Source organism: Haematobacter sp. (assembly GCF_032102465.1).
GTDB lineage: Bacteria > Pseudomonadota > Alphaproteobacteria > Rhodobacterales > Rhodobacteraceae > Haematobacter.
The window spans coordinates 1-57671 of record NZ_DAMDHB010000002.1 but is presented as its reverse complement, the minus strand read 5'-3'; the positions used below and the strand labels follow the sequence as shown (position 1 = coordinate 57671).

Annotated in this window: 49 protein-coding genes and 2 pseudogenes (1 of these 51 running past the window's edge); 36 read left to right on the top strand and 15 right to left on the bottom strand. The window is 63.9% G+C overall.

Features of this window, described 5'->3' with window-relative positions:
* The 9 genes from RT513_RS02505 to RT513_RS02465 all read left to right on the top strand — a co-directional run.
* Positions 1–291 carry the 3' end of an acetyl-CoA hydrolase/transferase family protein gene (locus RT513_RS02505; RefSeq protein WP_290689245.1) on the top strand. It extends 969 nt beyond the left edge of the window, so the window shows 291 of its 1260 coding nt (coding positions 970–1260); the start codon falls outside the window, past its left edge; the stop codon is at positions 289–291.
* The gene (locus RT513_RS02500; RefSeq protein ID WP_290689247.1) at positions 281–1495 is read left to right on the top strand and encodes a CaiB/BaiF CoA-transferase family protein; all 1215 of its coding nucleotides are present in this window, start codon (positions 281–283) and stop codon (positions 1493–1495) included. Before RT513_RS02505 ends, RT513_RS02500 begins: the two co-directional genes overlap by 11 nt.
* A complete protein-coding gene (locus tag RT513_RS02495) occupies positions 1476–1928 on the top strand; it encodes a MaoC family dehydratase (RefSeq protein ID WP_290689249.1) in 453 nt (150 codons plus the stop codon). The genes RT513_RS02500 and RT513_RS02495 overlap by 20 nt, the downstream gene beginning before the upstream one ends.
* A complete protein-coding gene (locus tag RT513_RS02490) occupies positions 1928–2785 on the top strand; it encodes an HpcH/HpaI aldolase/citrate lyase family protein (RefSeq protein WP_290689251.1) in 858 nt (285 codons plus the stop codon). The genes RT513_RS02495 and RT513_RS02490 overlap by 1 nt, the downstream gene beginning before the upstream one ends.
* A gap of 9 nt (positions 2786–2794) precedes the next feature.
* A complete protein-coding gene (locus tag RT513_RS02485; RefSeq protein ID WP_088214431.1) occupies positions 2795–3370 on the top strand; it encodes a TRAP transporter small permease in 576 nt (191 codons plus the stop codon).
* Positions 3367–4650, top strand: coding sequence for a TRAP transporter large permease (locus RT513_RS02480; protein WP_088214432.1), 1284 nt, complete (start codon positions 3367–3369; stop codon positions 4648–4650). The genes RT513_RS02485 and RT513_RS02480 overlap by 4 nt, the downstream gene beginning before the upstream one ends.
* 37 nt (positions 4651–4687) lie before the next feature.
* Positions 4688–5728: a TRAP transporter substrate-binding protein DctP gene (gene dctP / locus RT513_RS02475; protein WP_088214433.1), complete on the top strand. Its 1041-nt coding sequence runs from the start codon at positions 4688–4690 to the stop codon at positions 5726–5728.
* A gap of 312 nt (positions 5729–6040) precedes the next feature.
* Complete coding sequence (locus RT513_RS02470) at positions 6041–7363, top strand: MFS transporter (protein ID WP_290689257.1); 1323 nt, start codon at positions 6041–6043, stop codon at positions 7361–7363.
* A complete protein-coding gene (locus tag RT513_RS02465; protein WP_088214435.1) occupies positions 7360–7818 on the top strand; it encodes a MaoC family dehydratase in 459 nt (152 codons plus the stop codon). Before RT513_RS02470 ends, RT513_RS02465 begins: the two co-directional genes overlap by 4 nt.
* Positions 7819–7973: 155 nt before the next feature.
* Here the strand turns inward: RT513_RS02465 and RT513_RS02460 are convergent, their stop codons facing one another.
* Positions 7974–8648: a GntR family transcriptional regulator gene (locus RT513_RS02460; protein ID WP_290689259.1), complete on the bottom strand. Its 675-nt coding sequence runs from the start codon at positions 8646–8648 to the stop codon at positions 7974–7976.
* 267 nt (positions 8649–8915) lie between these two features.
* Here RT513_RS02460 and RT513_RS02455 point away from each other — a divergent pair, with 267 nt between their 5' ends.
* Genes RT513_RS02455 through RT513_RS02435 form a run of 5 tightly spaced genes read left to right on the top strand, consistent with a single transcriptional unit; the run spans position 8916 to position 15084 of the window.
* Complete coding sequence (locus RT513_RS02455; RefSeq protein WP_088214437.1) at positions 8916–10145, top strand: NRAMP family divalent metal transporter; 1230 nt, start codon at positions 8916–8918, stop codon at positions 10143–10145.
* 50 nt (positions 10146–10195) lie between these two features.
* Positions 10196–10963, top strand: coding sequence for a LamB/YcsF family protein (locus RT513_RS02450; protein ID WP_290689263.1), 768 nt, complete (start codon positions 10196–10198; stop codon positions 10961–10963).
* Positions 10960–11745 (top strand): putative hydro-lyase, encoded by a 786-nt coding sequence (locus tag RT513_RS02445; RefSeq protein WP_290689265.1) that lies wholly within the window; start codon positions 10960–10962, stop codon positions 11743–11745. Before RT513_RS02450 ends, RT513_RS02445 begins: the two co-directional genes overlap by 4 nt.
* Before the next feature lies 1 nt (position 11746).
* Entirely contained in the window at positions 11747–13315 is a 1569-nt protein-coding gene (locus RT513_RS02440; RefSeq protein WP_290689267.1) for an urea amidolyase family protein, read from the top strand.
* On the top strand, positions 13312–15084 hold the full coding sequence (locus RT513_RS02435) for an acetyl/propionyl/methylcrotonyl-CoA carboxylase subunit alpha (protein WP_290689270.1): 1773 nt from the start codon (positions 13312–13314) through the stop codon (positions 15082–15084). The genes RT513_RS02440 and RT513_RS02435 overlap by 4 nt, the downstream gene beginning before the upstream one ends.
* 163 nt (positions 15085–15247) lie before the next feature.
* Here the strand turns inward: RT513_RS02435 and RT513_RS02430 are convergent, their stop codons facing one another.
* Positions 15248–16234, bottom strand: coding sequence for a TerC family protein (locus RT513_RS02430; RefSeq protein WP_290689273.1), 987 nt, complete (start codon positions 16232–16234; stop codon positions 15248–15250).
* Positions 16235–16653: 419 nt separating this feature from the next.
* Between RT513_RS02430 and RT513_RS02425 the strand changes: the two genes are divergently transcribed.
* Both RT513_RS02425 and RT513_RS02420 read left to right on the top strand, forming a co-directional pair.
* Positions 16654–16785, top strand: a complete 132-nt coding sequence (locus RT513_RS02425; protein ID WP_313533478.1) for a hypothetical protein — start codon at positions 16654–16656, stop codon at positions 16783–16785.
* Positions 16786–16865: 80 nt separating this feature from the next.
* The gene (locus RT513_RS02420; RefSeq protein ID WP_290689275.1) at positions 16866–17192 is read left to right on the top strand and encodes a DUF1330 domain-containing protein; all 327 of its coding nucleotides are present in this window, start codon (positions 16866–16868) and stop codon (positions 17190–17192) included.
* Positions 17193–17359: 167 nt separating this feature from the next.
* Here RT513_RS02420 and RT513_RS02415 read toward each other — a convergent pair whose 3' ends face one another.
* A complete protein-coding gene (locus RT513_RS02415) occupies positions 17360–18253 on the bottom strand; it encodes a LysR substrate-binding domain-containing protein (protein ID WP_290689277.1) in 894 nt (297 codons plus the stop codon).
* A 214-nt stretch (positions 18254–18467) separates the two neighbouring features.
* Here RT513_RS02415 and RT513_RS02410 point away from each other — a divergent pair, with 214 nt between their 5' ends.
* The 8 genes and pseudogenes from RT513_RS02410 to RT513_RS02375 all read left to right on the top strand — a co-directional run bounded on the left by RT513_RS02410 (position 18468) and on the right by RT513_RS02375 (position 27486).
* Entirely contained in the window at positions 18468–19736 is a 1269-nt protein-coding gene (locus RT513_RS02410) for an FAD-binding oxidoreductase (RefSeq protein ID WP_290689279.1), read from the top strand.
* Positions 19737–20402: 666 nt separating this feature from the next.
* A complete protein-coding gene (locus tag RT513_RS02405) occupies positions 20403–21380 on the top strand; it encodes a TRAP transporter substrate-binding protein (protein WP_290689281.1) in 978 nt (325 codons plus the stop codon).
* Between the two features lie 35 nt (positions 21381–21415).
* Positions 21416–21925 (top strand): annotated as a pseudogene (locus RT513_RS02400) (TRAP transporter small permease); the annotation flags it as partial.
* Between the two features lie 138 nt (positions 21926–22063).
* Positions 22064–23392: a TRAP transporter large permease gene (locus RT513_RS02395; protein WP_290689339.1), complete on the top strand. Its 1329-nt coding sequence runs from the start codon at positions 22064–22066 to the stop codon at positions 23390–23392.
* Positions 23389–24336 carry a hypothetical protein gene (locus tag RT513_RS02390; protein WP_290689283.1) on the top strand — a complete coding sequence of 316 codons (948 nt, stop codon included), beginning with the start codon at positions 23389–23391 and terminating at the stop codon, positions 24334–24336. The genes RT513_RS02395 and RT513_RS02390 overlap by 4 nt, the downstream gene beginning before the upstream one ends.
* The gene (locus RT513_RS02385; RefSeq protein ID WP_290689285.1) at positions 24312–24989 is read left to right on the top strand and encodes an aspartate/glutamate racemase family protein; all 678 of its coding nucleotides are present in this window, start codon (positions 24312–24314) and stop codon (positions 24987–24989) included. The genes RT513_RS02390 and RT513_RS02385 overlap by 25 nt, the downstream gene beginning before the upstream one ends.
* A gap of 242 nt (positions 24990–25231) precedes the next feature.
* The gene (locus tag RT513_RS02380; protein ID WP_290689287.1) at positions 25232–26422 is read left to right on the top strand and encodes an acyl-CoA dehydrogenase family protein; all 1191 of its coding nucleotides are present in this window, start codon (positions 25232–25234) and stop codon (positions 26420–26422) included.
* Positions 26419–27486 carry a phosphotransferase gene (locus RT513_RS02375; RefSeq protein ID WP_290689289.1) on the top strand — a complete coding sequence of 356 codons (1068 nt, stop codon included), beginning with the start codon at positions 26419–26421 and terminating at the stop codon, positions 27484–27486. Before RT513_RS02380 ends, RT513_RS02375 begins: the two co-directional genes overlap by 4 nt.
* A 1375-nt stretch (positions 27487–28861) precedes the next feature.
* On the opposite strand, the gene blh is transcribed toward RT513_RS02375, so the two are convergent.
* Positions 28862–30193, bottom strand: a complete 1332-nt coding sequence (gene blh / locus RT513_RS02370) for a bifunctional sulfur transferase/dioxygenase Blh (RefSeq protein WP_290689291.1) — start codon at positions 30191–30193, stop codon at positions 28862–28864.
* A gap of 212 nt (positions 30194–30405) precedes the next feature.
* Here blh and tauA point away from each other — a divergent pair, with 212 nt between their 5' ends.
* The 5 genes from tauA to RT513_RS02345 all read left to right on the top strand — a co-directional run bounded on the left by tauA (position 30406) and on the right by RT513_RS02345 (position 35282).
* The gene (gene tauA / locus RT513_RS02365; RefSeq protein WP_290689293.1) at positions 30406–31383 is read left to right on the top strand and encodes a taurine ABC transporter substrate-binding protein; all 978 of its coding nucleotides are present in this window, start codon (positions 30406–30408) and stop codon (positions 31381–31383) included.
* Positions 31384–31420: 37 nt separating this feature from the next.
* Complete coding sequence (locus tag RT513_RS02360) at positions 31421–32203, top strand: taurine ABC transporter ATP-binding protein (protein ID WP_290689295.1); 783 nt, start codon at positions 31421–31423, stop codon at positions 32201–32203.
* Positions 32196–33008: an ABC transporter permease subunit gene (locus RT513_RS02355; protein WP_290689297.1), complete on the top strand. Its 813-nt coding sequence runs from the start codon at positions 32196–32198 to the stop codon at positions 33006–33008. Before RT513_RS02360 ends, RT513_RS02355 begins: the two co-directional genes overlap by 8 nt.
* 97 nt (positions 33009–33105) lie before the next feature.
* Positions 33106–34575, top strand: a complete 1470-nt coding sequence (locus tag RT513_RS02350; protein WP_290689299.1) for a sodium:alanine symporter family protein — start codon at positions 33106–33108, stop codon at positions 34573–34575.
* On the top strand, positions 34539–35282 hold the full coding sequence (locus tag RT513_RS02345; protein ID WP_290689301.1) for a hypothetical protein: 744 nt from the start codon (positions 34539–34541) through the stop codon (positions 35280–35282). The genes RT513_RS02350 and RT513_RS02345 overlap by 37 nt, the downstream gene beginning before the upstream one ends.
* Before the next feature lie 34 nt (positions 35283–35316).
* Here the strand turns inward: RT513_RS02345 and RT513_RS02340 are convergent, their stop codons facing one another.
* The 4 genes from RT513_RS02340 to RT513_RS02325 form a co-directional block, all read right to left on the bottom strand.
* Positions 35317–36339 (bottom strand): ABC transporter substrate-binding protein, encoded by a 1023-nt coding sequence (locus RT513_RS02340; RefSeq protein ID WP_290689303.1) that lies wholly within the window; start codon positions 36337–36339, stop codon positions 35317–35319.
* A gap of 33 nt (positions 36340–36372) precedes the next feature.
* A complete protein-coding gene (locus RT513_RS02335) occupies positions 36373–37146 on the bottom strand; it encodes an ABC transporter permease (protein ID WP_290689305.1) in 774 nt (257 codons plus the stop codon).
* Positions 37143–37916 carry an ABC transporter ATP-binding protein gene (locus tag RT513_RS02330; protein ID WP_256947242.1) on the bottom strand — a complete coding sequence of 258 codons (774 nt, stop codon included), beginning with the start codon at positions 37914–37916 and terminating at the stop codon, positions 37143–37145. Before RT513_RS02330 ends, RT513_RS02335 begins: the two co-directional genes overlap by 4 nt.
* A gap of 337 nt (positions 37917–38253) precedes the next feature.
* A complete protein-coding gene (locus RT513_RS02325) occupies positions 38254–38733 on the bottom strand; it encodes a MarR family winged helix-turn-helix transcriptional regulator (protein ID WP_088214458.1) in 480 nt (159 codons plus the stop codon).
* Positions 38734–38876: 143 nt separating this feature from the next.
* On the opposite strand from RT513_RS02325, the gene RT513_RS02320 reads away from it, so the two are divergent.
* Positions 38877–40163 (top strand): MFS transporter, encoded by a 1287-nt coding sequence (locus RT513_RS02320; RefSeq protein WP_088214459.1) that lies wholly within the window; start codon positions 38877–38879, stop codon positions 40161–40163.
* A gap of 35 nt (positions 40164–40198) precedes the next feature.
* On the opposite strand, the gene RT513_RS02315 is transcribed toward RT513_RS02320, so the two are convergent.
* The 4 genes from RT513_RS02315 to RT513_RS02300 all read right to left on the bottom strand — a co-directional run bounded on the left by RT513_RS02315 (position 40199) and on the right by RT513_RS02300 (position 44323).
* On the bottom strand, positions 40199–42079 hold the full coding sequence (locus RT513_RS02315) for an FAD-binding monooxygenase (protein WP_290689309.1): 1881 nt from the start codon (positions 42077–42079) through the stop codon (positions 40199–40201).
* Between the two features lie 93 nt (positions 42080–42172).
* A complete protein-coding gene (locus RT513_RS02310; RefSeq protein ID WP_290689311.1) occupies positions 42173–43135 on the bottom strand; it encodes a CobW family GTP-binding protein in 963 nt (320 codons plus the stop codon).
* A complete protein-coding gene (locus RT513_RS02305) occupies positions 43132–43419 on the bottom strand; it encodes a hypothetical protein (RefSeq protein WP_290689313.1) in 288 nt (95 codons plus the stop codon). Before RT513_RS02305 ends, RT513_RS02310 begins: the two co-directional genes overlap by 4 nt.
* Position 43420: 1 nt before the next feature.
* Entirely contained in the window at positions 43421–44323 is a 903-nt protein-coding gene (locus RT513_RS02300; protein ID WP_290689315.1) for a polysaccharide deacetylase family protein, read from the bottom strand.
* 1072 nt (positions 44324–45395) lie between these two features.
* Here RT513_RS02300 and RT513_RS02295 point away from each other — a divergent pair.
* The 4 genes from RT513_RS02295 (at position 45396) to RT513_RS02280 (ending at position 51297) form a co-directional block, all read left to right on the top strand.
* Complete coding sequence (locus RT513_RS02295; RefSeq protein WP_290689317.1) at positions 45396–45785, top strand: acyl-CoA thioesterase; 390 nt, start codon at positions 45396–45398, stop codon at positions 45783–45785.
* A 768-nt stretch (positions 45786–46553) separates the two neighbouring features.
* Positions 46554–48791 carry a FepA family TonB-dependent siderophore receptor gene (locus RT513_RS02290; protein WP_290689320.1) on the top strand — a complete coding sequence of 746 codons (2238 nt, stop codon included), beginning with the start codon at positions 46554–46556 and terminating at the stop codon, positions 48789–48791.
* A gap of 43 nt (positions 48792–48834) precedes the next feature.
* On the top strand, positions 48835–50124 hold the full coding sequence (locus RT513_RS02285; RefSeq protein ID WP_290689322.1) for a class I SAM-dependent methyltransferase: 1290 nt from the start codon (positions 48835–48837) through the stop codon (positions 50122–50124).
* 213 nt (positions 50125–50337) lie between these two features.
* The gene (locus RT513_RS02280; RefSeq protein ID WP_290689324.1) at positions 50338–51297 is read left to right on the top strand and encodes a dihydrodipicolinate synthase family protein; all 960 of its coding nucleotides are present in this window, start codon (positions 50338–50340) and stop codon (positions 51295–51297) included.
* An 18-nt stretch (positions 51298–51315) separates the two neighbouring features.
* On the opposite strand, the gene RT513_RS02275 is transcribed toward RT513_RS02280, so the two are convergent.
* Positions 51316–52338, bottom strand: a complete 1023-nt coding sequence (locus RT513_RS02275; protein WP_290689326.1) for an Ldh family oxidoreductase — start codon at positions 52336–52338, stop codon at positions 51316–51318.
* A gap of 134 nt (positions 52339–52472) precedes the next feature.
* Here RT513_RS02275 and RT513_RS02270 point away from each other — a divergent pair, with 134 nt between their 5' ends.
* Entirely contained in the window at positions 52473–53747 is a 1275-nt protein-coding gene (locus tag RT513_RS02270) for an FAD-binding oxidoreductase (RefSeq protein WP_290689328.1), read from the top strand.
* A gap of 10 nt (positions 53748–53757) precedes the next feature.
* Positions 53758–54759, top strand: coding sequence for a 4-hydroxyproline epimerase (locus RT513_RS02265; RefSeq protein ID WP_290689330.1), 1002 nt, complete (start codon positions 53758–53760; stop codon positions 54757–54759).
* A 985-nt stretch (positions 54760–55744) separates the two neighbouring features.
* Here RT513_RS02265 and RT513_RS02260 read toward each other — a convergent pair.
* The gene (locus tag RT513_RS02260) at positions 55745–56920 is read right to left on the bottom strand and encodes a serine hydrolase domain-containing protein (RefSeq protein ID WP_290689332.1); all 1176 of its coding nucleotides are present in this window, start codon (positions 56918–56920) and stop codon (positions 55745–55747) included.
* 60 nt (positions 56921–56980) lie between these two features.
* Positions 56981–57671 (bottom strand): annotated as a pseudogene (locus tag RT513_RS02255) (cyclohexanone monooxygenase); the annotation flags it as partial.

The window sequence follows — 57671 nt, the reverse complement described above, 5'->3', positions numbered from 1 at the left end:
CAACCGGATTTCGCCCGGGCCGCCCGTGCCTCTGCCGGGGGGCGCTCCATCGTGGCGCTCCCCTCCACCGCCGCGCGGGGCAGTCGTTCGCGGATCGTGGCGGAGGTCGCGCATGTCTCGCTCCCCCACGCGGCGGCGGGCGTGGTGGTCACGGAATGGGGCGCTGCCCATCTGGCGGGCGTGCCGCCGGAGGCACGTGGCCCGCACCTCATCGCGATTGCCGATCCGAGGTTCCGGGACGTGCTGGAACGGGCTTGGTCCGAACAGAAGGAGAGGGCACATGCACTCTGACAAGGGGCCGCTGCATGGCCTCCGGTTCGTGGAGATGGTGGGCATCGGTCCCGGGCCGCTCGCCGCGATGATCCTGTCGGATCTGGGTGCGGAGGTCATCCGTATCGACCGTCCCGAAGCTTCCGGGCTGGGCGTTCCGCGGCCGGAAGCATTCGACTTCGTGGCCCGTGGGCGGCGATCCGTCGCGCTCGATCTGCGCCAGCCGGAAGGGCGGGCCTGCGCGCTCCGGCTCATCGCGCGGGCCGATGGCCTGATCGAGGGCTTCCGGCCCGGCGTGATGGAACGGCTGGGGCTTGGCCCGGAGCCATGCCTGGCCGCAAATCCCCGACTGATCTATGCGCGGCTCACCGGCTGGGGACAGGCGGGGCCACTCGCCCGGACGGCGGGGCATGACATCTGCTACCTCGCGCTCACCGGCGTTCTGGATGCGATCGGGCCTAAGGACGGCGCGCCCGTGCCGCCGCTGAACCTCGTGGCGGATTACGCAGGCGGCACGCTGATGCTCGTGATCGGTGTTCTGGCCGCGCTCCAGCATCGGCAGTCAAGCGGCCGGGGGCAGGTCGTGGATGCAGCGATGGTGGACGGCGTGACCCTGTTGACCACCGCGCTCGCCGGCTTGCAGGCGGCGGGGCTGCATGACGGGCCGCGGGGCACAAACGTTCTTGACGGCGGCGCACCTTATTACACCACCTATGCCTGTGCGGACGGAAGAGCCATCGCCGTGGGTGCCATCGAGCCGAAGTTCCGCACGGTGCTGCTTCAGGGGCTGGGTCTGGACGCAGCCTCCTTCCCGGATCTGGACGATCCCACCTTCTGGCCGGAGGCCCGCGCGCGGCTCGCAGCCCGGTTCGCCGAGCATGATCGCGCACATTGGGAACGCGTTTTCGAAGGCAGCGACGCCTGCGTGGCCCCCGTCCTGAGCCTCTCTGAAGCGCCCGACCATCCGCACAACCGCGCGCGGCAGAGCCATATCGCTGTCGGCTCCGCCCTGCATCCCGTACCTGCGCCCCGGTTCTCTGCGAGCCAGCCCCCTCCCCCCGGACCGCCGCGCAGACGCGGCGCGGATGGAGACCAGGTTCTTGCCGACTGGGGCCTGTCCCCCGACGAAATCGCAGCGCTTCGCCGCTCGGGCGCACTGATCCCCGCGCGGGAGGAAGCGGCACAGCATGACAAGGAGGCATCCCATGCCCGGCCTGCACTTTGAAGACCTCACACCCGGACGGCACTTCCGCCACGAACTCACCCGCACGGTGACGGAGGCCGACAACACCATGTTCAGTCTGATGACAATGAATCCGCAACCCCTGCATATCGACGCGCATTTCTCCGAGGGCACGGAATGGGGGCAGCGGCTGTTCAACAGCATGATGACGCTTGCCATCATGGTGGGCCTGTCCGTGCAGGACACCACGCTGGGCACGACCGTCGGCAACCTTGGCATGACGGATGTCAAGTTCCCGAAGCCGGTATTTCACGGAGACACCATCCGTGCCGAAACACGGGTGCTGGAGGCGCGGGCAAGCCGCTCCCGCCCCGATGTGGGGATCGTGGAATTCGAGCACAGCTGTTTCAACCAGCGGGGGGATCTCGTCGCCTCCTGCCGGCGGAGCGCGATGATGCGCAAGAAGGCGGCCTGATGCGGTCCCTGCTTTTCGTCCCGGGCGACAGCCCGCGCAAATTCGCCAAGGCACGGGCGAGCATGGCGGATGTGCTGATCCTCGATCTTGAGGATTCGGTGGCCGCCACCGCCAAGTCGGACGCGCGGGAGATCGTGCGCACGATGCTGGAGGAGGGTTCGTCCGGTCCCGCTCTCTGGGTTCGGGTGAACGCGCTCGACACCGGCCTGACGCTTGAGGATCTCGCCGCGGTGATGCCGCTTGCCCCCGCGGGGATCGTGCTTCCCAAAGCTGCCGGCGCGGCTGATGTGGAAAGGCTCGCCACCTGGCTCGATGCGTTCGAGGTGTCGGGCCGCCTTGCGCAAGGCACGACGGGCATCATCGCCGTCGCGACCGAGACGGCAGAGGCGGTTATGGGGCTTGGCAGCTATCGCGGCGCCTCGTCCCGCCTTCGCGGGCTGATGTGGGGGGCGGAGGATCTGGCGGCATCGCTCGGTGCCACGACGAACGCGGTCGATGGCGTCTTTACCGAACCCTTCCGCCTTGCCCGCAACCTCTGCCTGATGGCGGCAGCCTCGGCGGGGGTCGCCGCCATAGACACGGTGAGCACCAAGCTGCGCGACCTCGCTCTCGTCGAGGAGGAGGCCCGCGCGGCCCGCCGCGATGGCTTTGCCGCCAAGGCGGTGATCCACCCCGGCCATCTGGAGATCGTCAATCAAGCCTTCCGCCCGACCGAGGCGGAGGCCGATTGGGCCCGCAGGGTGATTGCCGCCTTCGAGGAAGCACCGGAAGCGGGCGTCGTCACGCTGGACGGCAAGATGGTGGACAAGCCGCACGAACGCGCCGCGCAGAAAATTCTCGCGGCACTTGGGGAGTGAGGAAACAGAATGGAACGCACGGCAAAACCGGACTGGCCGGACGCCATCCTGAAAGGGGCGGAGCGGGTGCTGGTCGCCCTATCGGGGCTGTCCATCGCCGCGATCATGCTCGTCGTGGTTGCGGACGTGACCATGCGATACGTCGTGTCTCAGCCGCTTGGCTGGTCCTATGACCTGATCGGTAGCTACCTGATGGTCTGTGTTTTCTTCTTTGCACTGCCCGATACGCTGACCCACCACAGCCATATCGCCATCGACATCTTCAACCCGCGGCTGCCGCGCTGGTTCATGCATCTCGGATTGGCGGTTGGCTACGCATTTTCGGCACTGCTGGTGGCGCTGATCGCCTGGCAGGGTTGGCTGCGGTTCGAGGGAAGCTACGCCGCGGGAGATCAGATCAGCGCCACCGTCCCCTGGCCCACCTGGCCGGCTTATCTGATGGTGGCCATCGGTTCCGCATTTTTCACCCTCCGCTGTCTGCATCGGACGGTAATGCACATGGCCTCCATGCTGACGGGGCGCGAACTCGCAGACATGCCGCCTCCGCCCGAAACCGCCGCAATCGACGGAGAACATGCCGAATGACCGTTTCCATCGTTCTCCTGATCCTCGTGGTATTCCTCGTCGTCGGGCTCCCGGTTGCGCTGGCAATGCTGCTGTCCGGCGCGGCGGGTCTTTACATGCTGGGCGGGTTGCCGTTTCTGACCGGGATCCTGCGCACCTCGCCGCTGTCCACCGCGAACAGCTATGAGATCATCACCATCCCGATGTTCATCCTGATGGCGGAGTTCGTCATCATCTCCGGCATTGCCAACGATCTGTTTCGTGCCGCGACGATCTGGGTCGGCCGGCTCCGGGGCGGTGTCGCGATGGCGACGGCGCTGGCCGGTGCGGGGTTCGGTGCGATCTCCGGCTCCTCCACCGCGGCGGCCGCGACATTGGCATCCACCTCGCTCCCCGCGATGCTCGAGCAAGGCTACGATCCGAAGCTGGCGGGCGGCGTGGTCGCCATTTCCGGGACGCTGGCCATGCTGATCCCGCCGTCCATCGCGCTCGTGCTCTATGGGATCATTGCCGATGTGCCGATCGGCGACCTGCTGATCGCCGGCGTCATTCCCGGGATCATAGTCACGCTGGCGATCATCCTTACCGTAGCGCTTCTGGTCAGACTCGATCCCGCCGCCGCGCCGCAGGGGCGCGCGCATACGATGGTGGAGAAGGTCCGCAGCCTGAAGCGGGTTGGCCCGATGCTGGTGCTGTTCCTCGCGGTGACCGGCTCCATCTACAGCGGCCTTGCCACGCCCACGGAGGCCGCGGGGCTTGGCGCCTTCGTCGCCATGCTGCTCGCCATATGGGAGCGGCAGCTTACCTTCCCCCGGCTGTGCCACGCGCTGCGTTCCACCGCGCATACGAGCTGCATGATCCTGCTCATCATCCTCGGCGCGCATGTGTTCGGCTACTTCTTTACCCTGTCGCGGGTCACCAACGACATCAGCGCCTGGGTGGGTGGCCTTCCGATGGCACCGCTCGCCATCATGTGCGTGATCCTGATCGGCTATATCATCCTCGGCTTCTTCATGGACCAGATCGCGATCCTGATCCTGACGGTTCCTGTGATCCTGCCGGTCGTGACGCAGCTCGGCTTCGATCCGATCTGGTTCGGCGTCATTGTCGTCGTCACCGCAGAGGTCGGAATGGTTACGCCGCCGATGGGCATGAACGTGTTCGTCGTCGCCCGCTATACCCGGCGCCCGCTGGGCGAGCTGTTCCGCGGAGTGATGCCGCATGTCTGGGCCCATCTTCTCGTCATCGCCCTGCTGACCCTGTTTCCGGCCCTAGTCACCTGGCTGCCCTCCACGATGTGAGGCGGCTCCTGCAACTGTTTTCCCGGGGAGGAGAACCATGACACAACGTTTCAAACGCCCTCTGATCGCCGCAACGCTGGCCGTAGCGACCGCCGCCGCCCCGATGGCACGGGCGGAGACACTGCGGCTCGCCGACAGCTTTCCTGTCGGTCACTACATCGCCGAGGGCATGACAAAAGTCTGGATGGACCGCGTCACCGAACTCACGAACGGCGAGGTGAAGTTCGACTACTATCCCGCCGAGCAGATGGGCAAGTCAAAGGACCTGCTCTCCCTCACCCAGACGGGCGTGGTGGATGTCGGCTATGTCGGCGTGTCCTACATCGCCGACAAGCTGCCGCTCTCCGCGGTCGGCGAACTGCCGGAAGCTTTCGATACTTCCTGCGTGGGGACAAATGCCTACTGGACGCTTGCCCAGCCGGGCGGTGTGCTCGATCAGGCGGAGCTTGCGCCGCTCAAGGTTCGGATGCTGTTCGTCATGGTGCTCTCGCCCTATCACGTGATGACCGCGCGGAAGGAGATCACCGGCGCCGACAGCTTCAAGGGTCTGAAACTGCGCACCACGGGCGGCACCAAGGAGATGGCTGTCGAGCTTCTGGGCGCGACCCCGATCAGCATACCCGCCCCCGAAACACGCGAGGCGCTGTCCCGCGGCACGATCGATGGCGTCCTCTTCCCGCATTCCAGCGTCCTGCCCTACGGGCTGGAGAGCCAGCTGAAATACGGCACCGAGGGGATCAACTTCGGCTCCTTCGTGGCAAGCTATGTCATCAGCGAGGACCGCTGGCGGCAGCTCTCGCCCGAGGTGCAGCAGGCGATGATCCAGGCGGGCGAGGAGGTGAACCACTCCGCCTGCGCCATGGGTGAGGAGTTCGACATGAAGGACAAGAAGAAGATGGAGGATGCAGGCGTGACCTTCGTCTCGCTCCCCGATGCCGACAAGACACAGGTGGAGGGCAAGCTGGCGACCATCGGCGAGCAATGGGCCAAGACGCTCGATGCCCGCGGCAAGCCGGGCACGGAGATTCTGGAAGCTTTCCGCGACGCCTTGGCAAAACAGAAAGCCGCCAGCAATTGAGCCGTGTCTGGCTGCATGCCTGCCGGCGCGCGTCCGATCGCACCCAGCACCGTGCAGCCGGGTCGGCTCGCTGGCGCAGGGGTGCTTTCGGTGACGTCCGGTTGGAGACCTTCCGCGCAAAGGAGACGCGGAACCGCAGCTCTGCAGAGCCGGATTTCCGCCCTGATTTCCGAATGCGGCCGCAGGGCGCGTCCGGGACGGATCGAAGCGGGATGAGCCCCATGCAAGGCTGAAGGCCCTGCCCGTGCGGCACGATAAGGAAACTGCGGCCGCCCGGCGCGTTCGGGCCGCCGCCCAGCCATGAGATGACCCTTGTCCTTCAACACCCCCCGCAGCGAGGCTCCCGCCTTTTCTCCCGCGATTATGGCGGGGATCGTCGTCACTACCGGCTTTCTGTTCAACTTCGTTGCGCGCGGGGTCGTGGACACATTCATGGTGTTCATCCTCCCACTGGAGGCGGAATTCGGCTGGCACCGGTCCACCCTCACCGGGGTCTATTCGGTTTACCTGCTGGCGGCCGGCGTAGCCTCTCCCGTTTCCGGATCGCTGCTGGACCGGTGGGGGCCGCGCTGGACCTACGGAATGGGGCTGGTGGCACTCATCCTTGGCATGGCCGGCGCGTCCATGGCGCAGTCGCTCTGGCAGATTTACCTCTTCCACGGGATCTGCGGCGGAATTGCGGCCTCCTGCCTCGGCATCGTGCCCGCCTCCGCGCTGATCGGGCGCTGGTTCGACCGGAGATTGAGCCTCGCCATCGCCTTTGCCTACGCCGGCTTCGGGTCGGGCATTCTGGTGATCGTGCCGCTTGTGCAGAGCATCATCGACACCGCGGGCTGGCGGGCCGCCTATCAGGCGCTTGCCATAGGGTTGACCTGCCTGCTGCCCCTGCTGCTCGCTCTGCCCTGGGCGCGGATCGCACGCGGGGATCAGCATCTGATGGCAAGCCGTCTCGATCCGCCGCCGGACGCGGTCGGCACAGTGGCGCCTGCCCCGCAAGACACCGTGCCGCGTCACGGCTGGACCATCCGTACGGCGCTCCGCACACCGGAGTTCTGGCTGCTGGTCCAGTGCTTCTTCTTCACCGCCTGCTCCACCTATAGCGTGGTGGTGCAGACCGTCGCCTTTTTGGTGGACGAGGGCTACCCGCCCCTGGACGCGGCCCTGGCTTTCGGCACATCGGGGATGCTGTCGATCATCGGGGTGCTGGGGGCGGGCTGGCTGTCCTCGCGGAAGGGCTACCGCTTCACGGTGACGCTCTCCTTCACCGCGACGCTCATCGGCATTCTGGGCCTGCTGGGCTTTTCCTATGTTCACAGCCCGCTGCTCGTACTGGTTTATGTGCTGGCCTTCGGCGTGAGTCAGGGGGCCCGGGGCCCGGTCATCTCCACTCTCGCCACCCGGATCTTCGCCCGGGGCAGCGTCGGCTCCATCTTCGGCGCGATCTTCATGACCATGTCCTTCGGCTCGGCGCTTGGCGCATGGATGACGGGATTCCTGCACGACCTGACCGGAAGCTACCGGGCGGCGTTCCTTTTCTCTGTCGTCAGCGTGATAGGCGCTGTTTCCCCCTTCTGGTATTCGCGCCGGCTGCGCGATCCCAAACCCCTGCCACCCCCACAAAGGAGTATCGGATGAAGCTGCTGGGCCAAGGTTTCCACTGGGACGAACTTCAGGTGGGCGATCAGTTCCGCACCTTCGGTCGGACGATCACCGAGACGGACATCGTGACCTTCGTGACCGCCGTTGGAATGCTGGAGTCTCTGTTTCTGGATGCAGAATACCGTGCTGCTCACGCCGCCATAGACGGGCGACCTGCCCCGGCTGCGCTGGTTTATTCCATCGCCGAGGGGCTGACGCTGAATGCGACGGGTCAGGGCACAGGACTGGCCTTCCTCCACATGGAGCTCAACGTCGAAGGGCCAGTGCTGGAGGGCGACACGATCCATGTGGAGATCGAGGTGACCGAGGTGCGCCCCACGCGCAAGGCGGGCCGCGGCCTCGTCCGCACGCGGAACCGTATCGTGAACCAACGAGGAGAGACGGTCATCACCTACACCCCGCTCCGCCTCATGGCGGGAAGCGCGGGCTGACCATTAGCAGGCTGTTGAAAAAGCTCTGAAGTGTCGTGCCCATGCTCTGGAAATCAGCCAGAAATCACCAGTAATGCATGGATTTCGGGCTGGAACTTCCAGATTTAGGACGATTTCCACGCGGGCGCAGACCCAGAGGCCTTTTCAGCACCCAGTTACAGCCGGGCAAAGGCTTCGAGCAGAGTGCGCTCCGATTTCAGCAGATAGGCATCCAGAGCCTCCGCCGCACGCTGGGCCTCCCCGGCCTCTACTAGCCTCACGATCTCCCGATTCATCGTGATGTAGGGCGCATGGAGCATTTCGGGGCTGTCCAGAACGCCGAATGCCAGCCGTAGTTCCGTCGCTACCTGCGCATAAAAGGCCATGAGCCTCGGACTGTCGGTCAGCGCGACGATGGCGGCGTGAAACTCCATATTGGCGCTGCCCACGGCACGCCAGTCAGGGCGGAGCGCCATGTCCTCCGCTGTCTCCACCGCAAGGCGCATCCGCTCCACCGCCCGGTGGCGGGGCCAGCTGTGGGCTATGGCAGGAACTTCGATTGCGCGCCGTACCCTGTATATGTCGAGGATCGTCGCCATGGTCGGTGTTTCCACAAAGACACCCCGGTTCGGCTCATGGCGGAGCAACCCCTCCCGTGTGAGCAGCCGGAACCCTTCGCGGAGCGTGTTGCGCGAGACGTCGAATTCCGCCGTGAGCCGCGCCTCGGACAGACGGCTGCCGGGCCCGATCTCGCCGCTGGTGATCATCGCACGAAGACGCCCCGCCGTCTGTTCGACAAGGCTCTGCGAGGGGGAGGGCAGCCGCTCTGCGGCCGGGTAGGTCGATTGCATGATTGTATCCCCTCGTGCGGCGATCATGTCGAAAGCGGCGCGTCAGCGCAACACCGCACCGCACCCAACACTCCTGCCACAATCCCAGCCTGCTTGTTCATTCAGCAATAATTTGGATTCCGCATAAATTATGATCATTAACGTAGGTAAAATTGTGGTATATCGTTCAACGATTCATTCAATATGATAATACAAACTTGACCATCAAGTCCGACAAAAGCAGGAACAGCCAAAGGCGCTATGCGCGCAGCAGCAGGAGCATTTCCGATGGCAGACCCCCTCCCCTCCGCCGCCAAAGCGACCGCTCGCGGCGGTTTCATGGCCGCGATCTTCCTGATGGCCACCTCTGCCATCGGGCCGGGCTTCATCACGCAGACGGCAACCTTCACGGCAAAGCTGGGGGCCGCCTTCGCCTTTGCCATCCTGGCCTCGATCGTGATCGACTTCGTGGTGCAGCTGAATATCTGGCGGATCACCGCACTCACCCGCAAGAACGCTTCCGACACAGCGAATGCGGCCATTCCGGGCGCGGGCTATCTGCTGGCCATTCTGGTCATCATCGGCGGTCTTGCCTTCAACATCGGCAATATCGCCGGGGCCGGGCTGGGGATGAACGCGATGTTCGGGCTGGACCCGAAGATCGGTGGCGCGATCTCGGCGGCTCTGGCCATCGGCATCTTTCTGTCGAGACGCGCGGGATCGCTGCTGGACAGGGCGCTGATCGGCCTTGGTCTGCTGATGATCGCGATGACGCTGGCCGTGGCTTTCGCATCCTCCCCCCCGGTAGGTGAGGCAGTGCGCCAGATGGTCCTGCCGAGCGTCATCGACTTTCCGACCATCACCACCATCGTTGGCGGCACAGTCGGCGGCTACATCACCTATTCGGGCGCGCACCGCCTGCTCGACAAGGGCCTGGTGGGAGAGGAAAACCTTGCCGCAGTGACCCGCGCATCGCTTACGGGCATTGCGGTGACGGGGGTCATGCGTTTCGTGCTGTTCCTGGCCATTCTGGGTGTCGTCGCTTCCGGCGTTACGCTGGACCTGTCGAGCATGGCTGCGAACCCTGCCGCACAGGCATTCGCCGCCGTGCTGGGAGACTGGGGGATGCGCATTTTCGGCATGATCTTCTGGGCGGCGGCCATTACCTCCATCATCGGGGCGGCCTATACCTCGGTCAGCTTTCTCGTGGTCTTCCGGCATATGGATGAACGTGCGCGCAACATCGCCACAGTGATCTTCATCGCGGTTTCGCTGGCGGTCTATCTCTCGCTGGGCGCGGCACCCGCGGCCATCCTGATCTTCGTGGGCGGCTTCAACGGTCTGATCCTGCCGATCGGCCTGACGATCTTCACCTATGTGGGCTTTGCGCGGGCCGACCTGATGGGGGGGCATGTCTATAACCGCGTGCTTCTGACCCTGAGCGCGGTGGTCTGTGCGCTGACCTGGTACATGGGCTTCATGTCCATCGGCACCATCTTTTCCTTCCTGGGAATGTAACCATAGGGGGCGCCTTAAAGGCGCCCCAGGACTGAGAACGGAGGACCGAGATGCGGAGCATCGACCTGAACAGCGATCTGGGCGAGGGCTATGGCGCCTGGACCATGGGGGATGACGCGGCGATGCTGGACATCGTCAGTTCCGCCAACGTCGCCTGCGGCTTTCACGCGGGCGATCCGGCGACGATCCTTGCGACCGTGCGCCGCGCGGCGGAGCGGGGCGTGGCGGTGGGCGCGCATGTCTCCTACCCGGACCGGGTGGGCTTCGGCCGCCGCAACATGGACGTGACATCGGAGGAACTGACAGCCGATGTAATCTATCAGATCGGTGCGCTTCAGGGCCTATGCGCCGCGGCAGGCACGCGGGTCAGCTATGTCAAACCCCATGGCGCCCTCTACAACACCATCGCGTCTGACAGCCGGCAGGCCGCAGCCGTGATCGCCGGGATACAGGCGGTGGACCCATCGCTCGTGCTGATGGGCCTCGCCGGGGCGCCGATCCTCGCGCAAGCCGGAGAGGCGGGGCTGGCCACCGTCGCCGAGGCCTTTGCCGACCGCGCCTATACGCCGGAGGGGACGCTGGTCTCGCGGCGGCAGTCAGGCGCAGTGCTCCATGATGCGGAAGCCATCGCCCAGCGGATGCTGCGGCTGGCGACGGAGGGGGTGATCGAAGCGGTGGACGGCTCACCCCTGACCCTGCAGGCGGAGAGCATATGTGTCCACGGCGACAGTCCCGGCGCCGTCGCCATGGCCGCCCGCATCCGCGAGGTTCTGCTCGCGCACGGGGTCAAGGTGGCAGCCTTCGGAGGCGAAGCATGATCCCCGATATCACCATCGCCCGCGCCGCGCGGCTTGCCTGCCGGAGCAACGCGCCGCTCCCCACCGCAGGGATGGCGCCGGGGTTCACCCAGTGCAACATGATCTCCCTGCCGAAGGACTGGGCGTGGGATTTCCTGCTTTACGCGCAACGGAACCCGAAGCCCTGCCCCGTGCTCGACGTGACCGATCCGGGCAGCCACCGGACGGCGCTCGCGCCGGATGCCGACCTGCGAACAGATATTCCGCTCTACCGTATCTGGCGGGATGGTGAGCTTGTCGAGGAGGTCGCCGATGCCACGCAGGCCTGGGCGGAACACCCCGATCTGGTCACCTTCCTCATCGGCTGTTCGTTCACCTTCGAAACACCCCTGCAGCAGGCCGGGATCGAGGTTCGCCATATCGCGCAGGGGCGCAACGTGCCGATGTTCCTGACCGACCGGGACTGCCGCCCGGCGGGCAGGCTGCATGGAAAGATGGTTGTCTCCATGCGTCCGATTCCCGCGGGCCGCGTGGCGGAAGCGGCGATGATCTCCGGGCGGACACCCGCTGTTCACGGGGCACCCGTCCATATCGGAGCACCGGAGGCCATCGGCATCCCGGATCTCTCCCGCCCCGATTTCGGCGATGCTGTGGATATCCGCGAAGGTGAGATCCCGGTGTTCTGGGCCTGCGGCGTGACGCCACAGGCGGCGGTCATGGCCTCTCGGCCGCCGTTCGCCATCACCCACGCGCCGGGGCACATGTTCATCACCGACATTCCCGACACGCATTGGCAGGCCTGAGATGCAGGATGACATCCGCTTCCTTCCCGTAGGGCCGCAGAGCCTGCTGGTGGAACTCGCCGATCTGGGCGAGGCGCTGGCGCTCTTTGACGCGTTGAGGGAGGGGCCGCTTCCCGGCGTGGTCGAGATCATTCCGGCCGCGCGGACACTGATGGTCCGCACCGCGCCGGGCGTGATGGCGGACAAGAGCGTTGCACGAGAGATTCTCGCCCGCAGGCCCGCTCCCGGCACGCCGCCCGCGCTTCGCACCACCGACATGGTGGAACTTCCGGTCATCTATGACGGAGAGGATCTCGCCGATGTCGCCACGTTCATGGGCCTGTCCACCTCCGAGGTGATCGCCGCCCATCAGGAGACCCTCTGGCAGGTCGCCTTCTGCGGTTTCGCGCCGGGCTTTGCCTATATGACCTGCGAGGATCCGCGCTTCGACCTGCCTCGGCGAAAATCGCCCCGGACGCGCATTCCGGGCGGCTCCGTGGCACTCGCTGGCCGGTTCTGCGGCATCTATCCCAAGGAAACGCCGGGGGGCTGGCAGCTCATCGGGCGGACCGAGGTGCCGATGTGGGATCTCACGCGGGAGCCGCCTGCGCTGCTGCAACCGGGAGTGCGCTGCCGCTTCGTCCCACAAGGCGGCAAGGTCTATCCCGCCGCAACACTGTCGGCGAAGGCGTCTGAGGCGGAGGGGCTGCGCATCCTTTCGACCGCCTTTCCCATCCTGTTTCAGGATGAGGGCCGCGCGGGGCAGGCCGGTCAGGGGGTGTCAGCCTCCGGTGCGCTGGATCGGGCTGCGTTTCGGCGGGCGAATAGGGCGGTGGGCAATCCCTCCACCGCAGCTGCGCTGGAGATCACGCTCGGCCCCGTTCGTCTTCGGGCTGAGAAGGCGATGGTGCTGGCGCTGACCGGTGCCGGCGAGGCGCGCCTCGCCGGTCGCGCCATCCCGCATGGGGCGGCCTTCGCCGTCGATGCGGGAGATGAGGTGGAGATCGCTCCCCCCAAGGCCGGTATGCGCAGCTATCTCGCGCTGAGGGGCGGCTATGACGTCGCCCCGGTTCTCGGCTCCGCCGCGACCGACACCCTTGCGCATGTGGGGCCGGAGGCGCTCCTTGCCGGCAGCGTCGTCGCCCCCGCCGGTCGCCCCGCAACCGCTGCCACCGGGCCGGAAGTGGAACCCGCGCTCCCCAAGGCAGGGGATATCGTCGAACTGCCGGTCACCCTCGGCCCCCGGACGGACTGGTTCACGCCCGAGGTGGTGGAGCGGTTTCTGGCAACCGAATGGCTGGTCACCCCACAAAGTTCCCGCGTCGGCATTCGGCTGGAGGGAGAGACCGTAACACGCGCGGATGCCGATGAGCTGCCCTCTGAGGGCACGGAGACCGGGGCCATACAGATCCCCCATTCCGGTCAGCCAGTGCTTTTCCTGGCCGACCATCCGCTGACCGGCGGCTATCCCGTGATCGCCACCGTGCTGCCGGAAGCGCTGGATCGCGCCGGTCAGATCCCGCCCGGCGCGCGCATCCGCTTTACCGCCGCGGCACCTTTCGATCCCATCACCCTCGGGAGCCTTGCATGACCCTGTTCCTCGATTCACCTTCCCCGCGCTCGATCCGGCGTCTGCTGATCGCCAATCGCGGCGAGATCGCCGTGCGCATCATCCGTGCCTGCCGGGACGAGGGTATCGCCGCCATCGCCATCTATGCCGACAGCGACCGCGATGCGCTCTTCGTGCGTATGGCAGACGAGGCCTATCCGCTGGAGGGCGAAACTCCGGGGGAGACCTACCTCGATATCCCGAAGATCATCGCGATCGCCGGCAGGGCGCGGGCGGATGCCGTGCATCCCGGCTATGGCTTTCTTTCCGAGAGGGCGGATTTCGCCGAAGCGGTGGAGCGGGCCGGTCTCATCTGGATCGGGCCGGAGCCGCGGGTGATCGAGGCGCTCGGCGACAAGATTGAAGCCCGTCGCATCGCGGAGGCCGCGGGCGCCCCGCTCGTCGCCGGCACGCCGGGGCCGGTCGGCAGCGGGTCAGAGGCCCTTGCCTTCGCCCGTGAAAATGGTCTCCCCATCGCCATCAAGGCAGCTTTCGGCGGCGGCGGCCGGGGCATGAAAGTGGCGTGGCGGCTGGAGGAGGTGCAGGAGCTTTATGACAGCGCCGTGCGGGAGGCGGAGACCGCCTTCGGTCGCGGGGAGTGTTTCATAGAGCAGTTCCTTGACCGCCCCCGCCACGTGGAAGCACAGGTACTCGCCGACCGGCACGGCACGGTGAAGGTGCTGGGCACACGGGACTGCTCGTTGCAGCGTCGGAACCAGAAACTTGTGGAGGAGGCTCCCGCGCCCTTCCTGACCGATGAACAGCGTGACCGTATCCACGACTCCGCCCGCCGCATTTGTGCCCATGCCGGCTATTCCGGCGCGGGAACCGTGGAATATCTGCTTTCCGCCAATGGGACGATCTCCTTTCTGGAGGTCAATACGCGGCTTCAGGTCGAACATCCCGTGACGGAGGAAACGACGGGTATCGACCTTGTCCGTGCGATGATCCGCGTGGCAGAAGGCGCGCGCCTTGCAGATGAGACGGTGCCCGCACCGCGGGGCCATGCCATCGAGTTCCGCATCAACGCGGAGGATCCGGGACGCGGCTTCCTGCCCACTCCCGGCCCCGTGGAGGTCTGGGAGGCCCCTTCCGGCCCTGGTGTGCGGTTGGACAGCGGCGTTGCGGCGGGATCGGTGGTACCCGGCAGTTTCGACTCCCTCATGGCCAAGCTCATCGTCACGGGTGCGACACGGCAGGAGGCGCTGGCCCGCGCCTCCCGCGCTCTGGCCGAGTTCCGTATCGAAGGCGTCGCGAGCGTCCTGCCCTTCGATCACGCCGTGGTGCAGGCCAAGGATTTCTGTGGTGAGGGTGCGGAGTTTCGCGTCCATACCCGCTGGATCGAAACCGACTTTGCCGAGACTCTGGCGAAAACCCTGACACCCCACAAGCGCGTTACCGCTGAGGAAACAGGCGCGCTGCTGCGGTTCCCGGTGGAGATAGATGGCAAGCGGCACGAGATCGCCCTCCCCGCTGGCCTGCTCTCCACCCTCCCGCCGAACGGGGGGCAAGGCCTTTCACCGGGCGAAAACGCTGTTGACGAAAGCGCCCTGTCCGCGCCGGTGGCCGGAACTCTGACGCTCTGGCTGATTGGGGATGGCGAGGAAGTGGCGGCTGGCGATGCCGTGGCTGTCATCGAGGCGATGAAGATGGAAACTCGGGTCGAGGCGCCGCGCGCGGGCAGGCTCCATCATGTGACGGATGTAGGAACGACCGTCACTTATGACGAAACCATAGGCCGGGTGGAATAGCCGCATATAGGAACCTCCGGGGCTTCCCTGCGCGCGGACACCCGCCATGTCGCAGGAGAGCCCCGACATCGTTCCTCCACGACCTCTCCAGAGGTCGTGGCCTCATAAAAGAAGTCCCGCGGCGCATCCGATCCTCAGGCGCGAATGCACCCACAGGACGCGTTCATGGGGCGGCGCTCCCCTCCTTCCGGGTCTTGGTCTTCAGCAGTGAGACAATGACCCCCGCGCCCAGAATGGCGAAGGTAATGCCGAGCGACCATACTGGCGGGAACTTCTCCCACCCCATAAGATCCGCGATGAAGATCTTCGACCCGATGAACACCAGCAGGAGCGAGAGCGCGTATTTCAGATAGGCGAAACGGTGCAGGATCGCGGCTAGTGCAAAGAACAATGCGCGCAGGCCAAGGATGGCGAAGATGTTCGAGGTATAGACGATGAACGGCTCCGTCGTGATCGTGAAGACAGCGGGGACAGAGTCCACCGCAAAGATCAGGTCTGCGAATTCGATCATCACCAGCGCGAGGAACAACGGAGTGGCATAACGCACCATCCGCCCCGCACCATCCGGCAGCTTGACGAAGAACGCGTTGCCGTGCAGTTCATCCGTGACGCGCATGCGCTTGCGGGCGAAGCGCAGAAGGGGATTGCGGCTCAGGTCAGGCTCTTCATCATCTCCGGCGAAAAGCATCTTGATGCCGGTGAAGATCAGGAACACAGCGAATACGTACAGCACCCAATGATAGTTTGATACGATCGTGGCACCCAGCCCGATCATGATCCCGCGCAGCACGATGACACCCAGAATGCCCCAGAACAGCACGCGGTGCTGATATTTCCTCGGGATGGCGAAGAAGCTGAAGATCAGCGCGATGACGAAGATGTTGTCGAGCGCGAGTGTCTTCTCCACCACGAACGCAGTGAGGTATTGCGCTGTCGCTTCGGGGGTCATCTGCCACCAGACGAAGCCGGCGAAGGAGAGGCCGAGCGTGATGTAGAAGAGCGACATCTTCAGGCTGGCCGCGATCTCGATCTCCTTGTCTTCTTTGTGGAAGACGCCGAGATCCAGCGCAAGAAGGGTCAGAACGATGCCGATGAACACCAGCCACATCCAGACCGGTGTTCCCATGAAGAGTGAAGTGAGTATATCCATATCCGAATCCGACCTCTGTTCCGCATAAAACGCGCGAGATCGGCGGATCGTGCCAGGGCCAACCTCGAGCAAGCTCGAAGTGGTCCGACATCACGGCGCAACGCCGTCAGAGGGGCCCGGTCCACGCTGGTAAGATAGCAAAGGCCGTGCCGCTTTCAACCGAGGCGGCTTAGGCGCGGCTGCGGCAAAATGCCCTTCATCACCTGCCTCGCTCACGGCGCAACGGCTCGTCCGCCAACAGCAGACGAGTGCGCCACCCGCCCCGGTCAGACCTGACCGAACCGGCCATGGAGGCTCCGGGACGGAAACGATACGCACAGGATCGCATGCACAGGATGCCCGATCCACGCCGAACGCGGCTCCGAGCCGGATATCCGAGCCTGACTGGAAAACGATGGATCATGCGGTCATGTGGTGCCGTGAGCGATACCATCCTCTTAGGCAGTGGATTTTCCGGCAGGACAGTCCGCGCAACTCTCCGATCAGGGGAGGGCAGCTTCCAGCAAACCGACGGCGCTGAGAACCTTCAGCTTTTCGCCGAAGCCGCGTGACATGAGAAGGCAGCTTCGCCATTCTGCCTCTGGCCGACCGTCGTCCTTCGACCGCGGCGGCATCGAGGGAGAGAGATCGAATGACCGCATTCCTGATCGCCGAGGTGAAGGTCACCGACGATTCGTGGGTTCCTGACTATGCCGCTCACGTCCATGACATCGCTGCCCGGCATGGCGGACGCTACCTTTCGCGCAGTGGGAATATCGAAACGCTCGAAGGCACTGCGACAGATGAGACGCTGATCGCCCTGATCCAGTTTCCCGATCGTGCCTCCGCCCATGCATTTGCCAATGACCCCGAGTATGCCCCTTTCGGGAAGGCGCGGCAGAAGGGGTCGGTCAGCCATTTCCGGGTAATCGACGATACGGATTTGGCGGGTGCCATTCCCTATCTGCCCAAGCCCTGAAAACATTCGCACCGTCCCGCCAGCCATTCGGCCGCCCAGGCGGTGGCTCAGGTCGTGCTCAGAGCGCGGCCTGAGCCACCGCCTGGGCGTTGCTGAGCGAGGAGGGTCTAACTCAGCCGTGTGCAGACCATGCGGCGAGGAAGCAGCACGCTTGCGCACGCGGCCGGTTACGTGCCCCGCCTGACGCTCCGCTTCAACCAGAGCTTGAACAGGCTGGCCGAGGGTTTCTGATTTCTGCGCTCCGGCTGGACAATCCAGAAGCTTTCCTCGGTCGCCACCGGCGGCCCGAAAGGAAACCAGAGCTGTCCCGTCGCGATTTCCCGCTCCACGTAAAGCGCGGGAACCAGGGCAATGCCCAGACCATGGATCGCCGCCGATATAAGCGCCTCACTGTTATCGAACCGCGGCCCGATGATGGCCCCGCCATGTTTCTGGCCGGAGAGACGGAGCCACGTCAGCCACAGGTTCGGTCGGCTGGCGTTCTGCAATGTCCGCATCGCGCCGAAGTCGAGATGTTCCGGCGCCTTGCCAATCGGGATCAGGGAAGGAGAGGCGATCGCAACGATCCGCTCCGCGAAAAGCTCCTGGGCGATGGCGCCGCGCCACGAGCCGCGACCGCGCAGGATGACCAGATCGGCGTCGGTATCCTCGAAATTGAGGTGACCGTCCGTGTTTCCAAGCTCAACCATCACGGTAGGATTTGCGTCGATGAAATCCGCGAGCCGTGGCGTCAGCCAGCGGGAGGCAAAGGCGGGCAAGGTGCGCACCAGCAACCGGTCGTCGAGCTTGCGGCCCCGGACTGTGTCGATCGACGCCTGCTCGATCTGATCCAGCAGGACTGTGATATCCGCGAGATAGCTGCTGCCCGCCTGCGTAAGAACGATCCGCGACCCGATCCTCTCGAACAGCCGTACGCCAAGCAGGCTCTCCAGATTGGTGATCCGCCGGCTCACACCGCTCTGGGTGATGGACATGTCTTCGGCAGCCTTGGTGAAACTGCCGTAGCGTGCCGCAGCTTCGAAGGCCTGAAGCGCGGAGAGCGAGGGAAGAAATCTGCGCATGGGTACCTCTCATGACTAGAAGTCATGACGACGTGCGCCTTTCAAGCGTTTTCAACGCTGCGGTCTCACGTCACATTGGCGCCGAACGCTCACGCGCAATGGCCTAGCTGAGCAGGAGAACGACCGATGCGGTTTACGCGCGACCGCCTTGTGCAACAGCTCTGAAGGCGTTCGCCGCCGCCAGCCCCCAACCCAGACGGAGACCGCGTACGCCATGCAGGCGGCAGCAGTGAGAAAACATGTGGTGGTGATCGGCGCCGGGATTATCGGTGCATCGGTTGCGCTGAGGCTCGTGCAAGAGGGACACCGGGTCACGATACTCGAACCCGGTGCGCCGGGGGGAACGCAGGCTGCAAGCTATGGCAACGGCGCGTTTCTGAGCCCGGCATCCATCATCCCGATGTCCGCGCCCGGCCTGTGGCGCAAGGTGCCCGGTTACCTTCTTGACCCAACCGGCGCGCTGACAATCCGTTGGCAGTATCTGCCGCGGCTCATGCCGTGGCTCTGCCGCTTCCTGGCATCGGGATGGACAGAAGCCCGGGTCGAACGCACCGCCGAAGTTCTGTCCGGATTGCTGCAAGATGCCCCCGAACGTCACGCTGCGCAGGCGGAGGCCGTCGGGAGAGCGGACCTCATACGACGCGACGGGCTGATCTACGCGTTCGCTGACCGCGATGCCTTTCGCCAGGACGCTTTCAGTTGGCGGCTGCGGGCGAAATTCGGGGTAAGAACTCGCGAACTGGAAGAACCTGAACTCCGCGCCTTCCTGCCGGATCTTTGGACCGGATACCGCTTCGGGATTCTTGTCGAGGATGGCGGGCATTGCCTTGACCCCGGCCATTATACAGCAGCACTTGTGGCGGGTGCCACACGACAGGGAGCGGAGCTTGTCCGTGCCGATGCCACCGGTTTCGACATCTCATCTGGGAAACTCCGGGCGGTCCGGGGATCCTCCGGCGATATCTTGTGCGACGCGGCGGTCATAGCGGCCGGTGTGCGGTCCAAACGGCTTGCTCGCGCGGCGGGGGACAGAGTGTCGATGGAGAGCGAGCGCGGATATTCCATCGAGATTGCCGATCCCGGGATCGCCTTGTCGGTGCCGGTGATGCCCCAGGATGGCAAGATGGCGAACACCATGACCGCGAATGGCCTGCGTGCCGCGGGTCAGGTCGAACTGGCGTCCGAGGATGCCCCCCCCGACTGGCGGCGCACGGATATCCTGCTGGAGCACCTGCGCCGGACCTGGCCGGGACTGGCCTCGCAGGAAACGCCGCGCCGGTGGCAGGGAAACCGGCCCTCCACACCGGATGGACGACCCGTCATCGGAGCAGCCCGCGGTTGTGCACAGGTCTTTCATGCCTTCGGGCATGGCCACATAGGGCTGGCCTCTGCGCCTATGACCGCGGAGATCGTGGCCGCCCTGATCGCGGGACGAGAGCCTCCGGTGGCCCTTGCACCTTTTTCGCCCGCAAGATTCGGCTAATGAGCCCCCGCAGGACCGCGCACCACCCTTAACAGTCTGCTAAAAAGGTCGGCCATTTACCCGGACTTGCGTTGAAAGCCAGAAAATCTGTCCGGTCACGCGCCAAAACTTGCGGTTTCCAGGGCACATCTCAACAGTGTGGGACAGATCTCCGCCTCAGGGTAACCGTGGAATGCTTTTTCAGCAGCCTGATAAGGAGAGGGCAAGGTCAAACCCGGACTGGAGACAGTTCCCCGGTCATCACGCCGAAAACCGAGACCGCTGCGGGGCCTGCCGTCTGAGACATTGCCGTGGGACCGGATATTGCCGTAGTGTTCTCAACGCCAGAGCCAGTAAGCTGACCTGCGCACGTCAGGATTTGCTTATTGTCAAAAGCCAGCAATAAACACGGGGGGAGAAATGTTCTTCCACGACGCACCCGCAAACTGGACGGCCAGCGGATTGGGCACCATGCTCCCAAACTGATGAGAAATCCACCATGGGATTTTCCGCCCGGCGTCGGACTACAAGGGGCCGCTTGCATCTCCCGGCCCTCTCCGACAGGAATGACTTTTTGTCATGAAAGCGCGCGAATTCGGAAATGGTGCAAGCGCCCCTTTCTGGCAAGATGAACAAGAAGGGCTGGCAAAGTCCCGCAAAAAATCCGACCCAACAGTGAGACCTGACATGAAGACCATTTTCGCCGCCATCCTCCCTTCCGCTCTTCTGGCTGCCGCCGTCGCCGGCGCGGCGCAGGCGGAAAGCTGGGACATGCCGGTCGCCTATCCGGCGGACAACTACCAGACGAAGAATGACATTGCTTTCGCAGAGGATGTCAAAACCTGCTCGGGCGGCGCGTTGGAGATCACCGTCCACCCGGCGGGCTCGCTTTTCAAGGGTGACGAGATCAAGCGCGCGGTGCAGATGGGCGACGCTCAGATCGGGGAGCGTCTTCTGTCTGCCCACGCCAATGAGAACCCGATATTCGCCTATGATTCCATCCCCTTCCTTGCCTCCTCCTTCGAGGCGTCCGATCGGTTGCGCGATGCCGCCGCGCCAGTGCTCGGCAAGTTGATGGAATCGCAGGGCATGATGCTCCTCTACTCCGTGCCTTGGCCTGCGCAGGGCATGTATTTCAACAAAGAGGTCAATTCGGTCGCCGACATGACCGGCGTCAAGTTTCGCGCTTACAACGCCACAACGGCCAAGGTGGCTGAACTCTCGGGCATGATCCCGACGCAGATCGAGGCGGCGGAGCTGAAGCAGGCGCTTGCGACCGGCGTCGTTGCCGCCATGATTTCGTCGGGCGCGACCGGCGTGGATGAAAAGGTGTGGGAGGACGTATCGCACTTTTACGATGTGAAGGCGTGGCTCCCCCGCAATACCGTCTTCGTGAACGCGGCTGCATTCGCAGCTCTGCCCGCCGAAGTTCAGGACTGCCTCAAGTCCTCCGCCGCCACCGCGCAGACCCGTGGCACCGCGGAGGCGGCAAATCTTGCGCAGGGCTTCGTGGATACGCTGGCCAAGAACGGCATGACCGTCAGTGCGGGATCCGAACAGTTGTCGGCGGATATGTCGGAGATCGGAAACAAGATGACTGCTGACTGGCTCGCCATGACCGGTGCAGACGGCGCCGCCATCATCGACACCTACAAGTCGAACTGAGGAAGGACCCGGCCTTCGGGCCGGGGCAACCACATATGGCAGAGCTTTCCTCCCCCCGTTCTTCCCTTTCCGGCGCCGCGGCCCCCGTCTGGGCCCGCAATCTCCGCCGGGGGCTTGACGCCATCTATGCATTGTGCGGCGCAGGGGCCGCGTTCGCGCTGCTTGCGCTGCTCATCATCCTGGTGGCGCAGATGGTGGCCCGCTGGTTGGGGATTATGTTTCCCGGCGGGGCGAACTATGCGGGCTACGCCATGGCGGCCGCCTCCTTTCTGGGTCTCGGCTATACCTTCTCGCGGAACGAACACATCCGGGTGAACCTCTTCGTGGACAAGTCCGGGAGCTGGCGGCGGGGTGTGGAGATCTGGAGCTACTCCATCGGGTCGCTGATCGCGGTCTTCTTTGCGTGGTATGCCGTGCGCACGCCGATGTTGAGCTACCGGTTCAACGATGTCTCGCAAGGGCAGGATGGAACACCGCTCTGGATACCTCAGATCGCCATGGCGGTCGGTGCGGTCATTCTGGCGGTGGCGCTGCTCGAAAATCTGATCCAGGTCTTGTTCACCCGCGGCTACGGCGTCGATGTCCCGCGTGACACATCGCTCCGGGATCGCCTCGCTGGCCGCCCCTTGCGCATCCTGCTTCTCGGGCTCAGCCTGCTGATGGCCTGGGGCGCGCTTCGGGTGATGACCGGCTTCGATCCGCAGGCGACGGGTCTGAAGATCGGCGTCTTCCTGTTCGTGATGTTCCTGCTGCTCGGTTCGGGTGTCTGGGTGGGCCTTGCGTTGATGGGCGTGGCCTATGTCGGCATGATCGGCTTTACCTCGCGCAATCCCGGCTCATCGATGTCCATCACCACCTGGACAAGCGCATCGGGCTGGACACTGACATCGCTGCCCCTGTTCATCTGGATGGGCGAGATCCTGTATCGCACCCGGCTGAGCGAGGATATGTTCAAGGGGCTCGCGCCTTGGCTTGCGCGCTTTCCCGGCGGGCTTCTGCACACCAACGTCGTGGGATGCACGATCTTTGCGGCGGTCTCCGGCTCCTCGGCGGCGACCCTCACCACGGTGGGCAAGATGTCCATCCCGGAACTGCGCCGGCGCGGCTATCCCGAGTTCATGATCGTCGGCACACTCGCCGGGGCTGCAACGCTGGGCCTGATGATCCCGCCTTCGATGACCTTGATCGTGTATGGGGTGACGGTGCGTGAAAGCGTCACCAGCCTGTTCATGGCAGGTGTTTTCCCGGGGCTGGTGCTGGCGGCCATGTTCATGGCCTATATCGCCGTCTGGTCGGTGGTCCGGCGGGACCAGACACCCCCCGCAGAACCAGGGATGAGCTTTGTCGAAAAGCTGCGGAATTCTCTGCTGTTGCTGCCCGTCATCGCGCTGATCGTGCTTGTCATAGGCTCCATGTACCTGGGCTGGGCCACGGCGACGGAGGCTGCTGCCTTTGGGGTGATCGGGTCGCTGACGCTGGCCGCGTTGCAGGGTTCGGTCACCTGGGCATCCTTTCGGGACAGCCTTCTCGGGGCGGTGAGGACGTCGGCCATGATCTCGCTCATCCTGATGGGGGCTGCATTCCTGACGCTGTCGATGGGCTTTACGGGGGTGCCGCGCGCGCTTGCCGGCTGGATTGCCGGGATGAACCTGTCGCCGGTCGCGCTGATCGCGGCGCTGACCGTCTTCTATATCATTATCGGCATGTTCCTTGACGGCATTTCGGCGGTCGTGCTGACCATGGCGATCATAGAACCCATGATCCGCGCAGCCGGGATAGACCTGATCTGGTTCGGCATCTTCATCGTCGTGGTGGTGGAGATGGCGCAGATCACACCGCCCGTCGGGTTCAATCTCTTCGTGTTGCAGGCCATGACCCGCCATGACATGGGCTACATCGCCCGCACCGCCTTCCCGATGTTCCTCATCATGATCCTGATGGTGGGCGTGCTGGTGGTGTTCCCCGGTCTGGCGACCTGGCTGCCGGCCGTCATGATGAAGAGCGGGAATTGAACGTCAGCTCTCCGTTCGACTGGCTCGGCCGGCATGCCCGGCCGATCCTCCCCGCGGGCCTGCTGCTCGTCGCACTGCTTCCCTCCAGCGGCGGCAGGCTCACTCCCCTGCTGCCCTGGCTGGTTGCGGCGCTGATCGCCATGTCCTTTGCCCGGATCGACCTGCGGCCCCTGCTGGCCGACGCCCTCAACCCCCGGCGGGCGGCGGGGCTGCTGATCCTGCTGATGCTTTCCCAACCGGCGCTCGCCCTGCTGCTCTCGCAGACGGGCCGCGCCATCGGTCTGTCGCAGGAGGCCCTGCTGGCGACCGTCGTCTTCGCCGCGGCTCCCCCGCTGAGCTCCGCCCCCGCGATCGCGCTGATGCTGGGTTATGACGCGCGGCTCGCGATGCGGGTGATGTTGACGGGAACGCTGCTCTCTCCGGTAATGGTTCCCCTGAGCTTCTGGATGGCAGACCTGTCCGGCACGCTGCCCCTTGAGATCGCTCTGAGGACCGGCGCCATGCTGGCGGGCGGCGTTCTTCTTGGCCTGGGAATGCGCCGATTGCTCGGGCCCGAGCGTCTGGTGGCCAATGCCCGCGCGCTTGACGGCGTGGCGACCGCGCTGATGCTGGTGTTCCTGCTGCCGGTGATCGACGGGCTTGGCGCGCGCATCCTCTCCATACCGGGACTGGCGCTGGAGCTTGCCGCGCTGGCCTGCGCTCTGAATTTCGGCGGTAACCTGCTGCTTCGAACGCTTGCAAGGGGCCGCGTCTCCGCCCCCTCCGCGGCAAGTGCCGGGCTGGTGTTCGGCAACCGTAATGTCTCGGTCGTTCTTGCGGCGCTGCCGGATCCGACAGTCGCTTTTTTCGTCGGCCTGGCCCAGTTGCCGATTTACCTGACGCCTGTCCTGCTTGGCTTTTACGACCGGTTTGTGACCAGATGTGGCCTTTCATCGGAATCCTGAGCCTCGACACGCGCTTCCCGCGGATCATGGGCGACGCGGGAAATCCCGCGAGTTACCACATGCCCGCGCGCGTGCGGGTGGTCAGCGGCGTCAGCAGTCCCGACATCGTCCGTGATGAACGCCCGTCGGCAGAGGTGGTGGCACGCTTCATCGCTGCCGCGCGCGAACTGGAGGCTGAAGGCGCGGTACTTATCACCTCGACCTGCGGATTTCTCATCCTCCTGCAGGACGACATTGCCCGGGCCGTTCGGGTGCCGGTGCTGCTTTCCGGCCTCACGCTGATCCCCGTCATACGCCGGCTGACGGGGGATCGGCCCTTGGGGATTCTGACGGCCTCCGCGCGCAGTCTCGGGACGGAAACCCTTGCGAAAGCCGGATGCTCCGGCTTGCAGATACATGTCGCCGGTATGGAGCAGCACCGGATTTTCGCCGAAACCTTCCTCACACCCAAATCCGCACAGCCTGCGGCGCTGGATCGCGCGGCCATGAGCGCTGCCGTCACGGACGTCGCGCGGACGATGATAGCTGCCCATCCGGATATCGCGGGGCTGATTCTCGAATGCGGAAACCTGCCCCCCTATGCGGCGCAACTGCGGGCAGCAGTCGGACGGCCTGTGTACTCGATTCTCGATGGAGCACGTCTTATCGCCTGACCGCCGATCAGAAAGTGAACCCTCCGGGGTTCTCGGTCACATCAAGGGGCCTGGGCAAGCTTCGAGGGGCGCCGGAGCGATCCTGCATATCCCCCCGCGTCCCGCTCCCCATTGCAAACCTGTCTCCGAGTGAGCGCTCCGATCTCCATCCGGTGCGACCATGGATTGTCTGACAATAATCCTCTTGGTAAGATCATCGGACAAATGCTGCCGCAGCTCGACAGCGGCGGAAGGAGATGAGCATGACACATACACTCGAACGGGCGGGAATATCGGACCGGGCCCTGGCCATGGCGGACCGGGTGGAGCGGTTCGTTCTGGATGTCGTCGCCCCGTATGAGAAGGATCCGCGCCGCACGTCCCACGGACCGAGCGATGAGCTGGTCACGGAACTGAAGGCGCTGGCCCGTCAGGCGGGCGTGCTCACCCCGCACATCCTGCCCGACGGAAGCCACCTGACGCAGAGGGAAACGGCGGCGGTGCTGATCCGCTCGGGGCTGTCTCCCCTTGGTCCCCTGGCCTGCAACACGGCAGCGCCGGATGAGGGGAACATGTACCTGCTGGGCCATGTCGCGGCGCCCGCCCTGAAGGAGCAGTTCCTTCGACCGATGATCAGGGGAGAGAAACGCTCCTGCTTCCTGATGACCGAACCTGCCGAGGATGGTGGCGCGGGCTCGGATCCGTCGATGATGCTGACCACCTGCCGGCAGGATGGCAACCACTGGGTCATCGACGGTCGCAAGACCTTCATAACCGGAGCGGACGGCGCGGGCGTAGGCATCGTCATGGCAAAATCGGACGAGGGCGCCTGCATGTTTCTCGTCGATCTTCCGCATCCCTCGATCCGCATCGAGCGGGTTCTGGATACGATCGACAGCTCCATGCCGGGTGGCCATGCCACGGTGCGGATCGACAATCTCCGGCTGCCCGCGGATCAGATGCTGGGTCAAAGCGGCGAAGGCTTCCGCTACGCGCAGGTCCGGCTGTCCCCCGCGCGGCTCAGCCATTGCATGCGCTGGCTCGGAGCCTGCATCCGGGCGAACGGGATCGCCACCGCCTATGTCAACCGCAGGATGGCGTTCGGCAAGCCGCTCATCGACCATGAGGGTGTCGGGTTCATGCTGGCAGAGAACATGATCGACCTGAAACAGGCCGAGCTCATGATCTACTGGTGTGCCGATGTGCTGGATACCGGCACTCTCGGCACGGCGGAAAGCTCCATGGCAAAGGTCGCGGTGTCGGAGGCCCTGATGCGGGTGGCAGACCGCTGCGTGCAGATGATGGGGGGGCAGGGCGTCACCGAAGATACGATCGTCGAGCAGGTCTTCCGGGAGATCCGTGCCTTCCGCATCTATGACGGGCCGACGGAGGTGCACAAATGGTCGCTCGCCAAGAAGATCAAGCGCGACTGGAAGAAGGGACAGGCGGTATGAGCGCGACGGGCGGCGACGCCAACCTCGGCGCAGGTCCGGTGCGGGAGGGCTTCCACTTCGACGAGGCCGCTCTGAGCCGCTGGATGGCGGAAAACGTGGCGGATTTCGCCGGCCCGATGACGGTATTCCAGTTCAACGGCGGCCAGTCCAACCCGACCTACCGGCTCCACACACCGAACCGCGACTATGTGCTCCGCCGGAAACCGGCGGGGCAGCTTGCGGCCGGTGCCCATGCGGTGGACCGGGAGGCGCGGGTGCTTGCGGCGCTCGGAGGCGCGGGCTTCCCTGTGGCGCATGTCCATGGCCTGTGCATGGATGAAACCGTCATCGGCAGCTGGTTCTATGTCATGGCGCTGGTGGAGGGGCGCATCTTCTGGGATGCGGGGTTCATCGAACTGCCGAAGGCGGAGCGGCGTGCCTATTATGAGGAAATGAACCGGACCATCGCGCGCCTTCACGGGCTGGACTATGTCGCGATCGGGTTGGGCGATTATGGCAAGCCAGCCAACTATTTTGAGCGGCAGATCACCCGCTGGACCAAATCCTACCTTGCCGATACCGATGCGGGGCGGGATCCGGGAATGGACCGGATCGTGGAATGGCTGCCGACAGCCATCCCTCCGGGGGATGAGACGAGCCTCGTCCACGGCGATTTCCGCTGCGACAACATGATCTTCCATCCGAAGGAGCCCCGTATCCTCGCCGTGCTGGACTGGGAGCTTTCCACTCTCGGCCATCCGCTTGCGGATTTCGCCTATCACGCGATGATGTACCGGATGCCGCAGGACATCGTGGCAGGCATCGGCGGGCGGGATCCCGTGGCGCTCGGCCTGCCGACGGAGGAGGAGTATATTGAGATGTATTGCCGAAACACCGGCCGAAGCGGCCTTCCGCACTACGACTTTTACATCGCGTTCAACTTCTTTCGCATGGCCGCGATCTTCCATGGGATCAAGGGCCGCGTTGCGCGAGGGCAGGCCGCTTCCGCCAATGCCGCGCAGCGGGTGCAGGCCTATCCCCGGCTTGTGACCCTTGCTCTTGAGGCAATGAACAACTGCCGCTGAACCGAGATGCCGCAGCCTGCCCGGAGCTTTGCTCAAGGGGAGTGTCGGCGCTGCCTCCTGACGCGGGCTGCGGCCGGTAGGTTGCTGGCGCAATGGGGGAAGCGCATGCGTAGAAGACAGCGATCAGGCGCAAGGGTATCGCCACATCCACTGCCAGTGTGTAGTGCGCATTGAAAGGGGCACGGCTACGATCAAGAGATTGGACGCCTAAGGTCATTGAGACTGGGCAGGAGATGCCAATGAAATTGATCATTGCCAGCACATCGATGGTGACCGGGATGTGAGAAAGCGGGCAGCGCGGAGACCCCAGGTATCGCAGCGGTGCCCGCCTTTGTCCTATAAGGGCGGGAAGGACAGCAGCGGGGCATAGGGATTGGCACCCACGTCCTTTTAGCTCTGCTCATTCCGATGTGAATATGGGGTGTGAAAATTCGCTCCTTGTACCCGAATACTGCCGAAACTTGGGTTCCAGGAAAAAGGGGGGCTGGATCGAGCCTCCCTTCCGTCCTGCACCAAGCCTCGCAAAACCTGTCATCGGCGGACGACCGGCGAAGTGCGGCGCGAGTAATCCAGGCGTCAGCGGGCCCGACCAAAGACACCGCGCTTGCGGCAGCACCGGGTTTCCGATGAATGGCATCGGAAGACCCACGCCACCGCCGAATGCCAGCCGCGTTCTTACCCCTACGACGAATACTGAGCCGAGCAGCCTGCCTATCCGGCGCCAATCCATCAAAATTCCGGCAAATGCTGATTCGTGAGCCGAACTACAATCCCAGCAGCAAATACATCTGTATGGCGCAGCGCCCTGCCGGGACTTTGTGGATGTCACTAGCTTATTCTTCAAGGCCGAGCGTTCGATGCCAATGCGCGTGGCTACACCGACCGGGTGACATCTTCCGCGACGACCAGTCGCGGCAGTCGATGCGCTGTAGGACCCGTGACGGAGCATACGATGCCCGATCAGCCATAGCGCCCGCAACTTCCTTTGAGACGATGGGCAAAGACAAGCGTTGCCCATCGAAAACTCCGGCCGCCGATGACCGGACCACCTGAACCGCATCGATTCCACTCATCAGTTCGACGGCGAACTAGGCCCAATTGCGGCGAACGCGGAACGATCAGGGGTTTCTAGCCCGCGTCCACTCTCAAGGTCCGCGATCTTGCCGTGGTATTTGCACAGAAAGGCGTTTCAACAGGATCTGGCTCTCACTTATCGCCTGTGCTTGAGCAGCCGATCACCTCAAGCAAGCTCCGTCGATCACCGCGTTCCATGATATGGGACTTGCGGGAACCCCCGGGGCCGCTGGCGCCATGGCAGGCCTGGCTCTCTGCCTAGGAAAATGGACGTTACGCGCAAAGCGCCCCCTTTCCATGCTCACCACACAGCGCCTGGCAGCACGTCGAGCGGAATTTTCAGATAACGTATGCCGTTCGACTCCGGCTCGGGCAAACGGCCCCCGCGGAGGTTTACCTGAAGGGCTGGCAGGATCAGCTTCGGCATCGGAAGGGTCGCATCCCTCGCCTTGCGGAGCGCGAGAAACCCGGCCTCACCCTGCCCCATGACATGCGGGTTTTCGCGTTTCTGTTGTGCCGGCGTACTTTCCCAGCGCGGATGACGGCCACCCGGCAGGTAATCGTGGCCCGTGAACAGCCGCGTCTCATCCGGCAGGGCGAGAATGTCGCAGATGGACCGCCAGAGCGCCTCTGCGCTTCCACCGGGAAAATCGGCGCGCGCCGAACCGCCATCCGGCATGAAGAGCGTATCATGGATGAAGGCCGCATCCCCGACGATATAGGTGATCGAGGCGAGCGTATGACCGGGAGACGCCATCACGCGCCCTTCGAGCGAGCCGATGCGGAACGTATCGCCCGGCGCGAACAGCCGATCCCACGGCGATCCGTCCATCGGAAAATCCGCGAGGTTGTAGATGTCGCGCCAGAGTTTCTGAACTTCCAGCACCTGCGCACCAATCGCCATCGGTGCCCCCGTGCGTTCACGGAGATAGGCGGCGGCGGAGAAATGATCGGCGTGGGGATGGGTGTCGAGAATCCACTCTACTTTCAGTTCCTGCGCAGCCACATAGGCAAGCAGCCTGTCGGCGTTTTCCGTTCGGGTGGCTCCCGATTTCTCGTCGAAATCGCGCACAGGGTCGATGATGGCGCAGCAGCGCGTCGCGGGGTCGCTCACGACATATTGGACGCTGGAGGTCCGGGGATCGTAGAACCCCTCCACGACAGGCGAACGGACCGCATCACGCTCCAGCCACGCCGACGCAAGAGCCAGGTCGTGTCCCCGTTCCCGCCCGAAGGCGATCACCTCCGCGGGGGACATCCTGCCCGCGAGCGCTTCGGCGAGCACATGGAGCAGCAGCGCACGCTGCCCGGTGGCACAATATGCAAGTACCTGCCCCGGCCCGGCGGTAGCACGGGCGAAAGCGGCGATATCGGCCCGGGTTATTGCCTCCACCCGGACAGGAATGAAGTCGTAGGCCAACCCCGCCGCGAGCGCCTGCTGCTCCGTACCCGAGCCGAAGTGACGGGATGCCTCATCCTTCGGCAGCAGGTCGACTATTCGCGCGAATCCCGCCTGCGCGATGGTGGGAAAATCGGCGGGGCCGGGCTGACAGAAGATGCTGAGCCGATCGGAAATGCACGAGATCTTCAAGATTGTCTCCTCGGATCGACGAACATGATCGAAATGGCGCATCCTTACCATGAAATGGCCGGTGCCGCACCGCTGCGCAGCGGGACAGTATTTCCCCGACCTGCGTGGATATCACGCTTGGTAGATGAAAATTCCAGCAAAGCGACCGATGATGAAACACACACATGGTATGCTCCCGAAATACAGAATAGCCGAAAATGCGGTTCTCGAGCACATTTCCCCGGCCTTCGCTCAGACCTCGGGAGAATTCCGCCATGCCGCTTCGCCTCACCCTCGCGCTTGCAGGTTTGCTTGCTTCCGCCGCCTTCCCCGCGCTGGCGGAAGACCTGCGTATCGGCTGGCAGCAGATCGTGGAACCCGCCCGCGTCGCGCAGGCAAACGGCGCCTATGAGAAGGCGACCGGTGCCGAGATCACCTGGAGCCTGTTCGGCGGGGGTGCGGATGTGATCGCAGCGATTGCATCGGGCGCCATCGACATCGGCTATGTCGGTTCCTCGCCTCTCACCGCCGCCGCCTCGCAGGGTCTGCCGATCGAGGCCATCTACATCGTCGGAAACATCGCCGAAGCCGAGGCGCTGGCGACGAAGGGCATCACCACCCCTGCCGATCTGAAGGGCAAGAAGATCGCCACGCCCTTCGTCTCCACCGCCCATTATTCGCTGCTCACCGCGTTGAAGCACTGGGGCATCCAGCCCACGGAGGTGAGCCTGCTGAACCTCCGCCCGCAGGAGATTGCGGCCGCGTGGGAGCGGGGGGATATCGACGGCGCCTATATCTGGGATCCCGTGCTCAACCGCATCAAGTCAACCGGCGGCACCGTGATCGCCAACAGTTCGGACGTGGCGGACTGGGGCGGTCCGACCTTCGACGCGTGGATCGTGCGGAAGGATTACGCCGCGCAACACCCCGAAATCGTCGCGGCTTTCGTCAAGACGACGGGGGATGCAACGGACAGCTATCTGAACGATCCTGCCGCCTGGGGAGAAGGCTCGGAGGCGGCGGAAAAGATCGCCAGGCTCACCGGTGCTCCCGCCGCCGATGTGCCGGCCCTTCTTAAGGGTTATGCTTTCGCCGGGCTGAAGGATCAGGTTTCGCCTGCCTTTCTGGGCGGAGCGACAGCGGCAGCGCTGAAGGCCACCGCTGCCTTCCTGCAGGAGCAGGGGTCCGCCCGGGCACTGGAGGATTACGGCCCCTATGTAAACGCGAGCTTTGCCGAAACCGCCCTCAAATGAACCGGACGGGCACACCCTTTTCGCGGCTTGAGGCAGAATGTCCCTCCTGAGTCTTCAGCATGTCTCTCTCCATTATGGACCAGCCGGCACGACACCGGCGGTCCTGAACGGCATCAACCTCAATCTTTCGCGGGGGGAGTTCATCTCCATCATCGGCCGTTCCGGGTCGGGCAAGACTTCTCTCCTCAATCTCGCGGCGGGCTTCGTCTTTCCCAGCGCGGGCCATGTCATCATCGACGGAAACCCTGTGACCGGGCCGGGGCCGGAGCGCGCAGTGGTCTTTCAGGACGACGCGCTCTACCCATGGCGCACCGTGAAGGAAAATGTCGCCCTGCCGCTTAAGCTCGCAGGTCGCCCGGCGTCGGAGCGGGAAGCGCGCGCCCGGGAGCTTCTTGCCGCCGTGGGGCTGGAAGGCGCGGGCGACAAGCGGGTCTGGGAACTGTCCGGTGGCCAGCGGCAACGCGTGGGCATCGCCCGGGCCCTTTCGGGGCGACCGGAATTCCTGTTGATGGACGAGCCGCTCGGCGCGCTCGATGCAATGACGCGCGACCAAATGCACGAACTTCTCCTGCGCCTGTGGAAAGAGAGCCATGCCGGGGCGCTGCTCATCACGCACAGCGTCGAGGAAGCGCTGTTTCTTTCGACGCGCGTGGTCGTTCTCGCGCCGAATCCTGGGCGGATCGCGCTCGTCGAGGAGGCGGAGTTCGGCTGTCGGTTTCTTCAAGGGGAGGACCCGCGCAAACTGAAATCGGAGCCGGGGTTCATCACTGCCCGCGAACGGCTCGTGGCGGCGATCTACAGGAGAGACAGGGATGGCTGAGACGACGCTGCATATCGCCTCCAGCGGCAGCCGCAAGCGACTGCCCTTCGGGGCCTTTATCGGAATCCTCACGGTGGCGGCGCTGCTTGCCCTCTGGGCAGCGGCATCCGGCCTGGGCTGGACCTCACCCGTGTTCCTGCCATCCCCCTCCCGCGTGGCGGATGCGATCATGACCGCCGCGACGACCGGCTATGCCAATGCGACGCTCTGGCAGCACATGGCCGCAAGCCTCTGGCGGGTGTTCGCGGCGCTCGTCTGCACGCTCGCCATCGGCGTTCCGGCTGGTCTGCTGATCGCGACCTCTCGCGTCGGTCGAGGGATTCTCGACCCGCTTATCGAGTTCATCCGCCCCCTGCCCCCGCTGGCCTATCTGCCGCTCATCATCATCTGGTGCGGTATCGGCGAGGCGTCCAAGATCCTCGTCATCGGTATCGCCATGCTGGCCCCTATCGTCATCTCCACCGTATCCGGCGTCCGCGCGGCCGGTGAGAGCCAGATCCGCGCCGCCCGTGCCTTCGGCGCAACTCCGTGGCAGATGATCCGCGAGGTCATGTTTCCCGCAGCCCTCCCCTCGATCTTCACCGGCGTTCGCATCGCGCTCGGCGCAGGCTGGACGACGCTGGTCGCGGCGGAACTGGTCGCGGCGACGCGGGGATTGGGCTATATGATCCAGTCGGCAGCGCAGTTTCTGGTGACAGACATGGTGATCGCCGGGATTCTCGTCATCTCCGCACTGGCAACGCTGTGCGAGATTGCCCTTCGCTATGCGGAACGGCGGCTGCTCCCCTGGGTGGGAAAGACCTGACCAACCGCCGGAGTGACGGTTTATCATCACGGACGCTTGACATCTGAAGCCAAAGACCATCGTCAGAACCGGAGTGTAACAACGACGGAGACGGACAGTGGACAATCTGGAACAGACGCTCGGGGCTATCGGCTCCGTCATCTGGGGGCCGTGGCTGCTGATCCCCCTGCTGCTCGGAACCGGGCTTTACCTGACAATCCGGCTGGGCGGCATCCAGATCGTCCGTTTGGGCGCGGCGCTGCGGCTCGGCCTCATCACGCGCAAGGATGACGGAGCCGAAGGCGATATCTCCCAGTTTCAGGCATTGACCACCGCCATGGCGGCGACTGTCGGCACGGGCAATATCGTGGGCGTGGCGACCGCCATCGCCATCGGCGGACCGGGCGCCCTGTTCTGGATGTGGATGACGGCGCTGCTCGGCATGGCATCGAAATATACCGAAGCGTTCCTGGGCGTGCGGTTCCGGGTAACGGATGCGGCGGGCGAGAAGTCCGGCGGCCCGCAGTATTACCTCGAGCGGGGCATCAGGAACGGCTTCGGCAAGTTTCTGGCCATCTGCTTTTCCATCTTCACCGTCTGCGCCTGTTTCGGCATCGGCAACATGACGCAGGGCAACTCCATCGCGTCCAACCTGGAGCGGAGCTTCTCCGTGCCGCTCTGGCTGACCGGGGCAATTCTGGCGGTAATGACGCTGATCGTGCTCGTGGGCGGGATCAAGTCCATTGGCCGCGTGACTGCCGGCCTCGTTCCGGCGATGATCCTGTTCTACGTTCTGGGCGCGCTCTATATCCTGGCCACGAACATCGGCTCGGTGCCCGCCGCCTTTGCAGAGGTGTTCCGCTCCGCTTTCACCGGCTCCTCCGCCGTGGGCGGTTTCATCGGCTCCAGCATCATGATCGCCGTCCAGTATGGTGTGGCGCGGGGGATTTTCTCCAACGAATCCGGTATGGGTTCCGCCGCCATCGCCGCCGCCTCCGCCCAGACGACGCATCCGGTTCGGCAGGGCCTGGTCTCCATGACACAGACCTTCATCGACACGATCATCGTGGTATCCTGCACGGGTCTTGTCATCATCACCACCGGCGTCTGGAATCAGGTGGACCCCGCGACCGGCGCACAGATCTCACCCGCGATCATGACGGGCGAGGCTTTCAGCCATGGCCTGCCCGGAGAGTGGGGGCACTGGGTCGTGACCATCGGGCTCGTACTCTTTGCCTATTCCACCATTCTCGGCTGGGCCTACTACGGCGAGCGAAATGTGGAGCGGCTGGTCGGCCGGCGGGGGGTGATGCCGTTCCGCGTGATCTTCTCCCTCGTCGTGTTCTTCGGCTGCACCGTCCAGCTTGGCGTGGTGTGGAATTTCTCCGACGTCATGAACGGGCTGATGGCCATTCCGAACCTGATCGGCCTGCTGATCCTCTCCGGCCTCGTCGCTCGAGAGACACGGGCCTATCTCCGTCACGATCCGAAGCTCGAGGCGTCGCGCGCCGAGATCGAGCGCTTCATGAAGGGCGAGCCGGGCTGGGAGGAATGGCAGATGTCCGAGCGGACGGCCGTTCACCGCTGACATGTCGAAGGGCGGCGGCATCCGAAGCCGGCGCCCTTCAATTCGCGTGGGAACTATTACCATTATCGGTTAATCTCGCGGCATTTGAAGCGCAGGATGCGGCCATGATTTTTCCGCTTTTCCAACAATCGACATTTGCTCTGGCGCTTGTATTTGCCGGTCTGCTCACCAGTCCGGCCCAAGCCCAGATGAACACGGACGAAGATGAGATGCAGCGCTGCGTCTGGCAGTGCCTGTATCACAATCCGGGCGCCTCGAACCCGCGCTATCACGCCTGCGTAAAGCAGATGTGTGAAACTCCACAGACGCCGCCTTCCCCACGCTCTGCCGTCGTGCCCAGAGCGCAGTGGAAATACGGCGCGGCCCGGAGCGGCGAGCATTTTGCAGGCGTGGATGTGCCGGGCGGGTCGCTCACCTATCTCTGCAGGCCGGACGGCAGCGGATTGGTGGGCGTCGGCGGTATCGGTGGCTCCGGCGCAAAAGCGGAGCTTCGCGTGGATGGCAGGCCGACCGGGCTGCATTTCTCGCCGCGGGGCAGCGCGCTCTTCGCCGATCTCCGGGCAGGAGCCTCCATACCGCGCGCACTCATGGGGGGACGGACAGCGGAGGTCAGGGACACCGCCACCGGCCGCGCCCTCACTTTCCCCCTTGGCGGGTCCGCCGCAACCATCGCGAAGGCGATGAAAGGCTGCGGCATCGCGCATTGACATCGTCAGGCGGGCAGCCTGCGGCCCGGGCCTTTTATTCGCCGACCACAACCAGTCGCCGGGCTTCCAGCGGCGGCAGAAAGGCGCGGCTGAACACCTGCTCCGCTGTGGGCAGGGCGGTGAGCTGATACCCCTCTCCGACGATCGCAATGGAGCGGGTCAGTCGCGCATCGTCCAGATCGCCAAGGCCGATCCGATCCGCCTCCTCCGACTGCATCAGGTTGCGGTAGGCAAACAGCATCCGCTCCCTCTCCAGCTCCGCGTTGGCAAGGTTGTCATAGGCGGTGATCGCCTCCACACCCGCCTGAGTATCTGAGCCGATCTCCACCGCCGCGCGGTTGATGGCGCGTACCAGCCCTGCGACGGCCTCCGGGTGCTCTTTCGCCATGTTCTGCGAGACCATGACCCCGTTGGAATAGAGGTCGAGACCGAAATCACCGAAGTTCAGCCAGTTGTAATCCTCCGCCGGGTTCTGCCGGTTGGCGATCAGGTTGAACCAGCTGGTGATATTGAAGATCAGCGCGCCGTCGATATCGCCCTTGATGAGCATCGGCTCCTGCAGGTTCGGCGCCATGTTGGTGATGGCGACTTTGTCCATGTCCACATTGTTCACCCGCCCCAGGACGGTCACCAGACGCGTCGTGGGCGTGCCCTGCGCCCCGCCCAAGGTCTTGCCCTCCAGATCGGCGGGTGTTTTTATCCCCGTCTCCTTTTTTGAGACGATGGCAAAGGGCGGCTTGCTCCACATCTGATAGACCATGAGCGGGGTCTCCTCAGGCCGGGTGGCAGCGTTCTGGATGATCGCGTTGATGTCGCCGAAGCCGGCGTCGTAAGTGCCCGACATGATCCGCGTGACCGTGGCGGCGGACCCTTCCCCCTGATCGACGGTGACATTCAGCCCCTCCTCCTTGAAGTAGCCCTTGGAGAGGGCGAGCAGGATTGGGGCGTCGGACCCTTGGGTCTTCCAGCCCAGCGTGAAGCGGACATCCGTATCGGCATGAGCAGCGCCGGTGAGACAGAGGCCCAGGATCAGGCCGGTAAGGCTCTTGCGGAACATGGCAGTTCTCCGTGTTGGAAGGGGAGCAGGAAATCAGGCAGCAAGACCATCCGCGCGCCGGTCGGCCCATCCGACGACACGGCTCTCGACCAGCGAGAAGATCGCGTAGAGGGCGACACCCATGACGGCGAGGATGAACAGCCCCGCAAAGACCAGCGGCACGTCGAAGTTGGAGGAGGCGGCCATCATGACATTGCCGATCCCCTTGTTGGAGGCGACCGTCTCCGCCAGCACGGTGCCGACGAAGGCGAAGGTCGCGGCGATCTTCAGCGAGGCAAAGAAGAATGGCATCGTCCGAGGCAGCCCGACATTCAGCAGGATATCGAGCTTGGAGGCTCCGAGCGAACGCAACACATCCTCCAGCTCCGGCTCGGTGGTCGCAAGGCCCGTGGCGATATTGACGACGATGGGAAAGAAGCACATCGCGAGGGCCGTCAGGATCGCCGGCACCGGACCGACCCCGAACCACAGCACAAAGATCGGCACGACCGCGACCTTCGGAATGGAGGAGAAACCGATGAGGAGCGGATAGGCGGTATCATAGGCGATGCGCGACGTGCCGATCATCGCCCCGATCACCACGCCTACCGCGACCCCCAGGGCAAAGCCGATCATCGTCGTCCACAGGGTCTGCATCATATGCGGCCAGAGAACCGGCATCCGCCGGATCATCACCTCGAATACCTGGCTCGGGCGCGGGACGATCAGGTCGGAGACGTTCAGCGCGATGCACAGCACCTCCCACGTCGCGAAGAACAGCACGATCAATCCGGCAGCCCAGAGATGGCGTCTGACACGATAGCTCATATCGCCGCCTCCGAGGCCATGCGCGCCTCGGTGATCCGCTCCCGAAGGCGCTGGTTCAACGCCACGAAATCCGGTGCAAATGTCATTTCAACCGTCCGGGGGCGCGGGAATTCGACCGGGCTGTCATCGATGATCCGGCCGGGGCGCGCGCTCATCACGCAGATGCGGGAGGCGAGGAAGCCTGCCTCCTTGAGGTCATGGGTAACGAGCAGCACCGTTGGCCGGCGCTTGATCCACAGATCCTGCATCGTGCTCCAGAGCTCCTCCCGCGTGAACTGGTCCAGCGCGCCAAACGGCTCGTCCAGCAGCAGAAGGCTTGGCTCGTGGATCAGCGCACGGCAGAGGTTCGCCCGCTGGAGCATCCCTCCCGAAAGTTGCCATGGGTAATGTCCGGCGAATTTCGACAGGCCGACATCTTCTAGCAGCGCATGTGCCCTGTCGCGATACTCGCCACGCTTCTTGCGTTGATAATCCTGCCGGAACGGCCGGACGATGCGAAGCGGCAGCATGACGTTCCGCTCGATGGTGAGCCACGGAAGCATGGTCGGGTTCTGGAACGCCATCCCGACGCGCAGCGCCTTTGCCGTCACCTCCCGCCCGCCCACCATCACGGCTCCTCCGGTCGGTGCCAACAGCCCGGACGCAAGCCGCAGGATGGTGGATTTTCCACAGCCAGAGGGGCCGACCAGCGCCAGAAACTCCCCTTCCGCGATACGCAGCGTCGTCGGCTGCAGCGCCTGAATACGCTTCGTACCGGCGCCAAAGGACACCGAAGCCGCCGATAGCTCGACTGCCGGTGCGCGTCTGGATGCCGATTGGGCAACGGTCGAAGGCATGAAAACTCCCATATGGATTGCATGTATGTATTGCATGCAATCTGAGGAAACATTCATGCGTACCGATGAAATGTCCAAGCGCGTCGAAATGCACGGCGGAAAAACTCTTATGGCTGCATAGTGACGCGCCGAATATTCGCTGCTTGCTGTATTATTGGGCGATTAAACAACGAGAAGCTCCTCCGCGGCCTTCTCATTCATAAAACAATATATACATATAAAGCCGTCGGTGCAGGATCGTATACAGAGTAGGAGCGCATGAAGCGCCCTCTCAGCTCCGGGCCTGGTCCGTCCGGCTATCGCGAAGCGGAGCGCGGCTCCGGTCGTTGCCGGCATCCGTCAGCTTGGACAACAGGGCCAGGAACGTTCCCCGCTCCTCCTGCCCCAAGGCATCCACGATGTCCGCCTGCACCTTTTCCACCCAAGGCAGCGCTGTCGCGAGCAGGTCATCGCCGGCTTCGGTCAACCGGATCTCCCGCGCGCGACGATCCCGCACGCTGACCTCACGATGGACCAGGCCTTTCTGCTCCAGCCGTTCCACCACGCCCCCCAGCGTGACCCGGTCATAGGCGATCAGCCCGGCCAGCGTCGCCTGGTCTATGCCCGGATTATCCCGGATCGTGGTGAGGGCCGCGTACTGTACCGGCGTGAGGTCCAGCCCTGCCTCCGCCATGCGCGCCGCAAAGAGCGCGACCGCTATCTGCTGAAGACGGCGGATCAGATGCCCGGGGAGTGTGTAGAGGCTGCTCATGCCGCTTCCTAGCGTGCCGCCACGTCGCGGCTCAAGCGCCATTTAAGAAGTATGCTTACTTATATTGATAAGTAAGCTACATAATTACGGGATGGTGGCCGGGGATGCCGCCTTGCAAGCGAACCTGTGGGAGGGAATACAACATGACAACCGAAGCGGCGGCAGAACGCCGCCGGAGACGAACCGTCGCCTGGGTCGTGGGCCTTTCGATGGCCGGACTGATGTTCGATGGCTACGATCTCGTGGTCTATGGCACGGTGGTGTCCACCTTCCTGCGCGATCCTTCGCATCTCGGTCCCGTCGATCCCGCACTGGCTGGAGCGCTTGGGAGCTATGCGCTTCTCGGTGTGCTGGTGGGTGCGCTGCTGGCGGGCAGTTTCGGCGACCGGCTCGGGCGGCGGAGGATGATGCTCGGGGCCTACGCGTGGTTTTCCATCGGCATGCTCATTACCGCGCTGACGCATACAGCCCTGATGTTCGGCATCTTTCGCTTCTTGACCGGCCTTGGAGTGGGCGCGCTGCTCGCGACGACGGCAGCACTGGTTTCCGAATATGCGCCGCCCGGCAGAAAGAACCTGTACAACGCGATTACCTACAACGGTGTACCGCTTGGCAGCCTCGCCGCCGCGGCGCTCGCGATCCTGCTGCTCGACCAGATCGGGTGGCGCTGGATGTTCGCGATCGGCGGGCTGCCGCTGGTAACCCTGCTGCCGCTCGCCGTTTTCAAGATGCCGGAATCTGTGGCCTGGCTCGTCTCCCGCGGGCGGATGGACGAAGCGCGTGCAGTGGCAGAGCGCACGGGTCTGCCGATGCCGGAGACCGCTTCCATCCAGGCGGCCGAGACGGGAAGCGGCGCTGGCTATCGCGGCCTTTTTGGAGATTTCATGCTGCCCGCTCTTCTGATCGGATTGATGAGTGCCACGGGATTGCTGCTCGTCTATTCGTTGAACACATGGTTGCCGGAACTGATGCTGCGGGCGGGCTACAATGCCAAAGGCTCCCTCTCCTTCCTGTTGGTCCTGAATGGCGGCGCGATGGTGGGGCCGTTGATCGCTGCCCGGTTTGCTGACCGGATGGGGCCCAAACCGGTGGTGGCCATGAGCTTCCTGACAGGTGCTGCCGCAATCCTGCTGCTGACGCTTGATCTGCCCATCGCTGTGCTGCTTTGCATCGTCGCGCTGGCCGGCGTGGGAACCAGCGGCACGCAAACCCTGATCTATGGCTTCGTCGCCAATTATTTCCCCACGCGGGTCAGGGGTGCGGGCGTGGCGTGGTGCGCGGGGTTCGGACGGTTGGGCGGCGTTGGCGGTCCCCTGATCGGCGGCCTGCTGATCGCGGCAGGTCTGTCAATCCAGTCGATCCTGATGATCCTCGCGGGACTGGCCCTCGTCGGCGTCCTGCTGACAGCGCTGATCCCCGACCGTGGGTGAGGAACGGGCCGGAACAACACCCCGGCCCGTCATTTTCAGCGGAGGGTGAGCAGCCCCGCAAAGTATTGCCCCAGTCGCTCCCGCGCATCGAGCGGGAGCACCTCTCCGATATACTGATCTGGGCGCACGACAATGATGCAGCCGCGCGCCCGGTCTATGGCCCGCATATCATAGATATCGGCGGCCGGATCGACGCAGAACGCCTTCTCGTAATCCTTCAGCCCTAGGCGACCCTTCTGCGGCCAGAGAATCGGCGGGAGTTCGTCCATGGACATCGCCTGATGCGAGGCCTGGAACACGCCCCTGACATCGAACACTGCATCCACGTCGGCACCCGCCGGAGTGTGACGGTGAATAGGGGAGGCTTCCGAGTTCAACCAGTCGCAGAGCGCGGCGAAATCTCCGCTCAGCCCTTCGGCACCCGCAAACAGATAGATACGCCAACGTCCGTCCGCTTCATGCACATGGCCAAGCTGCATCGGTTTCGCATCGGCAAGACGGATCACCGGCGCGGAGTGGAAGCGCATACCCACGGGCAGCCCCCCGGCCAATACCTGGTCCCGCCCTGCCCCCGTCAGCCTTGAGGGGGTGTACCGGGTCGCGGTGCCGGCGGTGAACCGGCCCTGCCTGATGAAATAGCGCTGGAACTCCGCCGGATCGATGCCGTCGTCGTCCTCTGCCGTTTTGGGCTTGGCGCTGAACATCCTGGCGAATTCGCGGTCGAAGTCGATCAGCTCCTGCGCTATTGCCTGCCGCTCCGCCGAATAGCTGTGCAGCAGCTCCGCCCCCGCCAGCCCGCGCAACACGGCGGCGAGCTTCCAGCCGAGATTGAACGTGTCCTGCATGGAGACGTTCATTCCCTGTCCCGCTTTCGGACTATGGGTGTGGCAGGCATCGCCCGCAATGAACACCCGCGGCAGGCGGCTGTCTTCCTGCCCGGCGGGCACGTCATCGAACTTGTCCGTCAGTCGTTGGCCGATCTCATAGACGGACCACCAGGCGACCTGCTTCACATCCAGAACATAGGGATGCAGGATGCGTTGTGCCGCGGCGACAAGCTCATCCTGCGTGATGTTCTTCGACGACACGCGTTCATCTGCGGCCAGCTTGTCCAGCTCCACGTAGAAGCGGACGAGATATCCCCCCTCCCGCGGAATGATGAGGATGCTTCCTTCGCTCGCCGAGTGGATCGCTGTCTTGAGGCGGATATCGGGAAAATCGGTATAGGCGAGCACATCCATGACGCCCCACGCCTGATTGGCGCTGTCACCGCGGAGCTCCCGCCCGATGGACGCGCGCACCACACTCCGTGCTCCGTCGCAACCCACCACATAGCGGGCGCGGATCGTCTCTACCCCCTCGTCTCCCGTCGCATCGACCGGCTGCAGCCTCACGACAACCGGGGCATCGCGTTCTTCCGGCACTGTCAGATCGACAAGCCGGAGGCCGTAATCCGGCGTCAGCCGTGTGGGAGCGTTGGCCATCTTTTCAAGATAGAAATCATGTACGCGCGCCTGATTGAGAATGACATGCGGGAATTCCGACAGCCCCTCCTCCGTATCCGCGATGCGCCCGTGGCGGACGATCTTCTGCTCCGCTTCGTGGCCCGGCTTCCAGAATGTGGTCTCGTTGACCCAATAGGCCTCCCGCTCCACCCGGTCGGCAAAGCCGAAGGTATTGAACATTTCCATCGTGCGGCAGGCGATCCCGTCGGCCTGACCAAGCTCCAGCGGCCCGGCCTTTCGCTCCACGATCCGCGTGCTGATCTCGGGGAAGGCGGCCAGCTGCGCAGCAAGCGTCAGCCCGGCAGGACCGCACCCGATGATCAGGACATCGATAATGTCCGTGGGCAACACAGGCGCGGCCTCCTGCACATCCGGGGCGCCGGTGCGGAAGCTGTTGAGATGAAATTGCATGAGCGTCCTCCCTCAAGGTGTCTGATCTTGCCGTTAGCATATCGAGACGCATACAATCAATTAGTATGCTACCTATATGGCGCCGCCGCAGCGTCATTTACCCCCTTGGCCGCTGAACCTCTCCCATGAACGGGCCAGCAGATCGGCCTCCAGATTGCGACCGATCAGCACGATCACACCCTCCTGCGGCGGGGGTCCGGGAAGGTCGCCGTCGTTGTCGGGCAGGATCTCCGGCGGCTGCATGGAGCGACGCACCGATTGCAGCAGGAGCCGGCCGGCCGGCGCACGCACCACGCCCTTGACACGTATCACATCGTCTCCTCGCGCCACGAGCAGAGCAGAAAGCCAGGTGGAGAGGGCAATCCAATCGCCCTCTGTCCCGATCAGCAGCCGATGAGCGAGGATTGGCGTCCCTCTTGCGAGAGCCGGCAGAGGAAGTGGCGGCACCTCAGGCCCCACCGTGGGCAACGCGCGCGGGACGCCGCGTTCCGCCAGCGAAATCTCCGCCCCCGGCGTGATCTTCCGCAGCGTGGCAATCAGCCGGGCAAGCGTTTGCGGGGAGGCCGCGTCAGGCTTTGTGAGGATCACTCGCGTCGCGGTTTCCACCTGCGCGCGGGCCAGCGGCTCCGTCACGAGCTGCTCGGCACCAAGGCTCGCATCCATCAGCACTACCGGCCCCGCAACTGACAACCTCCGCACGAGCACGGGATCCCCCGCGATGGCGTTGGCTATCGCGAGCGGGTCGGCGAGCCCGCTGGTTTCCAGAAGGATGCCGTCCAGTTCCCCCGCCGCCTCACCGCTTGCGGAATCGCAGATATCGCGGAGCTTGGCCAGAAGCGCGTCTTTCCCGGCGCAGCAGGCACAGCCCCCCGCCAGCACGTCAAGGCTGCGGGCACGACCCAACAGGAGGTTGTCAACCGGCGTCTCCGCCGCCTCGTTCACAAGGATATGGTGCCGTCCGAAGCCCCCTTCGTGGAGGCGATGGCGGAGCCATGTGCTCTTGCCGGCCCCCAGAAATCCTCCAAGGATCGTGAGTGGGAGCCGGCCCCCGTTCATGCGAGCGCGCGGTGCGAAAGCGGATCGATCGGTACCCCCGCCATCCGCCCGGCGGCATTCCAGAGCGCCTCCAGATCCGGCACGATCTCCCACGCGCCGGTCGGGGAAAAAAGCTGCAGGCCCGGGGTCACACCATCATCATGCGCTTTCAACCCATAAGGAGCGAGCAACCGGTTGACCGCGGCCAAGCGCAGGAACCGGAGCCGGATCCGGTCTGCCGGGGTGACGGCTCCCGCATCCGTCCAGTGGCCGGGGGCTGCGGGGAAACCACAGGCCGAGCACATGTCAGATCACCTCTGGCCGCGCGGTTCCCGCGAACGGGAATCGCTTGCGAAAGTCGTCGGCGATCTCCTCGAAGGTCACCCATTCGACCCCCTCGTGCCCGCTGATGTATTCGATCAGCCGCTCCAGCATCAGCAGCACCTGTGGCCTGCCAGAGACATCAGGATGGATGGTGAAGGGAAAGACGCCGTAGTCCATCTCGCGATAGACCCAGTCGAACTGGTCACGCCAGAGCGCCTCGATATCGCGCGGATTGACGAAACCGTGGCTGTTCGGCGACTTCTTGATGAACATCATGGGCGGCAGATCATCCACGTACCAGTTCGCGGCGATATCGACGAGGTCGATTTCCTTCCCATGCTTCATCGGCCGCATCCAGCTCTCTGCGCGGCCCGAATAGTCGATCGTGTTCCATTCGTCGCCGACGCGGGCATAGAATGGCTGAAAATCGCGGTAACCCTGGCTGTGATCGTAGCTGAAACCGTATTTCTGCAGCAGCGCGGCGGTTGAATTCGACATCTCCCACCAAGGGGCGACATAGCCGCGGGGCGCCTTGCCTGTCAGGCCTTCGATCAGTTCGATGGACTTGACCAGCACGTCCTCCTCCTGCTGCGGGGTCATCGCGATGGGGTTTTCATGCAGATAGCCATGCGCCCCAACCTCATGCCCCGCATCGACGATCATCCGCATCTGATCGGGGAAAGTCTCGAGCGAATGTCCAGGTATGAAGAAGCTGGTTCTAAGATCGTATTTCCTGAAGAGCCGCAGCAGCCGGGGAATCCCTACTTCCGTCGCAAAGACGCCCCTCTGGATGTCTGACGGGCTGTCTCCGCCGCCGTAGGAACCGATCCAGCCCGCCACGGAGTCGATGTCCGTCCCGAACGCGCAATAGATTTTTTTCGTCATGCCAACCTCCTGTGATGCGCCGGTTCCTCCCGGCCGTTGTCTATCCGTAAGTCCGAAGGCCCAGCCGGGAAAGTGGGGAGACCATCCTTTGCACACTCGCGCCAGACATGAGGAGCAAAAGCACCAGCGGACGAGCCTTCACCGCCGGAAGATCACCCGACAGACCCCACCGGAGGAGCGCAATCTCCGCATCCGGCCAGATCGTTGGCGCGCGAAAGCACCTCGCCACCGTGCGTCCCACTGGCGAATATCACCGGTATTTTCTCCGCCACGGCGGTGAGCGGCCCGGCCGAGCCAGTTACTCACCTGCCCGGATGCGCTTCTTTCAAGGTTCGGCATCGCCGACAGGAATAGTCCGCCAGGCCGGTGGAAGGCATCGGCAAAACGGGAAACCCTCCGCTCACGTGCAGCAGGGCAGGCAGGAGAACGTCATCTGGCTCTCCCTTTGTCATTCAGCCAGGCGGTATGGTGGCCAGAAGGCTCCGGTGCACGACATATCCCTCATCTACTCCTGACGGGTGGCACGGATAGCCTCGTCAAACCCCGTCATCGCCAGGATCACAAAGGAACAAAGACGCCACAGAAACCGCGAAGTTCCGCCCGCGTCTGACAGCGAAGGGTCGCGCATCGTATCAGTCACCGCGACTGGAATGGACCGCGGTGCAGAAGGCCGGGCACATGGGCAGTTTTCTCCCTCCCGTCTGTGTCATTCGCAACACCGACCCTGCCGACGGCTTCACGGTCACGGATCGCACCTGCAATCTCAGAAAGGCGGGGCGCGCCCGAGGCGTCAGCCAGATCGGCGAGTTGCGGAATTGCCGGCACCACATTGGCGCCTTGCAGAACGTGGCGAGACGCCACTCTCTACTTCGGAGCGCAGGCGATTGTGCCATCAAACGCGATGGCTCCATCTCCTGCCTCGTTACCCTGCGCGCGTCCTCCTGCACTGTGGAATATCCAGTGAAGGCCTGTCCCTGCGGCATCCCGGCCATCCTTCGCCGAAAGCGGTCTTTCCCGCGCCACTTAGAACGGGCAAGATCGGCCATCCTCTCCAGCCAAGGTTGACCCGCCTATGCCAGATACGCCGCCGAAGGATCAGCCGACGATCCGCACTATCGCCATGCCCGCCGACACCAATCCGGCGGGCGACATCTTCGGCGGGTGGCTGATGAGCCAGATGGACCTTGCCGCAGGATCGGTCGCCGCGCTCACCGCCCGCGGGCGAAGCGCCACCATCGCCGTGGAAGGGATGAAATTTCACCGTCCCGTCAAGGTCGGAGACGAGGTTTCGCTCTTTGCCGAGGTGCAGCACGTCGGCCGGACATCCATGCGCATCCATGTCGAAGCCTGGCGCCGTCAACGGGAAAGCGACCTGACCCAGAAGGTAACGGAAGCAATCTTCACCTTCGTCGCCCTTGATGAGGACGGCGCCGCCCGTCCGGTCCGGCCGCCGGAGGTCTAGCCGCCAAACAGTGGCCGGTGTGCCTGCGTGACAGCAGCGTGGCAGCGTGGCAGCGTGGCAGCGTGGCAGCGTGGCAGCGAAAAGGGTCGCCGCCACATCCAGCCCCGATACTGCGGACTTCCACCTACGACCGAAGCAAGGTGCTTGGCGACATTGTCGCTCTCAACCGGACCATCGCAACAGAGGGCGGGACGGCCGGTTTAGCGGATAACGGATACGGGCTGAACCGGTTTGGATTTGCACGCGATGCCCGCGGCGGCGTGGCCCTGGGGCTGCACGATACTGGGGGAGAGCGTAACTCTGACGCTCCTATGGCAATGGCAACCTGCGGGGAAAGAGCACGACTTTTGCCTAGCCCCGAAGCTGCACAGGGGGCTTGAAATACCAATCCGCGTAAGGCGAGCCCCCGTTACCTGAATAAGCGGGTTCAGACGGCACCCGTCACGCTGTGAACCAGCCGCAGCGCTGCGGAGGCATGGTTGGGATCGATGTGACGGCAGGATACGCGAAACAATAATCGCCGCGATAGGGATCGAACGCGCAATTGCCACGGATATTCCGCTGAATTCCAAGACAGCGCATTGGAGCTCCGCGACAAATGCGCGCAGTCAGACCCCAACCGTGTCAAATCTGCACCACAAGGCGCGCAACCCCTGTCGCGAATTCTTGACGTTTTCGCTCGCCATTCGTACCGCGCATCTCAAGACGAATTTCCCAGCCAGCATCACGTCCGCAAGGTAATTCGCACCCCCCCATTGCGGAGTTCTCATGCCTGTCCCATTGCGCCTTACATCGTCGACCGCGCTTTGCCTCGGTCTTGCCCATCTCCCCTTCAGTGCGCTTGCACAGGAGGAAGTCTTTCAGCCCGAGGACAACCAGGAGGAAGTGACCGTTCTGGAAACAGTTGTCCTCTCGGCAGAGGAACAACTCAGGCAGGCTCCCGGCGTCTCGACCATCACCGCCACCGATCTGCAGCGTCAGCCCCCTGCAAATGATCTGTCCGAGATCATCCGCAGAATGCCGGGCGTCAACCTGACCGGCACGTCGGCTTCCGGCCAGCGCGGCAACCAGCGCCAGATCGACATCCGCGGCATGGGGCCGGAGAACACGCTGATCCTCATCGACGGAAAGCCCGTGCTCTCTCGGAACGCCGTCCGCATGGGTCGCGCGGGCGAACGCGACACGCGGGGCGATACCAACTGGGTCCCGGCCGAGATGGTCGAACGGATCGAGGTTCTGCGTGGTCCGGCAGCGGCGCGCTATGGTTCGGGGTCTTCCGGTGGGGTGGTGAACATCATCACCAAACGTCCCGAAGCGATGATGGGCACCATCGGCCTGCGTTTCGGTTTCCCGGAGGATTCGGCTGAAGGCGGAACCCAGCGCGGCAACCTGATGCTCGGCGGGCCGATCAACGACGTGCTTTCCTTCCGCGTCTACGGCAACTACAACAAGACCGACGCAGACGATCCCGACATCAACGCCGGTGCCAACGTCAATCCGGATCAGGCGCCGCCTGCCGGGCGGGAAGGCGTGGTCAACAAGGATGTCGGCGCGCTGCTCAGCTGGGATGTGACGCCCGATCAGAAGCTGGACTTCGAGTTCAACTTCTCGCGCCAGGGCAACATCTTCAACGGCGACCGGCAGCTCGCCGGCGTCAACGACATTCTGGAGGAGCTGGCGAATTCCGGTGCCGAAACCAACCGGATGTATCGCCGCACCCTCTCGGTCTCGCATACCGGCGCTTTCGATTTCGGCGACTCCTTCAGCTATCTGCAGTGGGAAAATACGCGCAACAACCGCAATCTTGAGGGGCTCGCGGGCAGCTCCGAAGGAGCGATCAACACCGGGGAAACCGGCACGATCACCCTCGACAACATCACCGCGAAATCCGAGTGGAATCTGCCCTTCGCCATCGCAGGCCGGGACCAGGTCCTGACGCTCGGCGCAGAGTTCCGCGGCGAATACATGGATGATCCGGTCTCCAACCGGCAGGGACTTGCTCCGGGTGTGGAGATTCCGGGCACGGACCCGCAGGGGGAACGCGATCCGAAGACCGACCAGCAGACCTACGGCATCTATGCGGAAAGCAACTTCTACTGGTCCGAGAAGCTGATCCTCACCCCGGGGCTGCGGGTGGACTACAACTCCAACTTCGGTTCCAATTTCAGCCCGGCGCTGAACGCGACCTACCACCTGAACGACCGGTGGCAGGTGAAGGCTGGCATCGCCCGCGCGTTCAAGGCACCGAACCTCTTCCAGCTGAACCCGAACTATGTCTATTACACCATGGGCAACGGTTGCCCGACCGATTTTCCGGCTCAGAACGGCGTCGGCTGCTATGTCGTCGGAAACCCGGATCTGAAGGCGGAAACCTCCGTCAATACCGAGGTGGGCGTCGCGTATAATGATGCGGCATCGGGCGTGGTCGCTGGCCTGACCTATTTCCACAACGACTACAAGGACCGCATCTCCTCGAGCCGCGTGCCGATCGCGAACGCCAACCCCAACAATGCAGGCGGTTGGGTGCTGCAATGGGACAACGTGCCGAAGGCCGTGGTCTCCGGCCTCGAAGCCAACTTCGCCATGCCGTTCAGCGAGACGGTCAACTTCACCACCAACGCAACCTACATGATCGAATCCGAGGACAAGTCAAACGGACAGCCGCTCAGCCTCGTGCCGGACTACACGATCAACGCCGCGGTGGATTGGCAGGCGACGGATGAGCTGAACCTGATGGCCTCGGTCAGCTGGTATGGCACGATCCACGCGCCGACCTCCAGCGCGACCACCGGCGGTGCGCTCGCCAATACGGAATCGCGGCGGCCCTATTCGATCGCCAACCTCGGTGTGACCTACCAGGTGCGCGAGAACATGATGATCAACGGCGGCATCACCAACCTGTTCGACAAACGTGTCTATCGTGAAGGCAACACCACCTCGGCGGGCGCGAATACGTTCAACGAGCCGGGCCGTGCCTTCTACATCGGCATGAACGCGTCGTTCTGATCCGACATCCCCCGACCGCCACACAGGTCGGGGGATTTTCGCCATGTCCAGTTATCTCACCGAAATCCAGTATCCCGCGCGCTTCCACCGCGAACATGCGCCGTTGTGGCTGGCCTCCGTGCTCACCGCGCTTGGGGTGAAGGCGCCCGAAGGCCGCCTTTCCTACGGCGAGATCGGCTGCGGCCCCGGTTTCGGCCTGCTTGCGCTCGCCGCGGCCAATCCCGACATCTCCTTTCACGGCTGGGATCTGAACCCGGAACACATCGCCCGGGCCCGCGATGTGGCGGCGCGTGCGAGTCTCGGCAACATCCGTTTCGATGTCGCCGACGTCGCCCGGCTTTCTCCGCATCCCGTCGATGTGCTGCTCTGCCACGGGCTTCACTCCTGGGTCGGCGCGGACACCCGCGCTGCGATCGCAGCTTTTGCGGGGCGCAGCGTGAAGCCCGGCGGAGTTTTCCTTCTCCATTACATGACACTGCCCGGCGGTGCGGCGTTCCAGGCGTTCCACGCCCTTTTCGCGGCGCTTCCCCCGGGGTCCGAGCGGATTGCAACCGGCCTGAACCGGCTGAAAGCGCTGCAGGAAAGCGGCGCCGGCTTCTTTGCCCTTCACCCGCATGCGGCTGGCACGTTGGAGAGCCTGATGCGAGAGGATCCGGCATATGTCGCACATGACTATCTGACCCCGGAGTTTCACCCGCTCGCCGTGGCCGATGTCATCGCAGCGATGGGAGCCGAGGGTCTGGAGCATGTCGGGAGCGCGACGCCCATGGAGAATATCGATGCACTGTCTCTCCCGGCACAGGCGCAGAACCTGATCGCACAGGAGCCAGACCTGCCCCTGCGCGAAACCCTGAAGGACTTTGCCCGAAATCAGGCGCTGCGGCTCGATCTCTACATGAAGACGCCCCAGAGGTTGGCGGCGGGGGACCATCTGGACGCGCTACGTCGCCAGACCTTCTCGGCCCTTCCCGGTGCGCCCTCCTCTGGCAGCCTTACCTTCAGCACCCGCATTGGCGCCGTCGAAGGGCCGCAGGAAATTTTCTCCTCGCTGCTCAACCGCCTGGCCTCAGGACCGGCAACCGTAGCGGAACTGGAGCAGTTCATGCCCCAGCCCGGGCTTCTCAATCAGGCGATGCAGATGCTGCTTTGGTCCGGCATTGCTCACCCTACCCGGCCAACTGGTGACACCGCCCCGGCACGGCGCTTCAATCGGCTGATGATGTCCTTCTCGCTTCAGGGCGGGCAGGTTCCGGCACTTGTCGCGCCCTCGCTCGGTTCTGCTCTTCCGCCTGTCGGCCCACAGGAGGCGCTGAACAGGTTCTGTCTTCTTTGACAGGATGGCGTATCAGCGCCGGGAACTACCGTTCCCATCGAGGCCGCGGCGAAACAAAGGGCGCAAGAGCAGCTCAGCCCAATTTGCTGCGGACTCCCGTCACCGAGCCGTCCCGCTACTGTGTCTCCGCTTTATGTCGACAAATAAAATGCAACAACTATACTCCCCGTGATTAGACGGATTCGCCTTCGGCGTTGAGATTGGGGAACACGGATGGATAGCGACATCTTCTCAGGAACGATCCCGGCGCTGATGACGCCCTGCCGGGCCGATCGGAGCCCGGATTTCGACGCGCTCGTCCGCAAGGCGAAAGAGCTGGTTTCGGTGGGCATGTCGGCGGTGGTGTATTGCGGCTCCATGGGTGACTGGCCGCTGCTGACCGATGCAGAGCGGATGGAGGGTGTCGAGCGTCTGGTGAAGGCGGGCCTCAAGGTGATCGTCGGCACCGGCGCGATCAACACTGCGGCTGCCGTCTCACTCGCCGCCCATGCACAGAAAGTCGGTGCGGCGGGGTTGATGGTCATCCCGCGCGTCCTCTCCCGCGGTTCCGTGATCGCCGCGCAGAAGTCCCATTTCAAGGCTGTCCTCGACGCGGCGCCGGACTTGCCGGCGGTCATCTACAACAGCCCCTATTACGGCTTTGCAACCCGTGCGGACCTGTTCTTCGCCCTCAGGGCGGATCATCCCAACCTTGTCGGTTTCAAGGAATTCGGCGGGGATGCGGACCTCTCCTATGCGGCGGAGCATATTACCAGCCGCGATGACGGCGTGACGCTGATGATCGGCGTCGATACCTCCGTGTTCCATGGCTATGTCAACTGTGGTGCAAGCGGCGCCATCACGGGGATCGGCTGCGTTCTACCGCAGGAGATCCTGACGCTGACCAACCTCTGCCGCGCCGCCGCAGGCGGGGATGTCGCCGCACGCAGGCTCGCCAGGGAACTGGACGCCGCGCTCTATGAGCTTGCCAAGGTGGATGCGGGGCCGGACCTCGTGCTCTATTTCAAGCATATGATGGTGTTGAAGGGTGATGCGGAATACACGCTTCACTTCAACGACACCGATGCCCTTTCGGCAAGTCAGCAAGGGTGGGTCGAACAGCAACTGACACTGTTCGACAAATGGTACGCGGACTGGGCGCAGGCGGAGATAGTCCGGCCCTATCTGGCGTGATGCCCGGGGGCGTCGGTTTCAGACCGCCGCAAGCCCCTCTGCCGCGAACCGCGCGAGTTGCGCTTCTTCCTCCGCAGTCAGGGAGATACCCTGCGCCGCGGTCTCCGCCCGGGCCCGGAACCGCCGCTGGGAGGGCAGACGCGCGCCCTGCCCGATGATCGCCTCAAGCAGGATTTCCGCGCGGGCAAAGGGATCTCCCGGGCGACCCTTGGCAAAGACCTCCGGCGAAAAGGCGAGGATCAGTTCCCCATGTCGGGGCGCCAACGTTGTGGTTCCAAGAAAATCAAGCACTTCCGGGCTGGTCAGGTCACCGATCATGATACCGGAGAGCAGTTCGATCATGGTGGAGATGGCAGACCCCTTGTGACCGCCGAAGGGCAGCATGGCACCGGCCAGAGCCGCTTCCGGGTCGGTGGTGGGTTGACCATCGGCGTCCAGCGCCCAACCTTCCGGCAAGGGTTTCCCGGCGCGGCGGTGAAGCTCCAGTTCTCCCCGCGCGGCAACCGAAGTGGCGAAGTCGAAGACATACGGGTCCGTCCCGATCCGGGGCCAGCCGAAGGCGAAGGGATTGGTTCCGAGGAGCGGCGTGGTGCCGCCCGTCGGCGCAACAGTGGCGTAGCTCGGACACATGACCATTGCCGCCAGCCCATGCGCGGTAAGGGCCTCCACCTCCGGCCAGAGGGCAGCGAGATGAGTACAATCGTTGATGACCATTGCGGCCATGCCGAGACGCTTCGTCTTTGCCACCAGTTCCGGCAGGCCAAGATCGAAGGCGGTATTGGCAAACCCGCCGCGTGCGTCGATACGGATCAATGCCGTTCCGTCATCCGGCAGGAGAAGCGGCTCTGCCTGCGGATCGACCTTTCCCGCCTTTACCGTCCGCAGCGTTCCCTCGATCCGGTAGATGCCGTGGGACTTGCAGTGATCGCGCTCAGCCGCGGCAAAGGTCTGCGCCATGGCCGCTGCCTGCGACGCATTCAGCCCCGCGCTGCGCAGGAGGCCGTCGATCCGCTGCCGAAGATCCTCTGTCGTCGTCGCCATGCCGTTGCCCCTTGTTTGTTCCGTAAGCGCATACAATCCGCGCCAGAGAGGGGTCAACAGGACCTTGGACTGGAACAGCTTGCGGGTGCCATTTTTGCATACTAATTGTATTCATGATCCGCGGACGAGATACAATGCCGGTTGACCCCTCATCAGTTTCCGCTCCCACTCCCTCCGTCCCGGATGTGGCGGTCGTTGGTGCGGGCGTCATAGGGCTTTCCGTGGCGCTCGCCCTGCAGGCACGCGGGCTTTCCGTCATCGTTCTGGATCGCGAAGGACCAGCGGCAGGGGCCTCTGCCGGGAACGCGGGCGCCTTTGCCTTTACCGACATCCTGCCTCTTGCCTCGCCCGGCATTCTCCGCAAGGCGCCGGGCTGGCTGGTGGATCCGCTCGGACCGCTCAGTATTCCGCCCGCCTATGCGCTCCGCATAGCCCCATGGATGCTGCGCTTCTGGCGGGCCTGCGCGGCTGACAGGGTAGCTGCCTCGACCACGGCGCAGACTGCCCTGATGGACCTGTCGAAATCCGAGCTTGAACCCTCCCTCGCCCGCACAGGCACCTCCGGGATGCTGGCAAAGCGGGGCAATCTTCAGGTCTATGAATCGCAGGCCGAACTCACCGCGTCGCTTCCCGGATGGGCCACGCGCGAGGCGCACGGGATCGCCTTCCACCACATGGCTGCCGAGGAGATGGCGGAACTTCAGCCCGGCCTCTCCCCTCGTTTCACCCATGGCACCTTCACGCCGGAATGGTACTCCATCGCCGATCCGAGGCTATACACGCTGAGGCTCGCCGAACGCTTCCGTGCGGAGGGAGGGCTGATCGAGCGGGCGGAGGTACTGGCCCTGCAACCCACGGACGAAGCGGTCGTCCTGCAAGCCACGGATCGGACGTTCCGCGCCCGACAGATCGTTCTGGCCGCGGGCGCGTTCTCGCACCGCATCGCGCGCAGCACGGGGGACCGAATTCCGCTGGAAACGGAGCGGGGCTACAACACCACCCTCCCCCCGGATGCCTTCGACCTGCGCCTTCAGATCACCTTCGGCGGCCACGGTTTCGTGGTGACGCGACTGTCCACCGGCATTCGGGTCGGCGGCGCGGTGGAGTTGGGCGGGCTGCGCCTGCCGCCAGATTTCCGCCGTTCGGAAGCCATGATGCGGAAGACAAAGGAGTTCCTGCCCGGGCTGGAGACGAGCGGCGGGGTGCAATGGATGGGTTTCCGCCCGTCCCTTCCCGACAGCCTGCCCGCCATCGGGCATTCGTCCGCCAGCAGGCGGGTGATCTACGCCTTCGGGCACGGCCATCTCGGACTGACCCAATCCCCCGCGACGGCCCGGCTGGTAGCCGATCTGGTGACGGGCGCGCCCCCCGCAATCGACCTCTCTCCCTTCTCACCCCAACGCTTCTGAGGTGCCGGCGATGACGAACCACACGTTCTCCTGCCTTGACGGCCATACCTGCGGCAATCCCGTCCGTCTGGTCTCGGGGGGCGCTCCCCGGCTGGAAGGCCGGGACATGCTGGAGCGCCGCGCGCACTTCCTGCGCGAGTTCGACTGGATTCGCACCGGCCTGATGTTCGAGCCGAGAGGACACGACATGATGTCCGGCTCCATCCTCTATCCGCCGACGCGGGAGGACTGCGACGTGGCGGTTCTGTTCATCGAAACCTCCGGCTGCCTGCCGATGTGCGGCCACGGCACCATCGGAACGATCACAATGGGGATCGAGAACGGGCTGATCCAACCGCGCACGGCGGGACGTCTCTCCATAGACGCGCCAGCGGGGCGGGTGGATATCGAATACCGTCAGGAAGGCCGCTTCGTCGAAGAAGTCAGGCTGACCAATGTCCCGTCCTTTCTTTATGCCGAGGGACTGACGGCCCATGTGGATGGTCTGGGCGAAATCGTCGTGGACGTCGCCTATGGCGGCAACTTCTACGCTATCGTCGAGCCGCAAAGGGCCTTCAGGGACATGGCGGATTTCACCGCTGGAGAGCTGATCGCGTTTTCCCAGAAGCTGCGAAGCGCGCTGAACGAGAAATACGATTTCAGCCACCCCGAAGACAACCGGATCAACGGCCTATCCCATATTCAGTGGACAGGCGCGCCCACGGTCGAAGGCGCACACGCGCGCAATGCGGTATTTTACGGCGACAAGGCCATAGACCGCTCCCCTTGCGGGACCGGCACTTCCGCGCGGATGGCACAGCTCGCCGCGAAGGGCAGGCTGAAAGTGGGGGATGATTTCTGGCATGAAAGCATCATCGGCTCGATCTTCAAGGGCCGGGTAGAGGCCGAGACCTCCGTCGCCAATCGTTCCGCGATCATCCCCTCGATAGGCGGATGGGCGCGTCAGACAGGGATAAACACCATCTTCATCGACGACCGGGACCCTTACGCGCATGGGTTCGTCGTCCGCTAGATCCGCCACCCGCGTGAGCGCCTGCCAGAACACGGGCATCCGCGGCATGTTCGAACTTGGTCGTCGCCGGTTTCCTCTGGGGTGGATGGTCCATCAGGGAGACCGGAAACCGGTTATCGCCCCCGCCGCGCAGCTTGCCGACGCCGCACGCGGCCATAACCCAGACACGCGCCAGAGAGCCAACGTGCTATGGAACGGAACTGGCCAGTAGCACGATCTTGCCCTTCGCGGCAGGGTTCCAGATCGAGTGGCCCGGAATCGCACCAAGCAACCGGGCGCAGAACGGCTTCGGGGAGAGAACCAACGACCAGTCATATGGGTAGCAACGCGCTTCCAGTTCTTCGGCCTGCCGAACATGATCTCTAAGCGATACCAGCGCTTGTGGCGGTGTCTACCATGCCTGACGGTTTTCTTCCGGCCGGAGATACAGGCCATTATCCCTTTTTCTTTCAACGCATCTCTGAACCAGTCGGCTTTCGAGTTTCTGTCCGCCGGCATGCAGTCCGCCTGCAGCAGACCGCTCCGCATGGCGACGGCCCCTGCAGTAACGAATATACGGATCAGGCCACCTCGTCGCCTCGGTAACTGCGGGGCTTTCGTCCCGCCCTTTGTGCGGCATCAGTCGTCCACGTTTTTCCAACACAGGCCGCAAGCCGTGTGATGGGCTTTCAGATACTTGCGCAGGCTCACTCGAACGCATGGCGTTCGCCTGCTCACATCGATCGTGATCCTCCTCTCGCTCGCAGCCTGTACGGCCAGGCGGATCATGATCCGGGTGGAGATGCCCATCCGGCTCCAGCGTCGGTAGAGGGTCTTGGAAGGGCATATTCGCGCGTTGCGCCGCACCACATCAACCCATTGATATTGAATAACATTATGCTGTTCAGACGCGGAGGACACCGCGATTTCCTGAGCAAGAAGTCGACCCCATCAGCCTCCAGAATCCCTACTACAACCCGGCCGCCATGACGGCCGGGCTTTCGATTCATTGGACCAGCGACTGATAAGCCTTGCTTTCAAACGCCATGTATCCCCCGAAAGACGCGGGATCGCCGAACGGCAGGATCTGCGTCGCCCAGTAGCCGCCTAGGCCGTTCTTTCGGTCGATCCAGTAGAACAGATTGGCCAGCCCCGCCCAGCCGAGTGCGCCTGCCGGACGCCCGGTGGGCGCTTGTTCGTCATTGACCATGAAGCCATAGGACCAGGACTTCGACTGACCGGCGAAGAACTCGGCATCATTCGAGTGGGTCGGGATGACGCCGGGCAGCATGGTGACCTTCAGGTCGCCCAGATGGTTCCTTTCGGCCATCGCCACCGTCTCGGGGCGCAGCACCTGACCGTGTTCACCGCGACCGTCATTCAACCACATGCGGATGAAGCGCATGTAATCGCCGACGGTTCCATAAAGCCCATGCCCGCCCATATGCACCTCGGGATTGGCGGGCAGTTCGAAATCATTGGCCTCGAGCGTGCCATCGGGCAGCCGCTGGTGCATTCCGGCCAGCCGCTTGCGCGTGGTCTCGGTCAGCTCGAAGCCGGTCTCGGTCATGCGGAGGGGCTCGAAGATGCGCTTCTGAAAGACCTGCCCCAGCCGCTCGCCGGCGATGCCCTCGATCACCTGACCCAGCCAGTCGATATTCGAGCCGTATTCCCATTTTGCGCCCGGATCGAACAGCAGGGGCGTCGTCAGCGCGGCCTTCGATGCGGTGATGACGCTGGGCTGGCCCTGTTCCTCGGCAAGACGCCTGTAGGTTTCGTTGAAGAAATCATAGCCAAAGCCCGCCCGATGCAGCAGCAAATCCTTGGTCGTGATGTCGCGTTTCGGGGCGCGCAGGCGCGGTTCGCCGCTTGGCTCGAACCCGTCGATGACCTGCAACGCCCCGATGTGGGGCGCATAGCGCGAGGCCGGAGCGTCCAGATCCAGCCGGCCGTCTTCGACAAGCTGCAAGGCGGCCGTGCTGGTGATGGCCTTGGTGGTCGAGAACAGCGCAAAGATGCTGTCGGTGGTCATCGGGTCGGGACGATCAAGACGCCGCACGCCCGCCGCGCCCTCATAGAGATTCCCGTCCCGGTCCGTCACCATCGCCACCACGCCCGGCACTCCCGGCGTGGCGGAAACGGTCTGCTGAAGGATGTCATCGGCGTTGAAAGTCTTGTTCATGTTGTGTTTCCTGAAGACATGGGGCCGCCCCGCCATGCAACCAGCGGAGCGATTGCGGCGTCAACCGGCTTGCTCTGCATTGCTGCGGCCAAGGGCAAAGCCCGCATAGCCATTTGCCGCGACCTCGCTGCATTTCGCGCGATACGTACCGACGCCGCCTGTGTAGGACAGCACTCTGCGCGGCTTTCCGGGGACGTTCGACCCAGTATACCATGAGTTGGTGCGCGAAATCAGGTTCGCGTTGGCCGTTTCATCATGATGCTCGACCCAGGCGGCCTCCCCCTCGGACGTGGGTTCGATAACGCTCTGATGGGTGCTTTCCAGATACTTGATGCAGTCGCTGATCCATTCCGTCTGCTGTTGCAGGCAGGTGGTCATGTTGCACAGCGCCGCCGAGGGGGCGAGCGGTGCGCCGGTCATGAACAGATTGGGAAAGCCGTGTTTCATCAGCCCCAGCGTGGTGCGGATATCCTTGGCCCATTCCTCGCGCAGCGAAACACCATCGCGGCCGCGAATGTCGATCCGGCTAAGCGCGCCCGAGCCTGCGTCGAAACCGACCGCCATGATGATGACATCCAGCGGATAGAGGGTGCCGTCTTCCAGCTTGACGCCTTCGGGAACGATCTGGGCAATACCATTGTCGCGCAGGCTGACGGCCTTGACGTTGTCGCGGTGATAGACTTCGAGATAATTGGTCCTGCATTCCCCAAGTGGCGTGTCGTTTGAGGTGAAGATCGCCTGTATCCGAGCG

Coding starts and splice junctions, on each gene's coding strand:
- RT513_RS02500 (WP_290689247.1), top strand. CDS start 281: ATGCACTCTGACAAGGGGCCGCTGCATGGCCTCCGGTTCGTGGAGATG.
- RT513_RS02495 (WP_290689249.1), top strand. CDS start 1,476: ATGCCCGGCCTGCACTTTGAAGACCTCACACCCGGACGGCACTTCCGC.
- RT513_RS02490 (WP_290689251.1), top strand. CDS start 1,928: ATGCGGTCCCTGCTTTTCGTCCCGGGCGACAGCCCGCGCAAATTCGCC.
- RT513_RS02485 (WP_088214431.1), top strand. CDS start 2,795: ATGGAACGCACGGCAAAACCGGACTGGCCGGACGCCATCCTGAAAGGG.
- RT513_RS02480 (WP_088214432.1), top strand. CDS start 3,367: ATGACCGTTTCCATCGTTCTCCTGATCCTCGTGGTATTCCTCGTCGTC.
- dctP (WP_088214433.1), top strand. CDS start 4,688: ATGACACAACGTTTCAAACGCCCTCTGATCGCCGCAACGCTGGCCGTA.
- RT513_RS02465 (WP_088214435.1), top strand. CDS start 7,360: ATGAAGCTGCTGGGCCAAGGTTTCCACTGGGACGAACTTCAGGTGGGC.
- RT513_RS02460 (WP_290689259.1), bottom strand. CDS start 8,648: ATGCAATCGACCTACCCGGCCGCAGAGCGGCTGCCCTCCCCCTCGCAG.
- RT513_RS02455 (WP_088214437.1), top strand. CDS start 8,916: ATGGCAGACCCCCTCCCCTCCGCCGCCAAAGCGACCGCTCGCGGCGGT.
- RT513_RS02450 (WP_290689263.1), top strand. CDS start 10,196: ATGCGGAGCATCGACCTGAACAGCGATCTGGGCGAGGGCTATGGCGCC.
- RT513_RS02445 (WP_290689265.1), top strand. CDS start 10,960: ATGATCCCCGATATCACCATCGCCCGCGCCGCGCGGCTTGCCTGCCGG.
- RT513_RS02440 (WP_290689267.1), top strand. CDS start 11,747: ATGCAGGATGACATCCGCTTCCTTCCCGTAGGGCCGCAGAGCCTGCTG.
- RT513_RS02435 (WP_290689270.1), top strand. CDS start 13,312: ATGACCCTGTTCCTCGATTCACCTTCCCCGCGCTCGATCCGGCGTCTG.
- RT513_RS02430 (WP_290689273.1), bottom strand. CDS start 16,234: ATGGATATACTCACTTCACTCTTCATGGGAACACCGGTCTGGATGTGG.
- RT513_RS02420 (WP_290689275.1), top strand. CDS start 16,866: ATGACCGCATTCCTGATCGCCGAGGTGAAGGTCACCGACGATTCGTGG.
- RT513_RS02415 (WP_290689277.1), bottom strand. CDS start 18,253: ATGCGCAGATTTCTTCCCTCGCTCTCCGCGCTTCAGGCCTTCGAAGCT.
- RT513_RS02410 (WP_290689279.1), top strand. CDS start 18,468: ATGCAGGCGGCAGCAGTGAGAAAACATGTGGTGGTGATCGGCGCCGGG.
- RT513_RS02405 (WP_290689281.1), top strand. CDS start 20,403: ATGAAGACCATTTTCGCCGCCATCCTCCCTTCCGCTCTTCTGGCTGCC.
- RT513_RS02395 (WP_290689339.1), top strand. CDS start 22,064: ATGACCGGCTTCGATCCGCAGGCGACGGGTCTGAAGATCGGCGTCTTC.
- RT513_RS02385 (WP_290689285.1), top strand. CDS start 24,312: ATGTGGCCTTTCATCGGAATCCTGAGCCTCGACACGCGCTTCCCGCGG.
- RT513_RS02380 (WP_290689287.1), top strand. CDS start 25,232: ATGACACATACACTCGAACGGGCGGGAATATCGGACCGGGCCCTGGCC.
- RT513_RS02375 (WP_290689289.1), top strand. CDS start 26,419: ATGAGCGCGACGGGCGGCGACGCCAACCTCGGCGCAGGTCCGGTGCGG.
- blh (WP_290689291.1), bottom strand. CDS start 30,193: ATGCGCCATTTCGATCATGTTCGTCGATCCGAGGAGACAATCTTGAAG.
- tauA (WP_290689293.1), top strand. CDS start 30,406: ATGCCGCTTCGCCTCACCCTCGCGCTTGCAGGTTTGCTTGCTTCCGCC.
- RT513_RS02360 (WP_290689295.1), top strand. CDS start 31,421: ATGTCCCTCCTGAGTCTTCAGCATGTCTCTCTCCATTATGGACCAGCC.
- RT513_RS02355 (WP_290689297.1), top strand. CDS start 32,196: ATGGCTGAGACGACGCTGCATATCGCCTCCAGCGGCAGCCGCAAGCGA.
- RT513_RS02345 (WP_290689301.1), top strand. CDS start 34,539: ATGGCAGATGTCCGAGCGGACGGCCGTTCACCGCTGACATGTCGAAGG.
- RT513_RS02340 (WP_290689303.1), bottom strand. CDS start 36,339: ATGTTCCGCAAGAGCCTTACCGGCCTGATCCTGGGCCTCTGTCTCACC.
- RT513_RS02335 (WP_290689305.1), bottom strand. CDS start 37,146: ATGAGCTATCGTGTCAGACGCCATCTCTGGGCTGCCGGATTGATCGTG.
- RT513_RS02325 (WP_088214458.1), bottom strand. CDS start 38,733: ATGAGCAGCCTCTACACACTCCCCGGGCATCTGATCCGCCGTCTTCAG.
- RT513_RS02320 (WP_088214459.1), top strand. CDS start 38,877: ATGACAACCGAAGCGGCGGCAGAACGCCGCCGGAGACGAACCGTCGCC.
- RT513_RS02315 (WP_290689309.1), bottom strand. CDS start 42,079: ATGCAATTTCATCTCAACAGCTTCCGCACCGGCGCCCCGGATGTGCAG.
- RT513_RS02310 (WP_290689311.1), bottom strand. CDS start 43,135: ATGAACGGGGGCCGGCTCCCACTCACGATCCTTGGAGGATTTCTGGGG.
- RT513_RS02305 (WP_290689313.1), bottom strand. CDS start 43,419: ATGTGCTCGGCCTGTGGTTTCCCCGCAGCCCCCGGCCACTGGACGGAT.
- RT513_RS02300 (WP_290689315.1), bottom strand. CDS start 44,323: ATGACGAAAAAAATCTATTGCGCGTTCGGGACGGACATCGACTCCGTG.
- RT513_RS02295 (WP_290689317.1), top strand. CDS start 45,396: ATGCCAGATACGCCGCCGAAGGATCAGCCGACGATCCGCACTATCGCC.
- RT513_RS02290 (WP_290689320.1), top strand. CDS start 46,554: ATGCCTGTCCCATTGCGCCTTACATCGTCGACCGCGCTTTGCCTCGGT.
- RT513_RS02285 (WP_290689322.1), top strand. CDS start 48,835: ATGTCCAGTTATCTCACCGAAATCCAGTATCCCGCGCGCTTCCACCGC.
- RT513_RS02280 (WP_290689324.1), top strand. CDS start 50,338: ATGGATAGCGACATCTTCTCAGGAACGATCCCGGCGCTGATGACGCCC.
- RT513_RS02275 (WP_290689326.1), bottom strand. CDS start 52,338: ATGGCGACGACGACAGAGGATCTTCGGCAGCGGATCGACGGCCTCCTG.
- RT513_RS02270 (WP_290689328.1), top strand. CDS start 52,473: ATGCCGGTTGACCCCTCATCAGTTTCCGCTCCCACTCCCTCCGTCCCG.
- RT513_RS02265 (WP_290689330.1), top strand. CDS start 53,758: ATGACGAACCACACGTTCTCCTGCCTTGACGGCCATACCTGCGGCAAT.
- RT513_RS02260 (WP_290689332.1), bottom strand. CDS start 56,920: ATGAACAAGACTTTCAACGCCGATGACATCCTTCAGCAGACCGTTTCC.